We start from the raw sequence: 57,671 nt of genomic DNA on the forward strand, positions 1-57,671 counted from the left end.
CCAGGGGTCCGGGGCTGCGTCCCCCGGCTCCTGGTTTTTCACCAAAAACTATATACCCCCCCTGGGGGTTTCCTTTGTCAGGCACCACCGGGGGGGGGGGGGGGGGGGTGGGGGGGGGGAGACCCCCCCCCACCACAGGGGCTACGCAATATGACTGACCCTACGTCAGCCCTCCGGCGGTTCTCCGCCGGGGCTGGGTCCGGGGTCAGGCCGCCGAGTTGGCTCCGGTGGCCATGTCGTTCACGTCGGAGACGCCGACCACCGCGCCGGTGCTCTTCTTCGACTGCCGCAGCCGGCCCTCCATCCAGGAGGCGAAGGAGGTGAGGGCGAAGTTCACCGCGATGTAGATCAGGGCGATCACCACGAGGGTGGGGATGGTGTTGCTGTAGTTCGCCGAGATCTGCCGGTTCGCCGCCAGCAGGTCGCTGACGCCGAGGACCGAGCCGCCGAGCGCGGTGTCCTTGAGGATCACCACGAGCTGGCTGACCAGGGCCGGCAGCATGGCCGTGACCGCCTGCGGGATGAGCACGTGGACCATGGTCTGGCCCTTGCGCATGCCGATCGCCTTGGCGGCGTCGGTCTGGCCGCGCGGCAGCGAGAGCACGCCCGCCCGGACGATCTCGGCGATGACCGCGGCGTTGTACAGGACCAGGCCGATCACCACCGCGTACATCGGGCGGAAGTCCGAGGACACGGCGGGCACGTACATCACGAGGAACGCCGAGCCGAAGATCATCAGCATCAGCACCGGGATGGCGCGGAAGAACTCGACGACCGCGCCGACCGGGACGCGCACCCAGGCGTGGTCGGAGAGCCGGCCGATGCCCAGCAGGGCGCCCAGCGGCAGCGCGATCACCATGGCGATCACACCGGCCTTCAGGGTCTCCAGCAGGCCGGGGATCAGGAAGGTGGTCCAGATCCGGCCGTCGGTGACGAAGGGGGTCCACTTGTCGGCGTCGAGCTGGTTCTTCTCCCCCATGACGGAGAGGACCCACCAGGCGGCGAGCGCGAGCAGGACGACGAAGACGACCGTGTAGATCCAGTTGCGGGACTTGGCCTTGGGGCCGGGGACGTCGTACAGCACGGAGTTGGAGCTCATCGCTTCACCGCCACTCGCTTGGCCACCCAGCCCAGCAGCAGACCGGTGGGGAGGGTCAGCAGGACGAAGCCGAGGGCGAAGACCCCGAAGACGGCGAAGAGCGCCTGCGCTTCGTTCTCGATCATTTCCTTCATCAGCAGGGCCGCCTCGGCCACGCCGATGGCCGCGGCCACCGTGGTGTTCTTGGTGAGCGCGATCAGTACGTTGGCGAGCGGTGCGATGACCGCCCGGAAGGCCTGGGGGAGCACGATCAGGGTGAGCACCTGGAAGAAGCTCAGACCCAGCGCGCGGGCCGCCTCGGCCTGGCCGACGGGCACGGTGTTGATGCCCGAGCGCAGCGCCTCGCAGACGAAGGTGCCGGTGTAGGCGGTCAGCGCGAGGACGGCCAGCCGGAAGCCGGTCTCCTTGAAGGTGTCCCCGCCCATGTTGAGGCCCAGGGTCTGGCTGAGGCCCAGCGAGCTCGCGATGACCAGCAGGGTCAGCGGGGTGTTGCGTACGAGGTTGACGTACGCGGTGCCGAAGGCCCGCATCAGCGGGACGGGGCTGACCCGCATCCCGGCCAGGACGGTGCCCCATATGAGGGAGCCCACCGCCGAATAGAGGGTGAGCTGAACCGTCACCCAGAAGGCTCCGAGCAGGTCGTACTGCCCGGAATCAAGAAAGTCGAACACGTTGCCCTGCGCTCTCCCCAGGATGGCCGGTGGGGTACGCCGCCGCCCGCGGACGGGCGGGCGGCGGCGCACCCCACCGGGAAAATCAGCTGCCTTCGGTGATCTGCGGGGCAGGCTCGTTCTGGAAGCCGGACGGGCCGAGGTTCTTCTTCACGGCCGCTTCCCAGGAGCCGTCCGAGACCATCTTCTTGAGCGCGGCGTTGATCTTGGTCTGGAGGTCCTTGTCGCCCTTCTTCAGACCGATGCCGTAGTTCTCGTTGCTCATGTTCAGGCCGACGAGCTTGAACTTGCCCTTGTTCTTCTCCTGCGCGGCGTAACCGGCGAGGATCGAGTTGTCCGTGGTCAGCGCGTCCACGGCCTTGTTCTCCAGGCCGGTGAGGCACTCGGAGTAGCCCGGGAACTCCTGCAGGTCCGCGTCCTTGGCCAGGTCCTTCTTGATGTTCTGCGCCGAGGTGGAGCCCGTGACGGAGCAGAGCTTCTTCTTGTTGAGGTCCTCGACCTTGGTGATCGAGCTGTCGTCGGCGCGGACCAGCAGGTCCTGGTGGGCCAGGAAGTACGGGCCGGCGAAGTCGACCTTGGCCTTGCGCTTGTCGTTGATCGAGTACGTGGCGGCGATGAACTTCACGTCGCCGTTGGAGATCAGGTTCTCGCGCTCGGCGCTGACGGCCTGCTTCCACTCGATCTGGTCCGGCTGGTAGCCGAGCTCCTTGGCGACGTAGGTCGCCACGTCGACGTCGAAGCCCTCGAACTTGCCGTCCGGGGTCTTCAGGCCCATGCCCGGCTGGTCGAACTTGATGCCGATGACGATCTTGTCCGACTTGGTGCCGCCGGAGGCGCCCGCGTCGCTCGCCGTGTCCTTGCTGCCGCCGCCACAGGCGGTCGCCGTCAGGGCGAGAACGACGGCCGTGGCCACGGCAGCGCCGGTCTTGAGAACCTTCATGGTGAACTTCCCTCGGGTGAGACGTTGTTGAACGACGAGCAGGACACGTCGTGGGCGACGGCACGGGCCGTCGATCGGATCACTACCAGACGAGAGCGTCAGTGGTGCAGGATCTTCGAGAGGAAGTCCTTGGCGCGGTCGCTCTTCGGGGCGCTGAAGAACGGCTCGGGGGCGGCCTGTTCGACGATCTTCCCGTCCGCCATGAAGACGACCCGGTCGGCCGCGGAGCGGGCGAAGCCCATCTCGTGCGTGACGACCACCATCGTCATCCCCTCGCGGGCGAGCTGCTGCATGACCTCCAGCACCTCGTTGATCATCTCCGGGTCCAGGGCCGAGGTGGGCTCGTCGAAGAGCATCACCTTCGGGTCCATCGCCAGCGCCCGGGCGATCGCCACGCGCTGCTGCTGGCCACCGGACAGCTGCGCCGGGTACTTGTCGGCCTGTGCGCCGACACCCACCCGGTCCAGCAGCGCCTTCGCCTTCTCCAGGGCCGTCGCCTGGTCCGTCTTGCGGACCTTGAGCTGACCCAGCATCACGTTCTGCAGCACGGTCTTGTGTGCGAACAGGTTGAAGGACTGGAAGACCATGCCCACGTCGGCGCGCAGCCGGGCCAGTTCCCTGCCCTCGGCCGGAAGCGGCTTCCCGTCCAGCGTGATGCTGCCCGAGTCGATCGTCTCCAGCCGGTTGATGGTCCGGCACAGCGTCGACTTGCCCGAGCCCGAGGGCCCGATCACGACGACGACCTCACCGCGGGCAATGCTCAGATCGATGTCCTGAAGCACGTGCAGCGCGCCGAAGTGCTTGTTGACGTTGCTCAGTACGACCAGGGCGTCCGCGGCACCGGCCGCACCCTCCACGTCCTTGGTCACTGATACTCCGCTCATCGGCTTCTTGCTCCGTCCTCCGTCGGTTGGGAGGACAGTAGTGACGAGGCACGCACACCGTCATCACATCTGAGCGAGAATTGAGCATAACGAAACGGCCTCGCACCGATACGCTCCGTGCGCGGTACCCACGAAGGGCGCGATGTACTCGTACCGGGTGCATAACGGAAGACTCGCCGGACCGGAACCCTCTTGACGTGGGACCTTCCATGGGCGTGGATGCATGGTGACCATGTGTACGGAAGCTGAAGCAGAGGAAGAGGGGAGGGGGACGCCATGAGGCTGCTGCTCGTCGAGGACGACGATCACGTCGCCGCCGCGCTGTCGGCGATCCTCGCCCGCCACGGCTTCCAGGTGACCCACGCCCGCAACGGCGAGGAGGCCCTCCAGGCGCTGCTGCCGGCCGGCGCCAAGCCCTTCGGAGTGGTCCTCCTGGACCTGGGCCTGCCCGACCAGGACGGCTACGAGGTCTGCGGCAAGATCCGCAAGCGCACCTCCACGCCGGTCATCATGGTGACCGCCCGCGGCGACGTCCGCTCGCGCATCCACGGCCTGAACATGGGCGCCGACGACTACGTGGTCAAGCCGTACGACACCGGCGAACTCCTCGCCCGCATCCACGCCGTCGCCCGGCGCACGGGCACCTCCGACGAGGCCGCCGCCACCCCCGCGAGCGCCCCCGGCACGGTCCGGCTCGGCCCCGTCGCCGTCGAGCTGCCCACCCGCCGCGTCACCGTGAACGGCACCGACGTACCCCTCACCCGCAAGGAGTTCGACCTGCTGGCCCTGCTCGCGCAGCGGCCCGGCGTGGTCTTCCGCCGCGAGCAGATCATCAGCGAGGTGTGGCGCACCAGCTGGGAGGGCACCGGCCGGACCCTGGAGGTCCACGTCGCCTCGCTGCGCTCCAAGCTGGGCATGCCCGCGCTCATCGAGACCGTCCGCGGGGTGGGCTACCGGCTCGTCACCCCGGCCGCCCCCTAGCGGGACCCCGCGGTGCGCACCCGGCTGCTCCCGCTCCTGGTCATCCTGATGGCGGGCGTCCTGATCGCGCTCGGTCTGCCGCTCGCCGTCAGCCTGGCCGCCGCCCAGCAGCAACGGGTGGTGGTCGACCGCATCGACGACAGCGCCCGCTTCGCCGCCCTCGCCCAGTTCGTCATCGACGCCGAAGGCTCCGGAGCCACCGGCGCCGACGAGCGCCGCGAGACCCTCCAGCTCGAACTCGCCCGCTACCAGGAGCTGTACGGCATCCGCGTCGGCATCTTCTACCGCGACGACAACGCCATGGTCCGCGCGCCCGGCTGGTGGCAGCTCCCCGAGTCCGGCGAGGCCCGCCGCGCCTTCGACGAGGCCCTGGCCGGCCGGCGCAGCCACGACCCCGGCCAGGTCTGGCCCTGGCAGACCCACGGGAAGCTCCTCGTCATCTCCCCGGTCGTCCTCGACGGCGACGTCGTCGCCGTCGTCGCCACCGAATCACCCACCGACCAGATGCGCGCCCGGACCCTGCGCGGCTGGCTGATCATCGCCGCCGGACTCGCCGCCGCCATGCTCGTCGCCTTCGCCGCCGCCCTGCGCCTGACCAGCTGGGTGCTCAAGCCCGTACAGACCCTGGACGCCGCCGCCCACGGCATCGCCACCGGACGGATGAACTCCCGCGTCGCCGCCGCCGGCGGCCCCCCGGAACTCAGGCGCCTGGCCCGCTCGTTCAACGAGATGGCCGACAACGTCGAAGAGGTACTGGAGCAGCAGCGGGCGTTCGTCGCCGACGCCTCCCACCAGCTGCGCAACCCGCTCGCCGCGCTGCTCCTGCGCATCGAGCTCCTCGCCCTCGAACTCCCCGAGGGCAACGAGGAGATCGCCTCCGTGCGCACCGAGGGCAAACGCCTCGCCCAGGTCCTCGACGACCTCCTGGACCTGGCGCTGGCCGAGCACGCCTCCGCCGAGATCAGCCTCACCGACATCGCCGAGCTCGCCGCGGAGCGGGTGGCGGCCTGGCGGCCCTACGCCGACGAGAAGGGCGTACGGCTCGTCGAGGCCGGCCGCTCCGCCGTCACCGGCTGGGCCGACCCCATCGCGCTGTCCAGCGCGCTCGACGCCGTCATCGACAACGCCCTCAAGTTCACGCCCGCCGGCGAGGAGGTCGAGGTCTCGGTCACCGCCGAGGGCCGCAGCGCGCTCGTCGTCGTCGCCGACCGGGGACCCGGTCTGACCGAGGAGGAACTGCTGCGCGTCGGCGACCGCTTCTGGCGCAGCGGCCGCCACCAGAACGTGAAGGGCTCCGGACTCGGCCTGTCCATCTCCCGCGCGCTGCTCGCCTCCGGCGGCGGATCCATCTCCTACGAGACGAACCCGCCGCACGGGCTGCGCGTCACGGTCGCCGTACCCCGCACCGACCCCCACGGGGCCTAGGCCTGGGAGATCAGCGCCACGGCAGCTCGGTACGGGCCGGGGCCGAGACGGCGTACGTCTCGTCCACCGCCCGCAGCTCGAAGACGGCCGCGCGCTCCGCACCGGCCCGGATGACGGACGGCAGGTACAGGGCGGCCGCGCAGCTGCCGGCCAGGAAGCGGCGGGTGCCGTCGGGGAGCAGGCGGTGCAGCTCGTAGTGCCGGACCGGACCGGCCGGCCGGTCCCAGCGCAGGCGGAGCTCGGCACGGCCGTCGCCCTGCCGGGCACAGGCCGCCACCCTGAGGTGGGCGGGCGGGGCCGGGGGCCGCCGCGCGGTGGTGTCGCGTACCGTCAGGGCCCCGAGCCGCCAGGACACCGGCTCCTTCCCGGGTGCGGTGATCCGTACGGCCAGGGCGTACGCGGTCCTCCCGGCCAGCCGCGCGAGGGAGACGCGGGAGGTCCGCCAGCCCCGTCCGGCGCCCGCCGTCGCCGTCCCCGCCGCCAGCCAGGTGTACGGCACCGGCGCCCCCGGAGCCGACGGCTCGCGGACGGCGACCCCGAGCTCGACCGCCACCGGCCCCGCTCCGCTCGTGTGCACCAGCTCCGCGACGGTCCGGCCCGTCAGCGGGAGCCGCGTGGCGTGCAGGCCCACGGCGGCGGGCGCGGTGAGCGGGCCCGCCACCAGCAGGCTGGAGCCCCCGCGCCAGGCGTCCTCGAAGTCCAGGGACACCGACGGGCGCGCCCCGGCGGTGTCCACCGCCCAGCGGCGTCCCGGCAGCCGGTCCTGGAGCGCGAGGTGGTTCCAGGGCTCCTCGGAGGTGACCGCGCCGCCCTCGTACCAGCGCAGCCCGTGACCGGTGTTGAAGGAACAGCCGAAGGGCAGCCCGGTGACGGTGGACCGGTCCGCGACGAACCCGGCCGGGGGGCGCCAGCCGGGGTCCGGGGACTCCGGAGAGGCCGGGGACTCCGGGGAGTCACCCGTCCAGAACCGGTCGTCGGCGCGGTGGAAGGCGCCGGGGGAGCGGTCCGCGAGGTGGTTGCGGGTCCACTCCGGCCGGTAGAAGCCCAGGCTGACCACGTGGTCGCGGTCGCGCGGGACGATCGCGTCCCACAGGACGGGGGAGTCCCAGCCCCTGGACTCCACGTCCACCGCCGCCCACAGCTCGTGGCGGCTGCGGCCGAGCCGTCCCGCGAGCGCCCCGGAGTCGGCGAGGGTGCGCGCCGTCCAGCGGAAGTCCACGAACACGGTGTCCGCGACACGGCCCGAACGGTCCTCGAAGAACTCCTGGTTGAGGGCGTTGAGGGCGCCCTGCCAGCCGACCCTGCCGGTGCTGTTCATCGCGTCGTACCAGGTGATGCGCAGCCCGTGCGGTGCGCCCGCCGTCCGCAGCGCGCGCAGGAATTCCCGCATCCGGGTGGCGAGGGCGCCGTCCCCGCCGTCGGTCTCGGCGTTGACGAACCAGCCGTCGAAGCCGTACGCCAGCGCCACCCGCACCAGCTGCTCCGCGATCGGGAACCGGCCGTCGGCCTCCCGCCGCACCAGGTCCCGCGTCCACTGGAGGTCGCCGCCGTACGGGACGGGCGGCAGGAACACGTTGCCCAGCACCCGGACGCCGTTGCGGTGGGCGGCGTCGACGACGGGCGCGTTCGGCGCCAGCACGATGCCCTCGCCGGCGGAGCCGCCCCAGAAGACCAGCTCGTCGAGGTACGCCCAGTGCGTCAGGGCGTAGTAGTCGGAGGTCGCCGACCCCTGGGAGGGGTTGCCGGAGGTCGGCCCGAACGAGACGAGCGCCGAGATCCGCGCCTGGCCGGCGCGGGCGCCACGGTGCGCGGGGACCGGGGTGAAGCGCGGGGCGAGCGGCACGGTGGCGGTGTTGTGGGGCAGGTCCGGGTCCGACTCCGGGGTCCAGGCGCTGAGCGAGCGCCAGACGACGCCGGGGGAGGGGGTGCCGTGCGGGAGGGAGTCCGGGAACCAGTAGGAGGCGTACGGGGCCAGGCTCCCGGCGGGCGGCGGCGTGGCAGGTGGAGCGGCTGCCGCCGCCGGGGCGGCCGGGCCGCGGAAGACGGCGGCCGTACTGGCCGCGGCCCCGGCGGCTCCGGCCGCCAGGACGGTGCGTCTGGTCGGGGGTAAGGGGGCGGGGCCGGGTTCGGGACCGGGGGCGGGACCGGGCATCGGGGGCTCCTCACGGTGCGGCTCGGGCTCGGGCGGGGGCTCGGGCGGGGGCGGGGCGGGGCGGCTCGGGCGGGGCGGCCGTCACCCCACTTCCTTGATGCGGAGCACCTGTGTGATGCCCCGGGACCGCAGATGGGCCGCGTCGTCGGCGCGGTCGGCCAGGACCACCGCCGGGCGGGCGCCCCGGACCGTCAGCGCGGCCCAGGCTTCGAAGAAGGCGCCGCCCGGGGCGCAGGCCGCGCGGCCCGGGGTCTCGTCCAGGACGAGCGCGGTGTCGCGTACGGGCGGGCGGTGCTCGCGGCCCCGCCAGGCCGCGGCGGTCCGGGCGACGGCGGCCCCGGCGGGCTTGGTCCGGCGGTCGTTGGTCAGCAGGCCGAGTCCGTACTCCAGCTCGGGGAAGTCCGCCAGCTCCCGGGACACGTCGTGCGAGCACCACCAGGTCACCCCCCACAGTCCGGGGCAGTCCAGCGCGGCCGCCAGCGTGGCCTCCGTGAACCGTGCGGCGTGCTCCGGCGGGACCAGTGGCGCGGGCGCCCCGACCTCCTGGAGCCAGACCGGGCGCAGCGGGTCCAGGGCCCACGCCTTGGACAGCTCGATCAGATAGGCGGCGTGGTGCTCGGTCGCCGTCCCGGCGGGGCCGTGGCGCTGCGCGGTGCCGTTGAACACCCACGAGTGCACGGTGGTGGCCCCGCCCAGCCGGGCCGCCTGGGCGGGGGTGAAGGGGTGCCCGTCCTGGTACCAGGCCGCGTCGTACTCGGCGTGCACGTGCAGCCGCCCCGGCGCGCCCCGCTCGCAGGCGGCGAGCATGCGCTCCAGCCAGCGTTCCGCCTGCTCCGGCGTGACGCGGTCGGGGTCCGGGTGCGGCGGGCCGGAGAACTGGTTGATCTCGTTGCCCACCGTCATGCCCAGGAAGTTCGGCCGGTCGGCGAGCGCCGAGGCGAGGGTGCGCAGGTACTCCTCCTGGCCGGCGGCCACCTCCGGGTCGGTGAAGAGGTTGCGGCGGTGCCAGGTCCGGGTCCAGGCGGGCAGGAAGTCGAAGCTCGACAGGTGCCCCTGGAGGCCGTCCACGGCGACGTCGAGCCCGCGTGCGGCGGCCGCGTCGGCGAGGGCGACCAGCTGCTCGACGGCGCGGGGCCGGATCAGGGCCCGGTTGGGCTGGAAGAGCGGCCACAGCGGGAAGACGCGTACGTGGTCCAGGCCGAGCGCGGCGATCGAGTCGAGGTCCGCCGCGACCTCGGAGAGGTCGAAGTCCAGCCAGTGGTGGAACCAGCCGCGGGCAGGGGTGTAGTTGACGCCGAAGCGCGGGGTGCGGTGCATGGAGTGTCCCGGAGTCTCGGGGAACGCGCCGGACGCCCACAACCTGCCGGGTCGCCCGGGACGGAGTCAACAGCGCCTTTGCCGCCGCGCGGCCGGATGGTCACGGGTCCCCGGTTCAAGCGGTCCGGCGGATGAATGGCGTGATTTTCGCGGCTGTTGCCGTGATGGCGAGGCTGGCGGGATCGCCCGACGGCCAGGTGCGCTCGGTGACCACCGACTACTCCGACACCGAGGGCGCCGCCGCCACCCGCCGGGTGCTCGCCGGGCCGGAGCCGCCGACCGCCCTCGTCTACGACAACGACGTCGTGGCGGTGGCCGGCAGCGCGGTCGCCGCCGGGCTGGGCATCCCCGTTCCGGACCGGCTCTCCGTCGTCGCCTGGGACGACTCCGCCCTGTGCCGTGTCACCCACCCCCGGCTGACCGCCCTCGTCCGCGACACCGCGGGATTCGGCCGGCTCGCGGCCGGGGAACTCCTCGCCCTCCTCGACGGAGCACCGCCCCGGGCCCTGGAGAGCGAGCTGCCCCGGCTGGAACCCCGCGAGAGTACGGCCGCGCCGCCGGCCGCATACTGAAATCCGACCCCTTCGCAGGAGCGCCACGTGACCACCCCCACCTCGTCCTTCCCGACGCCGCGCGCCGCCGCCGCGGCCGCCGCCGGTCCGACCGTGGCGATCGACATCGGCGGCACGAAGATCGCCGGGGCGCTGGTCCTCCCCGACGGCGCGATGGCGGCGGTCACCCGGCGTCCGACCCCGCGCGGGACCGACGCCGAGGGGGTCATGGCGGCGGTCGCCGAGGTCGTCGCCGAACTGGCGCAGGCCCCCCTGTGGACGCAGGCCGTCCGCTGCGGCGTCGGCAGCGCGGGCCCGGTGGACACCTCGCGGGGCACCGTGAGCCCCGTCAACATCGGGGCCTGGCGGGACTTTCCCGTCCAGGAGCGGATCGCCGCCGAGCTGGCGGCGCGGGGGGCCCGGATCCCGACCGTGCTGGCCGGGGACGGCGTGGCCATGACGGCCGCCGAGCACTGGCTGGGCGCCGCCCGGGGGCACGCCGACGCCCTGTGCATGGTGGTCTCCACCGGGGTCGGGGGCGGCCTGGTCCTGAACAACCAGCTCCACCCCGGCCCCACCGGCAACGCCGGTCACATCGGCCACATCAGCGTCGCGTTCGACGGCGAGCGCTGCGTCTGCGGAGGCCACGGCTGCGTCGAGTCCCTCGCCTCCGGGACCGCCATCGCCCGCTGGGCCCTCGCCCAGGGCTGGACCGGCCCCGACCCCACCGCGGCGGGCGTCGCCGCTTCCGCCGCGGCCGGCGATCCGGTGGCGCTGGCCGCCTTCGACCGCGCCGGACGCGCCCTGGCCGCGGCCATCGCGGCCACCGCCACCCTCGTCGAGATCGACATCGCCGTCATCGGCGGCGGGGTCGCCGCCAGCGGGGACACCCTCTTCGTCCCGATCCGGCGGCACCTGGCCTCGTACGCGGCCCTGTCCTTCGTCGAGGACCTCCAGGTCGTCCCGGCCGCCCTCGGCACCCACGCCGGACTGATCGGCGCGGCCGCCGCCGCGATGACGCTGCTGCCCGCCGGAGCCGGTCCCGCTACGGCTTGACCGACCGGTAGTACCGCCGGGCGCCCTCGTGCAGGTCCAGCGGGTCCGTGTAGATCGCCGTCCGCAGGTCCACGAGCTGCGCGGCGTGCACCTCGTGCCCGATCCGGTCCCGGCTGAGGATCACCGTCCGGGTGAACTGCTCGGTCAGCTCCGCACCGGTGTCCTCCCGGGTCACCAGCAGGTTCGGCACGGCGACCGTGGCCACCGCCGAGGTGTTGCGGGCCCGCGCGTACGCGTCCTGCGGCATCACGGCCGCCCGGTAGTACCGGGCCGGGCTGCCGCTGGCCTGGAGCTGCTCGACCAGGTCGCCCAGCTGCACCAGCCGGATGTCGAAGCGCTCCGACAGCTCGCGCACCGCGCTCGTCGGGAGGCCGCCGGACCAGAAGAAGGCGTCGATCCGCCCCGCCTCCAGCTCGGCGGGCATCGTGTCGATGCCGATCCCGACGGCGGTGATGTCCTTGTGCGGGTTCAGCTTGGCCGCCGTCAGCAGCCGCTCCGACACCAGCCGGACCCCCGAGCCGTCCTGGCCGACCGCCACCCGCCTGCCCCGCAGGTCACGGGCCGACTGCACCGGCGAGTTCGCCGGCACCACCAGCTGGACGTAGTCGTCGTAGAGGCGTGCGCAGCCCCGCAGCCGGTCGGCGCCCTGCTTCCCGTCGGCCCGGTACTTGGCGACCGCGTCGGCCGTCGCCACCGTGAAGTCCGCCTCCCCGGCCGCCACCCGCTGGAGGTTCTGCTGCGAGCCCTCGCTGGGCTCCAGCCGGACCTTCACCCCGGGCATGTCCTGAGCGAGGGCCCCCTCCAGGAGCTGCCCGTAGCGGTGGTAGACACCGGTACGCACCCCCGTGCTGAAGGTCAGCTCGCCGTCGGGCTCCGGCTCCCAGAAGGGCTTCGGCCACCACAGCAGCCCCCCGAGCACGACCAGCACGGCGGCCAGGCCCAGGAGGAGGCGGCGCCGGCTGAAACGGGGAGGTACGAGGGGCATGCCGGGATCCTCCCACCCACCCCCGCGTCCTGTCACGGCCCGACCGGGACGGCCGGGCCCGCCCCCGGCCCCGCGCCCCCGGCAGGCCCCGGCAGGGCGCCCCGGAGACGGGCCAGCAAGCGGCGTGCGGCGGGGCCGGGCGGGCCGTCCGCGCGCCAGGCCAGCGCGACCCGGCCGCTCAGCTCCGGGCCGGTGATCCGCAGCGCCCGCACCCCCGGCCCGGCCGCCGACTCCGCGCCGGCCGGGACCACCGCCACCCCCAGCCCCCGCGCCGCCAGCCGGGCCAGCACGGCGGGCGCGGCCGCCTCGCAGTCCACCCGGGGAGCGAAACCGGCCTCCGCGCAGGCCCGCTCCAGGACCCCGCGCAGCCCCGTCCCGCGCGGCAGGGCGATCAGGGCCCGGCCGCGCAGCTCCGCCAGCGGGATCCGGCCGTCCGCGGCGGCCCGTACCAGGGCGTCGTCGGCCCGGACCACCGCGACCAGGGGCTCGTCGAGGAGCAGCCGCGCGGTGATCCCCTGCGGGGGCTCCCCGGCGAGCCCGACGACCGCCAGGTCCAGTTCCCCCAGCCGCAGCGCCGCCAGCATCCGCTCCGAGGTGTCCTCGGTCAGCGAGATCTCCACCCCGGGGTGCGCGTCGTGGAAGTCCCCGAGCAGGCCCACCACGTCGAACGCCCCCACCGGCGCCGACGCCGCCCCCGGGACCAGCCCCAGCGCGACCCGGCCCCGCAGCAGCCCGGAGTACTCGTCGGCCGTCCGCCGGATCCCCTCCACCGCCGCCAGCGCGGCCCGCGCGTACGCGAGCACCGCACCGCCCGCCTCCGTCGGCACGACCCGCCGCCCCGAACGGTCCAGCAGCCGCTGCCCCAGCTCCCGCTCCAGCCGCCCGACCTGGGCGCTCACCCCGGGCTGGGAGACGTGCAGCCGCTCGGCGGCCCGGGTGAAGCCGCCCTCGTCCACCACCGCCACCAGGTACCGCAACTGAGCCAGCTCCATAACCGCTGATTCTAGATCGGAGAAGGAACCGCTCTTGGACTTATGGACCGTCCCCCGCCCACCCTGGACCCATGAGCCGAGCCGAAATCGCCAGGGCCACCGCCGCCGAGCGCCGCGAACTGGCCGACGTACTCGACGCCCTCACCCCCGCCCAGTGGGACGCCGCCTCCCTCTGCGCCGGCTGGAGCGTCCGCGAGGTCGCCGCCCACATGTCCCTCGGGTTCCGCACCTCGGTGCTCGGCTTCGCCGCCGAACTGCTCAGGTCCCGCGGCAGCCTGCACCGGATGACCGACCGGACCGCCCGCCGTGACGCCGCCGCCCACACCCCGCGCGAGCTCGCCGCCCTGCTGCGCGAGCACGCCCGCCACCCCTGGAAGCCCCCGGCCGGCGGCCCCACCTCCGGACTCGCCCACGACGTCGTCCACGGCCTCGACATCACCACCGCCCTCGGCCACCCGCGCCGCGTCCCCGAGGACCGGCTGCGTCCCCTGCTCGACGCCGTCACCCCGCGCGGCCTGCGCTTCTTCGGAGCCGACCTGACCGGCGTCCGGCTCGTCGCAGACGACCTCGACTGGTCCCGGGGCAGCGGCACCCCGGTCCACGGACCGGCCCAGGACCTGCTGCTCGTCCTCTTCGGCCGCCGCCTTCCGGCGGGCAGGCTGCACGGGGGACCGGAGGGCACTCCGGTACCGCCTACCCTTGTTGCATGACCAGCAGCAGCGACCGGAGCACGGCAGTGGTGGACCCCAAGGGAACTTACGAGGTGCGCACCTACGGGTGCCAGATGAACGTGCACGACTCCGAGCGGCTCTCCGGTCTGCTGGAGGACGCCGGCTACGTCCGGGCCCCCGAGGGCTCGGACGGCGACGCCGACGTCGTCGTCTTCAACACCTGCGCCGTCCGCGAGAACGCCGACAACAAGCTGTACGGCAACCTCGGCCGGCTCGCCCCGATGAAGACGAAGCGCCCCGGCATGCAGATCGCCGTCGGCGGCTGCCTCGCCCAGAAGGACCGCGACACCATCGTCAAGAAGGCCCCCTGGGTCGACGTCGTGTTCGGCACGCACAACATCGGCAAGCTGCCCGTCCTCCTGGAGCGCGCCCGCGTCCAGGAAGAGGCCCAGATCGAGATCGCCGAGTCGCTGGAGGCCTTCCCCTCCACCCTCCCGACCCGCCGGGAGTCCGCGTACGCCGCCTGGGTGTCGATCTCCGTCGGCTGCAACAACACCTGCACCTTCTGCATCGTCCCGGCGCTGCGCGGCAAGGAAGAGGACCGCCGGCCCGGCGACATCCTCGCCGAGGTGGAGGCCCTGGTCGCCGAGGGCGTCTCCGAGATCACCCTGCTCGGCCAGAACGTCAACGCCTACGGCTCCGACCTGGGCGACCGCGAGGCCTTCAGCAAGCTGCTGCGCGCCTGCGGACAGATCGAGGGCCTGGAGCGCGTCCGCTTCACCTCCCCGCACCCGCGCGACTTCACCGACGACGTCATCGCCGCCATGGCCGAGACGCCGAACGTGATGCCGCAGCTGCACATGCCGCTGCAGTCCGGCTCGGACCCGATCCTCAAGGCCATGCGCCGGTCGTACCGGCAGGAGCGTTTCCTCGGGATCATCGAGAAGGTCCGCGCCGCGATCCCGCACGCCGCGATCTCCACCGACATCATCGTGGGCTTCCCCGGCGAGACCGAGGAGGACTTCCAGCAGACGATGCACGTGGTGCGCGAGGCCCGCTTCGCCAACGCCTTCACCTTCCAGTACTCCAAGCGCCCCGGCACCCCCGCCGCCGACATGGAGGGCCAGATCCCCAAGGAGGTCGTCCAGGACCGCTACATGCGCCTGGTCGCACTCCAGGAGGAGATCTCCTGGGAGGAGAACAAGAAGCAGGTCGGCCGCACCCTCGAGGTCATGGTCGCCGAGGGCGAGGGCCGCAAGGACGGCGCCACCGCCCGCCTGTCCGGCCGCGCCCCGGACAACCGCCTGGTGCACTTCACCAAGCCCGACGAGGACGTGCGCCCCGGCGACGTGGTGACCGTGGAGATCACCTACGCCGCCCCGCACCACCTGCTCGCCGAGGGCCCGACGCAGGCCGTGCGCCGCACCCGGGCCGGTGACGCCTGGGAGAAGCGCAACGCCGCCCCGGCCCAGCCGGCGGGCGTCATGCTCGGCATCCCGTCCATCGGCGTCCCGGCCCCGCTGCCGGTGGCCGCCTCGGGCTGCGCGATCGACTGACCACGCGCCGCCGGAGGCGGCTAGGCTGCGGATCATGCTCGTAGCCGCCGCCGTCTGCCCCGCCCCGCCGCTCCTCGTGCCGGAGGTCGCCGCGGGCGCCGCCGCCGAACTCGACGACGCCCGCACCGCCTGCTCCGACGCGCTGGCCGTGCTCGCCGCCGCCCGGCCCGACCTGCTGGTCGTGGTCGGCGCGGCCGCCGAGGGCGGTGGGTACGACCAGGGCACCCCCGGCGGCTTCGCCGGCTTCGGCGTGGACCTGACCGTGACCCTGGGCCCGGACCTCGGCGAGCCGCCGAGCGGCCAGGCCACCGGGAGCACCCTCCCGGTCTCCCTCGCGGTCGGCGGCTGGCTGCTCGGGCAGGCCCGCTGGGCGGCCGCCCCGGTCGCCGGCGTGGCCGTCGCCGCGGACCTCCCGCCCGGCGGCTGCGGCCTCCTCGGCGCGGACCTGGGCCGTTCCGCCGAACGTGTGGCCATGCTGGTGCTGGGCGACGGCAGCGCCTGCCGCACCCTGAAGGCTCCCGGCTACCTGGACGAGCGCGCCGCGGGCTTCGACGCGGCCGCCGCCCGGGCGCTCGGCACCGCCGACACGGCCGCCCTCGCCGCGATCGACGCCGGGCTCGCGGCCGAACTCCAGGCCGCCGGCCGGGCCCCGTGGCAGGTCCTCGCCGGGGCCGCCGAGGGCGCGGGCCTGGACGGCCGGCTGCTGTACGAGGACGCCCCGTACGGCGTGGGCTACTTCGTGGCCGCCTGGTCGTAGCGGCCGCGGCCGCCGGGGCCGCCGCGCGCACCCGTACGCGTACGCACGCACGGGGAAGGGGCGCGGGACCGGCCGGTCCCGCGCCCTCCGCGGTACCGCGTCAGGAGGCGGCCGGCGGCGTCGGCCCGCCGGGGTTGTCCTTGTGCGCGATCTTGCCCAGGGCGTCCTTCGCCTTGTCCGCGCCGGTCGTGATCCGGGCGCTGTACTTGCCATGGGTCTTGGAGTCCACGACCTTGGCGACCTTGTCCAGGCCCTCGCCGATCCTGCCCTCGTGCTGCTGCGCGAGGTCGCCGACCTTGTCCTTCGCCGGGGCGAGCTTGGCCTTCAGATTGTCCATGAACCCCATGGGGCACCTTCCAGTGGCGTGACTACGTGCGGGCGCCCTCACCGGCCTCGCTGTCCGCTGCCGCCTCCGCCGACTGCTGCTTGGGGATCTCCACGGCCTCGGCCGCCGCAGTCCCGGCCGCCGCAGTCCCGGCTGCCTCAGCCTCCTCGGCCCGCTCGGCCGGTTCGGCTTCCGCTTCCAGCGCCTCCGCCGCTCCGGCCTCGGCGGCGGCCTGTTCGGCCGCTACCTCGTCCTTGCGACGAAAAATCCGGTCAAAAACGCCCATGTCTACTCCCATAACGTTACTCGTGCGGGTGAAGTTCCGCCCTGGCCGGAACGGCCTCCACCAGATGCGCGCCAGGCGCACGCCGGGCCGGAACCTCTTCAGGGCAACGACCCCGCCCACACCCCGTCACCTCACCCGATCGGGTACATGCCGCCGGGTTTGCGAGACTGTGTCGGTGAGCAATGCAGCCCCCGCCCCGCGCGTCATCGCCGTCGTCGGTCCCACCGCGGCAGGAAAGTCCGACCTGGGCGTCGCCCTGGCCCGCCACTTCGACGGCGAGGTCGTCAACGCCGACTCCATGCAGCTCTACCGGGGGATGGACATCGGCACCGCCAAGCTGACGCCCGCCGAGCGCGGTGGAGTCCCGCACCACCTCCTCGACATCTGGGACGTCACCGAGACCGCGAGCGTCGCCGAGTACCAGCGCCTCGCCCGCGCCGAGATCGACAAACTGCTCGCCCAGGGCCGCACCCCCGTCCTCGTCGGCGGATCCGGCCTCTACGTGCGCGGCGCGCTCGACGCCATGGAGTTCCCCGGCACCGACCCCGAGGTCCGGGCCCGGCTGGAGGAGGAGGCCACCCTGCGCGGCCCCGGAGCCCTGCACGCCCGCCTCGCCGCCGCCGACCCGGCCGCGGCCGCCGCGATCCTCCCCAGCAACGGCCGCCGCATCGTCCGGGCCCTGGAGGTCATCGAGATCACCGGCAAGCCCTTCACCGCCAACCTGCCCGGCCACGAATCCGTCTACGAGACCGTCCAGATCGGCGTGGACGTGGCCCGCCCCGAACTCGACGAGCGGATCGCCACGCGCGTGGACCGCATGTGGGAGGACGGGCTCGTCGACGAGGTCCGCGCGCTGGAGGCCCAGGGCCTGCGCGAGGGCATCACCGCCTCCCGCGCCCTCGGCTACCAGCAGGTGCTCGCCGCCCTCGCGGGGGAGTGCACCGAGGACGAGGCCCGCGCCGAGACCGTCCGCGCCACCAAGCGCTTCGCCCGCCGCCAGGACTCCTGGTTCCGCCGTGATCCCCGCGTCCACTGGCTCAGCGGCGCCGCCGCCGACCGGGGGGAACTCCCCCGACTCGCGCAGTCGTTGGTCGAACGAGCGGTCACAGCCTGATCACGTGATGGCATCGGGAAGCCCCGTGTGCCCGTCGCGGGCCCGGGTCCGTGCCATCATCAAACTTCTGAACAGTGGCGTACGAAGTCCGAGTGGGGAGGGCGCGTGGCTATGGAGGCCGGCCCTCGGAACACCGGGCGGGACGACACCAGGCAGGAAGCGGACCCGATGCTTCACAACGGGCCCGGCGAGCCCGGCACGTCCGTCGGCCCCGGCACGTCCGGCAGCCCCGGCGAACCGGACGCCCCGGCGGGCGCCGACGGCCCCGGCACCCCCGCGGGCGCCGACGCCGACGGCCTCGGGCTGCCCGCCGAACCGGCCCGCCTGAGCCCCGACGGCCCCGATGCCCCGGAGCCCGGCGCGGAAGCGGGCGGCCCCGAGTTCGAGGTCGAGCTGCGCCCGCAGCGCCGCCTGCGTCTCTGGCAGATCGCCCCCATCGTGATGCTGGCCGCCGCCGGCTCCCTGATGTTCGCCTTCCCCCTCGCCTTCGAGTTCGGGGACGGCGGAGCCGTCGTCGCCATGCTCGGCTTCCTCATCAGCTGCTGCGCGGGCGGCTGGGGCATGATGGCCGCGCGCCGCGTCGGCTACACCTGGCCCGGGCTGCCGCCGCGCGGCAGCGGCCGCCGCCCCGACTGGCGGATGGCCGCGCTGTACGCGCTGGTCGCGCTGGCCGTCGTGGGACTCGCCGTCTACCGGGTCGCGCGGCTGCGCTGACCGCCCCGGCCGGGCGCGGCACCCTGCCCGCCACGGCCTGACCGCATGCTGATCCCGCAGGTCGCGGCCCCGGCCGGCTCGGTACCATGGGCGGGTGACGCACACCACCCTCTCCTTCCTCAAGGGTCACGGGACCGAGAACGACTTCGTGATCGTCCCGGACCCGGACAACGCCATCGACCTGCCCCCGACCGCCGTCGCCGCCCTGTGCGACCGCCGGGCCGGCATCGGAGCCGACGGTGTGCTGCACGTGGTCCGCTCCGCCGCCCACCCCGAGTCCGCCCACATGGCCGACGAGGCCGAGTGGTTCATGGACTACCGCAACAGCGACGGCTCCGTCGCCGAGATGTGCGGCAACGGCGTCCGCGTCTTCGCCCGCTACCTCCAGCACGCCGGCCACGTCGAGCCCGGCGACCTCGCCGTCGCCACCCGCGGCGGCGTCAAGCGGGTCCACCTCGACAAGACCGGGGACGTCACCGTCTCCATGGGCCGCGCACTGCTCCCCGAGGGCGACGTCACCGTCTCCGTCGGCGAGCGCTCCTGGCCCGCGCGCAACGTGAACATGGGGAACCCGCACGCCGTCGCGTTCGTTGAAAGCCTCGACCACGCCGGCAACCTGTACGACCCCCCGCCGTTCAGCCCCGCCTCCGCCTACCCCACCGGGGTCAACGTCGAGTTCGTCGTCGACCGCGGCCCGCGGCACGTCGCCATGCGCGTCCACGAGCGCGGCTCCGGCGAGACCCGCTCCTGCGGCACCGGCGCCTGCGCCGTCGCCGTCGCCGCCATCCGCCGGGACGGCGCCGACCCCGCCACCACCGGCGAGCCCGTCGCGTACACCGTCGACCTGCCCGGCGGTACCCTCGTCATCACCGAACACCCCGACGGGCGCGTCGACATGACCGGACCGGCCGTCATCGTGGCCTCCGGAGAGTTCGAAGCCGCCTGGCTCACCGAAACGGCCTTCGCCTGAGGATTCCCTCTCATGGGTGATCCGTTTCACGCTGAGCGAGAGGTGGACTGCGCCACGTGGTGGGGTCGGTAACATCAGGCACCGGCCCTGAGGGCTCACCCCATGCCCGCCACCGCCGGTCGAAGCCGCCGGAGGTGCCCATGAGTGCAGAGGCCACAAACCCCGAAGCCCATGCCGAGATGCGCCCTGAGCTGCGCAGACGAGGCCGAAGCCGACTCGATCTGCGCCGCCTGGGGCGAGCGGCGCTGCTCGGGCCGACATCCCGCGACCGCCTGCCGGACGCCATCGGACACGTGGCGGAAGCCCACCGTGCCCACCATCCGGACGCCGATCTGTCCATTCTGCGGAAGGCCTATCTCCTCGCGGAGCACTCCCACCGCGGCCAGATGCGCAAGAGCGGCGAGCCGTACATCACACACCCGCTCGCCGTCACCCTCATCCTCGCCGAACTCGGCGCCGAGACCACCACCCTGACGGCCTCTCTCCTCCACGACACCGTCGAGGACACCGATGTGACCCTCGAACAGGTCCGGGAGGAATTCGGCGACGAGGTCTGCTTCATCGTCGACGGCGTCACCAAGGTCGAGAAGATCGACTACGGCGCGGCCGCCGAACCGGAAACCTTCCGCAAGATGCTCGTCGCCACCGGCAACGACGTCCGCGTCATGTCCATCAAACTCGCCGACCGGCTCCACAACATGCGCACCCTCGGCGTGATGCGCCCCGAGAAACAGGCACGCATCGCCAAGGTCACCCGCGACGTCCTGATCCCCCTCGCCGAACGCCTCGGCGTCCAGGCACTCAAGACCGAACTGGAAGACCTCGTCTTCGCGATCCTCCACCCCGAGGAGTACGAGCACACCCGCGCCCTCATCGCCGCCCAGGCGGGCGCCGACGACCCCCTCGCCGCCATCGCCGAATCCGTACGCGCCGTCCTGCGCGACGCCGGCATCACCGCCGAGGTCCAGGTACGGCCCCGGCACTTCGTCTCTCTCCACCGCATCTCCCGCCAGCGCGGCGAACTGCGCGGCTCCGACTTCGGCCGCATCCTCGTCCTCGTCGCCGAGAACGCCGACTGCTACGGGGTCCTCGGTGAACTCCACACCTGCTTCACCCCGGTCGTCTCGGAGTTCAAGGACTTCATCGCCGTCCCGAAGTTCAACCTCTACCAGTCGCTGCACACCGCCGTCGCCGTCCCCGAGGGGTACGTCGCCGAAGTCATCGTCCGCACCCGCCAGATGCACCGCGTGGCCGAAGCCGGCGTCGTCGCCCTCGGCAACCCGTACGCCACCGGCGAGCCCGCCGCCGACAGCGACGAGGAACGCGTCGACCCCACCCGCCCCGGCTGGCTCTCCCGGCTCCTCGACTGGCAGCAGTCCGCACCCGACCCCGACACCTTCTGGAGCGTGCTGCGCGCCGAACTCGCCCAGGACCGGGAGATCACCGTCTTCCGCGCCGACGGAGGGACGCTCGGCCTGCCGGCCGGAGCCAGCTGTATCGACGCCGCCTACGCCCAGCACGGCGAAGCGGCCCACGGCTGTATCGGCGCCCGGGTCAACGGGCGCCTCACCTCCCTCTCCTCCCCGCTCTCCGACGGCGACACCGTCCAGCTGCTCCTCGCGCAGGACGCCTCCTCCGGCCCCGCCCCCGACTGGCTGGAACACGCCCGGACCCCGGCCGCCCGGATCGCCATCGGCAGCTGGCTCCAGTCCCACCCCGACGGCCCCGGCCCCGCCACCGCGGCGCCCCGCGCACCGCTGTCCGTACCCGGGCTGCGCGGCGGCGGGGGCAACGCCGTCGCCGACCTGCCCGACGCGCACGTCCGGCTCGCCGGCTGCTGCACCCCCGTACCTCCGGACGCGGTCGCCGGGTTCGTCGTACGCGGCGGCGCCGTCACCGTGCACCGCGTCCACTGCCCGGCCGTGGCCCAGATGCGCTCCGTCGGCCGCACCTCGGTCGCCGTGCACTGGCGGGCCACCGCGGACTGCCGGGTCACCCTGAACGCCGAATCGTTCGGCCGCCCCCACCTGCTGGCCGACCTGACCGAGGCCATCGCCCGGCTGGGCGTCGAGGTGGTCTCCGCCACCGTGGAGCCGCCCGTGGAGCAGCGGGTGCGGCACAGCTACACCCTCCAGCTGCCCGACGCGGCCGTACTGCCCGCGCTGATGCGGGCGATGCGGGACGTACCCGGCGTGTACGACGTCAGCCGGGTGTAGGGGAACGGCGCCCGACCCGGGGCGGAGCGGAACCAGGGGGATGAAGGCTTACGGGGACGGAAGACCGGGGGATGACGGGGGAGCAGGGGTACAGGGGGATCCGGGGTACGACGGGGGGCCGCCCGGCTTCCGGGGGCTCCGCCGGGGGTGTGCCGGGGCGCACAGGGGAAGGCCGACCGGCCGGACGGGGACCACGGCGCGCGGGGCGCACGCGGGGGCGCACGCGATCCGGTGCCCGGCCCGGACTCCCCGTTCGGGTGGCGTCGTCGCGCGCCGCTCGCGGGTCCGTGATACGCGCTGGTAAGCGGTGGTGGATGCAGCTCACCTCCCCGCGCCTGCGCGCCTCCCTGCTCGCCGCGGCCTCGCTCACCCTCGTCGCCGCCGTGCTTCCCCCGCCGAAGCCGCTCGGCATCGGCGACCGGCTTTTCCCCGAGCTGGGCAACCCCGGCTACGACGTCCTCTCGTACGACCTGTCCCTCACGTACAAGGACAACCGCAGCCCCCTCGACGCCGTCACCGCCATCGAAGCCCGCAGCCTGGAACCGCTGGAGCGGGTCAACCTCGACTTCACCCACGGAACGGTCGCCTCCGTCGAGGTCAACGGGCAGCCCGCGCGCTTCGAGTCCGCCGGGGAGGACCTCGTACTCACCCCCGCGCACCCGGTGCCGGCCGGCACACCGCTGCGCATCACGGTCCGGCACACCAGCGACCCGCGCGGCAGGGCCTCGGACGGCGGGTGGGTCGTCACCGAGGACGGCCTGGCCATGGCCAACCAGGCCGACGCCGCCCACCGGGTCTTCCCCTGCAACGACCACCCCGCCGACAAGGCCTACTTCACCTTCCGCGTCACCGCCCCCGCGGGGTACACGGCCGTCGCCAACGGGCTGCCCGGCGCCCTCCCCGCCGCGCGGGCGGCCGGCGCGACCGAGTGGACGTACCGGACCCTGCACCCGATGGCCACCGAGCTGGCCCAGGTCTCCATCGGCCGCTCCGCCGTCCTCCACCGCACCGGACCGCACGGCCTGCCGCTGCGCGACGTGGTGCCCGCCGCCGACCGGGAGCGGCTGGAACCGTGGCTGGCCAAGACCGCCGGACACGTGGCGTGGATGGAGGAGCGCGTCGGCCGCTACCCCTTCGAGAACTACGGGGTGCTGATCGCCCGCGCCAAGACGGGCTTCGAGCTGGAGACCCAGACCCTCTCGCTCTTCGAGCACGGCCTGTTCGCGGGGGAGGCGGCCGGCTACCCGGAGTGGTACGTGGAGTCCGTCATGGTCCACGAGCTCGCCCACCAGTGGTTCGGCGACAGCGTGACCCCGCGGACGTGGTCCGACCTGTGGCTCAACGAGGGGCACGCCACCTGGTACGAGGCCCTGTACGCCGACGGGCTCGGCAAGTACCCCCTGGAGCGGCGGATGCGCGAGGCCTACCAGCGCTCCGACCAGTGGCGGGCCCAGGGCGGCCCCCCGGCGGCCCCGAAGGCGGCCCCGCCCGGCGAGAAGATCGGCCTGTTCCGGCCCGCCGTCTACGACGGGGCCGCGCTGATCCTCTACGCCCTGCGCCAGGAGATCGGCGCCGGGGCCTTCGACCGGGTCGAGCGGCGCTGGGTGGCGGAGCACAAGGACGGGATCGCGGGCACGGAGGACTTCGTACGGCTGGCCTCGGAGGAGGCCGGACGCGACCTCACGGCCTTCCTGCGGCCGTGGCTGTACGGGGAGACCACCCCCGCGATGCCCGGGCACCCGGAGTGGGGCGGCCCTGCGTCCTCCCCGGTGGGCCCTGCGGCGGGGCCGGCGGCTCAGGCACCTGCCCCGGGGAAGCCGTAGCGGCGAAAACGGTATGACGGCCGGGGAACGGGCATGACACCATCGACGAGGTCGGCCGGACACCCGGGGGCTCCTGTTCCGGAGCTCTTGGCCCGGTAATCCTCCCGGGGAATCACCGGACCGGACCACGCGTTGGACATGACAGTGTTATGTCACGTACAGCGGTACCTTTGGCCCTGGCTGAACCGGCCGGGCGTCGGAACCGGCCGGCGCGACACCATCGAATCGACGTAAGGATCCAATGACCTCCTCTTCTTCCCCTTCCCAGGACCCGCGGGACGCGCAGAACGTGCGGGACCCGCAGAGCTTCACCGAGAGCCTTCGGGCCGATGCCCTGATGGAAGAGGACGTCGCCTGGAGCCACGAGATCGACGGCGAGCGGGACGGCGACCAGTTCGACCGCTCCGACCGCGCGGCCCTGCGCCGCGTGGCCGGTCTCTCGACCGAGCTCGAGGACGTCACCGAGGTCGAGTACCGCCAGCTCCGCCTGGAGCGCGTGGTCCTCGTCGGTGTCTGGACCTCCGGCACCGTCGGCGACGCCGAGAACTCCCTCGCGGAGCTCGCGGCCCTCGCCGAGACCGCGGGCGCCCTCGTCCTCGACGGTGTGATGCAGCGCCGCGACAAGCCCGACCCGGCCACCTTCATCGGTTCCGGCAAGGCCCGCGAGCTGCGCGACATCGTGCTCGAGAGCGGAGCCGACACCGTCGTCTGCGACGGTGAGCTCAGCCCCGGCCAGCTCATCGCGCTCGAAGACGTGGTCAAGGTCAAGGTCGTCGACCGGACCGCCCTCATCCTCGACATCTTCGCCCAGCACGCCAAGTCCCGAGAGGGCAAGGCGCAGGTCGCACTCGCGCAGATGCAGTACATGCTGCCGCGACTGCGCGGCTGGGGTCAGTCGCTGTCCCGCCAGATGGGCGGCGGCGGCGGTGGCGGCATGGCCACCCGAGGCCCCGGTGAGACCAAGATCGAGACCGACCGGCGCCGCATCCGCGAGAAGATGGCCAAGATGCGCCGGGAGATCGCGGACATGAAGACCGGCCGGGACATCAAGCGGCAGGAACGACGCCGCAACAAGATCCCCTCGGTCGCCATCGCCGGCTACACCAACGCCGGCAAGTCCTCCCTGCTCAACCGCCTGACGGGCGCGGGCGTCCTGGTGGAGAACGCACTGTTCGCCACCCTCGACCCGACCGTCCGCCGGGCCGAGACCCCCTCCGGCCGCGTCTACACCCTGGCCGACACGGTGGGCTTCGTCCGGCACCTGCCCCACCACCTCGTCGAGGCGTTCCGCTCCACGATGGAGGAGGTCGGCGACTCCGACCTCATCCTGCACATCGTCGACGGCTCGCACCCGGCGCCGGAGGAGCAGCTGGCGGCGGTGCGCGAGGTCATCCGCGAGGTCGGCGCGGTCGACGTGCCCGAGATCGTGGTGATCAACAAGGCGGACGCCGCGGACCCGCTGGTCCTCCAGCGGCTGCTGCGCATCGAGAAGCACTCCATCGCCGTCTCGGCCCGCACCGGCCAGGGCATCGAGGAACTCCTCGCGCTCATCGACGCCGAACTGCCCCGGCCCGCCGTCGAGGTGGAGGCCCTCGTGCCCTACACCCGCGGCGGACTGGTCGCCCGGGCCCACGCCGAGGGCGAGGTGATCTCCGAGGAGCACACCCCGGAGGGCACCCTGCTCAAGGCGCGGGTCCACCAGGAACTGGCGGCGGAGCTGGCACCGTACGTGCCCGCGAAGCAGTAGCAGGAGCAGGAGCAGGAGCGGTGTGGGGAGCGGCGGCGTTCACGTCGCCGCTCCTGCCGCTCTCATGACGGAGGGCCCCCGCAGCAGCGGGGGCCCTCCGTCATGAGAGCGGGTCAGGCCCGCCCGCCACCTACTTGAACTTGGCGCTCACCGCGTCGTAGATGCCCTTGGCCTCCGGACCCAGCCTGGGCCCGGCCAGCCAGCCGGCCTTCGCCGGACCGATCGAGGTGTTCGACACCAGCGCCGGCTTGCCGTCGGCACCCGTCGCGACCCAGCCGCCACCCGAGGAACCGCCCGTCATGGTGCAGCCGATCCGGTACATCACCGGATCCGCCTGCTGCAGCGCCAGCCGGCCCGGCTTGTCCGCGCACTGATACGCCTTCTGCCCGTCGAACGGAGCAGCCGCCGGGTAACCCGTCGCCGTGATGCTCGCGACCTTGCCCACCGCCGGAGCGTTGAACTCCACCGGCAGCGCCGTACCGACCGTCTCCTCCAGCGACTTGCCGCCGCCCTTCTCCGGCGTCACGTGCAGCACCGCGAAGTCGTACGGGGCACCCGCGCCGCCCGTCGGACCGCCCGTCGCGATCCACTGGTCGGACGTCTGCGCCCAGTCGCTCCACCACACGCCGTACGGGGCGACCTGCTCGCGCGGCGCGCCCTTGAGCGCGGCCGCCGGCTTGCCCGCGTTGTTGTAGGAGGGGACGAAGGCGATGTTGCGGTACCAGCCGCCGGCCTTGCCCGCGTGCACGCAATGGCCCGCCGTCCACACCATGTTGGACTTGCCGGGGCGGGCGGGGTCCTTCACCACGGTCGCCGAGCAGACCATCGAGCCCTCGGGTCCGTCGAAGAAGACCTTGCCGGACGCCGGAACGCTCGTGTGGTACGGAGAAGCCGCGGGCTTCGCGGCCACGGCCGCCGGGGTCGGGTCGGTGACACCCTGGTCCTTGCCCGCGTCCGGGTCGACGGCGGGACGCTGCGGCTGCTCCGCGTCACGCATCCGGTCCGGGTCCCACAGACCGTCGATGATCGGGTTGACGTAGTCGCCCGCCTCGCGGAGCCAGTCCTCCTTCTTCCAGTTCTTCCACGCACCCCCCTTCCACTTCTCCAGGTCGAAGCCGTGCTGCTTGAGCTTGTCCTTCAGCTCGTCCGGAATCTTGAAGCCCTCCGCGGCGCCGGACGGCGGGGGCGCGGCCACGGTCGGCTTGGCATCGGCGCCGGACTCACCGTCGCCGGGTCCGCAGGCCGAGGCGCTCAGCGCGAGCGCGGCCACGCAGAGGATCGCGGTGACCGGTCGGTTCGGTCGCATGTCGTAAGTCCCCCTGGAGTTTCGAGGTGTTGAGACGGAGTCGATCGGGGTGGATCGCAGCACCCCACTATGCCGCCGAGGCATAAGACGGCGGGCCCCGGGTCGGCGGTTCCTGCCGCGGCACCCCGTCCGACCGCAAGGATCTTCGGACGACCCGTGATCCGAAGCCGTCACCGTCGTTGGTACGTACGGGGGATGGTGCAGCAGCGTTCGTGTTCGAGGCGCAATCCGGAAGAGCAACCGTGCGGGAGGACCGACAGTCGTGGCCGTGACCGAACCGACCGCAGCCGCGGCACAGACCTCGTCGGCGGCACCGTCAGCGGCCCCGCCGGATGCGCCGGCGCCGCCCGGGGCTCCGTCGGCGCGGCCCGGGGCTCCGTCGGCGCGGCCCGGAGCCCTGCCGGCGCCCGGGGCTCCGTCGGTGTCGGCCGGGGTGAGGACCGCCCACCGGGTTCCGGCCCATCCGCCGGAACAGGTACCCGCGCAGGGCGGACGGGGCCCCGCCTCGGCAGAGGGCATCCTGCGCAGGCAGGCGCTGCGGGAGTCCGCCGCCCGGACCTACGCCCGCTCACTGCCCATCGTCCCCGTGCGGGCCCGGGGCCTGACGATCGAAGGCGCCGACGGGCGGCGCTACCTCGACTGCCTCTCCGGCGCCGGTACCCTCGCCCTCGGGCACAACCACCCCGTCGTCCTCGAAGCCATCCGCGGGGTCCTCGACTCCGGAGCCCCCCTGCACGTCCTCGACCTGGCCACCCCCGTCAAGGACGCCTTCACCACCGAGCTGTTCGAGAACCTGCCCGCCGGGCTCGCCGCCGACGCCCGCGTGCAGTTCTGCGGGCCCGCCGGGACCGACGCCGTCGAAGCGGCGCTGAAACTGGTCCGCGCCGCCACCGGACGCACCGGGCTGCTCACCTTCACCGGGGCGTACCACGGCATGACCGCCGGAGCCCTCGACGCGTCGGGCGGCGCCACCGACGTACGGGTCACCCGGCTGCCCTACCCGCAGGACCACCGCTGCCCGTTCGGGATCGGCGGCGCCGAGGGCGCGCGCCTCGGCGCCCGCTGGACCGAAAGCCTGCTCGACGACCCCAAGGGCGGGGTGCCGACACCCGCCGCCATGATCGTCGAGCCGGTGCAGGGCGAGGGCGGGGTCCACCCGGCCCCCGACGCCTGGCTGCGCCGGATGCGGGAGATCACCGAGGCCCGGGGCATCCCGCTGATCGCGGACGAGGTGCAGACCGGAGTGGGCCGCACCGGAGCCTTCTGGGGCGTCGACCATGCCGGGGTGGTCCCCGACGTGATGGTCCTGTCCAAGGCCATCGGCGGCAGCCTGCCGCTCGCCGTCATCGTCTACCGGGCCGGACTGGACGTCTGGGCCCCCGGCGCCCACGCCGGAACGTTCCGCGGGAACCAGCTCGCCATGGCCGCGGGCACCGCCACCCTCGCCTACGTCCGCCGCAACGGCCTGGCCGAGCGTGCGGCGGTCCTCGGCGAGCGGATGCTGACGGCCCTCCGCGGCCTGGCCGCGGACCAGCCGTGCGTCGGCGACGTCCGGGGCCGCGGCCTGATGATCGGCGTCGAGCTCGTCGACCCCGACACCGGCGCCGCAGCACCCGCCCTCGCCGCCGCGGTGCGCCGGGAGTGCCTCGACCGGGGCCTGATCGTCGAACTCGGAGGCCGCCACTCCAGCGTCGTCCGCCTCCTGCCCCCGCTGACCCTGACCGACGAACAGGCCGCGGCCGTCCTGGACCGGCTGGCCGACTCCATCCCCGCCGCCCGACGGCCCCGCTGACCGCACCCGAAGGACCCCCGATGCCCGACCCCTCCACCACCCCCCGCCCCGACGACCCGCCCACGCGCCCCCCGACACCCCCCACCCCCCTGGCCCCACCCCCGGCCGCCCTCCCCCCAACCCCAGCCGCCCCGCCCCCCGCAGGGCAGGCCGCCCCGGTCCCTCCGCCGGGACTCCCGCCCGCCCCCGCCCCCGTCGCCTCGGCCGTGCCTCCTGCCGCCTCTGCCCCGGCCCCTGCGGAGCCAGCCGCAGCCCCTGCCTCCGCCTTCTTCGCCCCGGCCCCGGCCCCTCCGGAGCCCGCTGCCCCTGCCTCCCTCGCCCCGGCCCCGGTTCCTCCGGAGGGGCTCCCGCCCGCCTCCGCCCCGGGGGACGCGGCCACCACCCCCGGGGCCGCCCCGGCGCAGCCCGTAGCGGCCCCCACCGCATTCCCCGCCCACCCGCCGGGACTCCGTGCTCCCCACACCCCGATCCCCCCGGCCGTGCCTCCCACCTCCCTCGCCGCCGCCCCGGTCAACCCCATGGGGCTCCCGCCCGCCCCCGCCCCGGGGGACGCGGCCACTACCCCCGGGGCCGCTCCGGCGCAGCCGGCCCCGGCCCCGGCGGCGCCGGCGGCAGCCCCGGCGAGCCCGGTGGCAGCGCAGGCCGGGGGAGCCGCTCGCCCGGCCCCAACCACAACGGTGTCCGCCTACCCGGCCCCGCCCGCTGCGGCCCCGGCCGCTTCCGCGTCGGCCTCCGCCCGGCCGCCGGGGGCCGCTGCTCCGGTGCCCGGCCGACCGGCCGGGGCTCCTGGCGCCCCCGCCCCGGCCCCGACCGCCCTCAGCCCGGACCCCGCCCGGCCGGCGGCCGCCGCCCCCGACCCGGCACCGGCGCAGCCCGCAGCGGCCCCCGGCGGGCCCGCGGTAGCCGCGGCGCAGCCCGACGGCGCTGTCCGGCCGGCCGAGGCCCTCCACCCCGGCGGGCCCGCGCAGCCGGAGCGGTCCGCCGCCCAGGAGCCGCCCGAGCGGTCTGCGGCATCCCCGTCGGCGGGCCGGGGTCCGGACGCGCTCGGGTGGTCCCAGCCCGGAGCGGTGCCCGCGCCCGCGCCCTCCGCGGGGCAGGCTGCCCCGGCCCACCCCCCGGCGGGCACCGTTCCCCGGCAGAAGGACGGCACCCTCCGCCCCCGGGCGGGAGGACCCGGCCCGGTCGGCCCCGAGCCGGCGGTGCTCCCCGACCTGCTGGATCACCCCGACGCGGCCATCGCCGCCGAGGCCGCGACGGTGGAGAACCTGCTGCGGTGCTGGGTCCGCGAGAGCGGCGTTGGACGCCCCGACGGGCCTGTGGGAACCCTCCTCCGCATCCCCCTTCCCGCATCCGGGACCGCACTCCTCGTCCCCGTCCGCTACTGGTCCCCGGCCGGCTCGCACCGCTTCGCGGCCGCCCGCCTCGAAGGCGCCCCCGCCCATGCCCCCGCGGTGGACGCCGTGACCCTCGCCGCCCTCCTCGCCCGCGAGGGCGACGGCCGCAGCGGCACCGACCTCGTCGGCCGGGTCGCCGACTCGGTGCGCCGCACCGCCGAGTTCATCGCCGACCGGCGCCAACGCCCCACCGCGCCCGCCCCCGTCGCCGGGGACCGCTTCCTCACCGCCGAACAGTCACTCCTCCTCGGCCACCCCCTCCAACCAGACCCCAAGAGCCGAGAAGGGCTCTCCGAAACCGAAGTACGCCACTACTCACCCGAACTCCACGGCTCCTTCCCCCTGCACTGGATCGCGGTCGCGCCCCGCGCCCTCGCGACCGACTCCGCCTGGACCGAACGCGGCCGCCCGGTCACCGCCGCGCAGCTCCTCGGCCGGCTCGTCCCCGGACTCCGGCTGCCCGCCGGCACCACCCCCCTTCCCCTGCACCCCTGGCAGGCCCGCGACCTCCTCCAGCGCCCCGCCGTCACCGCCCTCCGCGACACGGGACTCATCACCGACCTGGGCCCGTACGGCGACCCCTGGTACCCCACCTCCTCCGTCCGCACCGTCCACCGCCCCTGCACCCCCGCGATGCTCAAGCTCTCCCTCGGCCTGCGCATCACCAACTCCCGCCGCGAGAACCTCCGCAAGGAACTCCACCGCGGTGTCGAGGTGCACCGGCTCCTGCGCACCGGCCTCGCCGAGCAGTGGCAGACGGCCCACCCCGGCTTCGACATCGTGCGCGACCCCGCCTGGGTCGCCGTCGACGCCCTGGACGGCACCCCCGTCCGGGGACTCGACGCCGTGCTGCGCCACAACCCCTTCCGCTCCGACGACGACGCCGTCTGCGTCGCCGCGCTGACCTCGCTCCGCCCGTGGCCCGGCAGGACCACGATGCGCTCCCGGCTCGCCGACACCCTCAGCCGGCTCGCCCTGACCACCGGCCGACCCATCTCCGCGGTCGCCACCGAGTGGTTCCTGCGCTACCTCGACCAGGTCGTCCTGCCGGTGCTCGCCTTCGACGCGCTCGCAGGCATCGCCCTCGAAGCACACCAGCAGAACACCCTGGTGCTCCTCGACAGGTCGGGCTGGCCCGTCGGCGGCCGCTTCCGCGACAACCAGGGCTACTACTTCCGGGACTCCCGGCGCACCGAACTGGAACGCCGACTTCCCGGCATCGGCGGCATCAGTGACACCTTCGTCCCGGATGCCGTCACCGACGAACGCTTCGCCTACTACCTCGGCATCAACAACGTGATCGGCCTCATCGGAGCATTCGGATCCCAGCGGCTCGCCGACGAGCGCGTGCTCCTCGCCGCCTTCCGCCGCTTCCTCGGCAAGGCCGCGGGCCTCGGCCCCGTCCCCGCGCAGCTGCTCGACTCGCCCACCCTCCGCTGCAAGGCGAACCTCCTCACCCGCCTGGGCGGCCTCGACGAGCTCGTGGGCCCCGTCGACACCCAGTCCGTCTACGTCACCATCACCAACCCCCTCCACGACTGACGCGCTCCCACCGACACCGAGAAGAGCCCCGATGCCTCCCACGGACACGACCACAAGCTCCGCCGGCGGCCCCGCCCCCCAACCGGCCACCGCGCACCGCTACCGCGCCGGACTGCTGCCGCTGCTCGCCGAGGCGGACCTGCTGGACTCACCGGCGGGCTGGGGCGTGGCCGCCACACCGGCCGGGAGCTTCCGCCTCGAACCCGTGCGGGTGGGCAGGGACCTGGAACTGCTCACCGGCTGGATGAACGACCCGGCCGTCGAGGCCTACTGGGAACTGGGCGGCCCTCCCGCCCTCACCGCCGCCCACCTGCGGGCACAGCTCGACGGCGACGGCCACAGCATCCCCTGCCTCGGCCTGCTCGACGGCAACCCCATGAGCTACTGGGAGATCTACCGGGCCGATCTCGACCCGGTCTCCCGTCACTACCCGGCGCGCTCCCACGACACGGGTATCCACCTGCTCATCGGGGACGGCACGAACCGGGGCCGGGGCCTGGGCACGACGCTGCTGCGCGCCGTCGCCGAGCTCGTCTTCGACAACCGCCCCCGATGCACACGCGTCATCGCGGAACCGGACATTCGCAACACCCCCTCCGTATCAGCCTTCATGAATGCCGGTTTCCGCTATTCCACGGAAATCGACCTCCCCGAGAAGCGAGCGGCCCTGATGATCCGGGAGCGGGCGCTGCGCAATCTGCTCTGATCGGCGCTGCCCCTGCCATCCCGGAATCCCTGCCATCCCGGAATCCCGGCCATCCCGAAATCCCCGGCATTCCGGAATCCTGGTCATCCCCGGTCATCCAGGCCATCCCGAAACCACGGCCATCCAGAGTCAGTCGCTTCTTCGGTTCTCGTATCTCTCATCTCCAGAACTCCGCGTCGCGCCGCAAGGTTCCCGATATCCGAGGAGTCCCGTGCCGAATTCTCCCGCAGCTCCAGACTCCGCCGAGCACCCCATTCCCCCGTCACCCCAGCACCCCTGCACGCCCCCCGAACTCAACGTCCCGGCCTGGGGCTTCGCGGCACGCCGGCTGCTGGCCAAGATGCTCGGCGAGTTCGCGTACGAGGAGATCATCAGTCCGGTGCCGGCCCCCTCGGCCGCCGGCGACGCCTGGACCCTGACCCTCGACGACGGCAGCACCCTGGGCTTCCGCGCCACCCGGCGCGCCTACGGCAGCTGGCAGATCACTCCGGACACGATCACGCTGACCCCGCCGGCCCCTTCCACGGAGCCCCCGGTCGCGTTCGGGGACCCGTACGGCTTCCTCGTACGGGCCCGCACCCTCCTGCGGCTCGACGGTCCGACCCTCGGCCACCTGATCCACGAGCTCAGCTCCACCCTCGCCGCAGACGCCCGCCTCGACCACCACGCCCTCACCGCCGACGTCCTCGCCGACCTGGACTACGCGGCGCTCGAAGGACACCAGACCGGCCATCCCTGGCTCGTCCTCAACAAGGGCCGCGTCGGATGGTCCGCCGCGGACGCCGCCGCCTGGGCCCCCGAGGCGCGGACCCGGCAGCGGCTGCCGTGGCTCGCCGCCCACACCTCCCTGGCCGAGTACCGCGGCACCGGCGGCCTCGAAGACCCCGCGCGGCTCTACGCGGCCGAACTCGATCCCGTCACCCGTGCCGCGTTCGACCGCATCCTGCGCGACCGGGGCCTCGACCCGCTGCGCTACCTCTACCTGCCCGTCCACCCCTGGCAGTGGGACGAGATCGTCCTCCCCCTCTTCGCCCCCGCCCTCGCCTCCGGCGACCTGGTACCGCTCCCCGCCGACCCCGACGACCGGATCCCGCAGCAGTCGATCCGGACCTTCCTCAACCTCACCCGCCCCGACCGCCACAGCGTCAAGCTCCCCCTGTCGGTCTTCAACACCACCGTGTGGCGCGGCCTGCCCAGCGACCTCAGCCTCGCCGCGCCCGCCGTCACCTCCTGGATCCACTCGATCCGCGACGCCGACCCCTTCCTCCGGGACGAGTGCCGGGTGGTCCTGCTGGGCGAGGTCGCCTCGGTCACCGTCCGCCACCCCGTGTACGACCGGCTCCCCGAGGTCCCCTATCAGTACAAGGAGCTGCTGGGGGCGATCTGGCGGGAGCCGCTGGCCGGCCGGCTCGACCCCGGCGAGCGGGCCCGCACCCTCGCCTCCCTCCTCCACGTCGACCCGCGCGGCCGTTCCTTCACCGCCGAGCTGGTCGCCCGCTCCGGTCTCGGCGCCGAGGCCTGGCTGCGCCGGCTCTTCGCCGCCCTGCTGCCGCCGCTGCTGCACTTCCTCTACCGCTACGGCACGGTGTTCTCCCCGCACGGCGAGAACACCGTCGTGATCTTCGACGGGCACGACGTCCCCGTCCGGCTCGCGGTCAAGGACTTCGTGGACGACGTCAACATCAGCAGGATGCCGCTGCCGGAGCACGCGTCCATGCCCGACGAGGTCCGGGCGGCGCTGCTCACGGAGCCGCCGGGCTTCCTCACCCAGTTCATCCACTCCGGACTGTTCGTCGGCGTCTTCCGCTACCTGTCCGCCCTGTGCGACGACGGGCTCGGAGTGCCCGAGAGCACGTTCTGGTCCCTCGTCCGGGCGGAGATCCTCCACCACCAGGCCCGCTTCCCGGAGGACAAGGACCGCCACCGGCTCTTCGACCTGCTGACGGAACGCATCGACCGGCTCTGCCTCAACCGCAACCGGCTCCACGCGGACGGCTACCGCGACCGGCCGGACCGCCCGAGCGCCGTCGTCCACGGCACCGTCCCCAACCCCCTGCACGGCCCCTGAAGAGTGATCGATGCGGTCGCTGTCGGTGGCGCCCCGTAGGGTTGGCAGTGCTATGACGAAGCCCTCCCTCCCCGACCTGCTGCACGCCGCCGTCTCCGCCGTCGGCGGTACGGAGCGGCCCGGCCAGGTGGCCATGGCCGAAGCCGTCGCCGAAGCGATCGACGACAACTCCCACCGGCTGATCCAGGCCGGCACCGGCACCGGCAAGTCCCTCGGCTACCTGGTGCCCGCCCTCGCGCACGGCGAGCGCGTCGTCGTCGCCACGGCGACGCTCGCGCTCCAGCGTCAGCTCGTCGAGCGTGACCTGCCGCGCACCGTCGAGGCGCTGCACCCGCAGCTGCGCCGGCGGCCGCAGTTCGCCATGCTCAAGGGCAGGTCCAACTACCTGTGCCTGCACCGGCTGCACGAGGGGGCTCCGCAGGACGAGGAAGAGGGCCTCTTCGACCAGTTCGAGGCGGCCGCCCCGACCAGCAAGCTCGGCAAGGACCTGCTGCGCCTGCGCGACTGGGCGGACGAGACCGAGACGGGCGACCGGGACGACCTCACCCCCGGGGTCTCCGACAAGGCCTGGAGCCAGGTCTCGGTCTCCTCCCGCGAGTGCCTGGGCGCCACGAAGTGCGCCTACGGGGCCGAGTGCTTCGCCGAGGCGGCCCGTGAGCGTGCCAAGCTCGCCGACGTCGTCGTCACGAACCACGCGCTGCTCGCCATCGACGCCATCGAGGGCGCCCCCGTCCTGCCGCAGCACGAGGTGCTGATCGTGGACGAGGCACACGAGCTGGTCTCCCGCGTCACCGGCGTCGCCACCGGCGAGCTCACCCCGGGGCAGGTCAACCGGGCCGTGAAGCGATCCGCCAAGCTGGTCGACGAGAAGATCGCGGACGCCTTGCAGACCGCTTCGGAGACCTTCGAACGCGTGATGGAGCTGGCGCTCCCGGGCCGGCTGGAGGAGATCCCGGAAGACCTCGGCTACGCGCTGATGTCCTTGCGCGACTCCGCGCGCACGGTGATCTCCGCGATCGGTGCCACCCGGGACAAGTCCGTCCACGACGAGGACGCCGTTCGCAAGCAGGCCCTGGCGGCTGTGGAGAACGTCCACACGGTGGCCGAGCGGATCATGAACGGCTCCGAGTACGACGTCGTCTGGTACGAGCGCCACGACCGTTTCGGCGCCACCCTGCGGGTCGCCCCGCTCTCGGTCTCCGGGCTGCTGCGCGAGAAGCTGTTCGAGGACCGCTCGGTGGTCCTCACCTCCGCCACCCTCAAGCTGGGCGGCGATTTCAATGGCGTCGCGGCCTCGCTCGGCCTCTCACCGGAGGGGGTGGAGGGAGAGGGCGTGCCCGTGTGGAGCGGCCTGGACGTCGGCTCCCCCTTCGACTACCCCAAGCAGGGCATCCTCTACGTCGCCAAGCACCTCGCCACTCCCGGCCGCGAGGGCACCCGTGGCGACATGATGGACGAGCTGGCGGAACTGATCGAGGCGGCGGGCGGCCGCACCCTCGGCCTCTTCTCCTCCATGCGCGGCGCCAAGGCGGCGGCCGAAGAGCTGCGAGGCCGGCTCGACAACCCGATCCTGCTCCAGGGCGAGGAGACGCTGGGCGAGCTGATCAAGACCTTCGCGGCGGACCCGCGGACCTGCCTGTTCGGCACGCTCTCCCTGTGGCAGGGCGTGGACGTGCCGGGCCCCAGCTGCCAGCTCGTGATCATGGACCGGATTCCGTTCCCGCGTCCCGACGACCCGCTCATGAGCGCCCGCCAGAAGTCCGTCGAGGAGAACGGCGGCAACGGCTTCATGGCGGTGGCCGCCACGCACGCCGCCCTGCTGATGGCCCAGGGTGCGGGCCGGCTCGTACGGGCCTCCGGCGACCGCGGGGTCGTCGCGGTCCTCGACCCCCGGCTGGCCACGGCCCGGTACGGGAGCTTCCTGCGGGCCTCACTGCCCGACTTCTGGTACACCACGGACCGCAACCAGGTCCGCCGCTCGCTGGCCGCCATCGACGCCGGCGCGCAGGCCGACGGCAAGTAGGGCACCGGTACGGCGGGGCACCCACTGCGGGCGCCTGCGGGCATGCAACAGCTCCGGGACCGGCGCAGTGGGTCCCGGAGCTGGCTGAGGGGCGACGGGTCGGTGTCAGACCCGTCGCAGTACGGCGACGACCTTGCCGAGGATCGTCGCCTCGTCGCCGGGGATCGGCTGGTAGGCGGCGTTGTGCGGGAGCAGCCACACGTGCCCGTCCTCGCGCTTGAAGCGCTTGACCGTGGCTTCGCCGTCCAGCATCGCGGCGACGATGTCGCCATTCTCCGCGACGGGCTGCCGGCGGACGGTGACCCAGTCGCCGTCACAGATCGCGGCCTCGATCATGGAGTCGCCGACGACCTTGAGGACGAACAGTTCGCCGTCACCGACGAGCTGGCGCGGGAGCGGGAACACGTCCTCGACGGACTCCTCGGCCAGGATCGGCCCGCCGGCCGCGATCCGGCCGACCAGGGGCACGTAGGAGGCGGCGGGCTTGCCGGTGGTGTCCGTGGGCTGCGAGCTCGGCTGGTCCGAGCCGCGTACCTCGTAGGCGCGGGGCCGGTGCGGGTCGCGCCGCAGGAAGCCCTTGCGCTCCAGGGCCATCAGCTGGTGCGCCACCGACGAGGTGCTGGACAGGCCGACCGCCTGGCCGATCTCGCGCATCGACGGCGGGTAGCCGCGCCGCTGCACGGAGTCCCGGATGACCTCGATCACCCTCCGCTGCCGGTCCGTGAGTCCGGAGCTGTCGGCGCGGATGCCTGGAGGTCGCCCTGGCAGGGAGCGCGCGGGGCGCACGGCCTCCGCCTCCTGGTTCTGACTTCCGTCATTCATGGCATGCACCGGCTCGAGTCGGCTCTGGGAGCGGTTCTGGGCAGTGATGGTGGCACTGTCTGCGGTGGTGGTCACGTCGGCCCCTCTCGAAATGTTCTCCCTAGCTGGACAACGGTAGTTGCTTTCGAAAGGTTGCGCCAAACACACGTTCGAGTGAAAAAACGCGAATCGCCCGCCTGGGCTATATCGGTAGGTGTATGGGTGGCCGTCGATGCGGGTGGCCGGTCCTGCGGGGTGTCCGCGCGTCCGGCACGTCCGGGGGGTGTCCGTGCGTCCGGCGGGGCGCGGAAGCGGCCGGTTCCGGCCGTGTCGCGGAGGTCAACCGGAATGCGTTCGGCACCGGTCTGGCCGAACGCGGGTTCGGCTTCGCGTCCGCTCCTTACGGTACCCTTCCCGGTTGGATCGGCCATGCCCGGGCGGGCCCCGGCGCTGCGCCCAGTGTGGCACCGCGGGCTCCGGTATCCGGCCATCGGACACCGCGACACGCGGAGTGGCGTAAATCCGGCACAACCCAAGATCTAGTGGTTGGATGGGCGCGGCCGCCCAGAAGTTGTGGTCCTCGGTCGGTCGAGGTCCCCGGCATCGCATATGCTTGTGGCTGCTTCACGAGCCCCCGGCGAAGACTCGCTCTCCGTCGTTGAGGGGCTCCGTGGGGTGATTCAGTCGTGCCAAGAGGAGGGTGAGGGAACCATGCACTGCCCCTTCTGCAGGCACCCCGACAGCCGGGTCGTCGACAGCCGCACCACGGACGACGGAACGTCGATCCGCCGGCGCCGTCAGTGCCCCGACTGCTCCCGTCGCTTCACGACGGTGGAGACGGCCTCGCTGATGGTGATCAAGCGCAGCGGGGTCACCGAACCCTTCAGCCGTACCAAGGTCATCTCCGGCGTCCGCAAGGCGTGCCAGGGACGGCCGGTCACCGAGGACGCCCTCGCCAAGCTCGGCCAGCGGGTCGAGGAGGCGGTGCGCGCCACCGGGAGCGCCGAGCTGACCACCCACGACGTGGGTCTGGCCATACTCGGCCCGTTGCAGGAGCTCGACCTCGTCGCGTACCTGCGGTTCGCATCCGTTTACAAAGCGTTCGACACCCTTGAAGACTTCGAGACCGCCATCGCGGAACTGCGCGAGCCGCGGCCTCATCCCCATGAGTGCGGGCCCGGAGGGACCTCCTCGGTCGTCCCCGTGCCCGCCTCCGCCGCCGACTGACCGCTCGGGGCCGCAGTGCAGTGCGGTCCGGCCGGCCGGCAGGGCGAGATTCGTAGATACAAGACACACAGCACTGTGCCGCGGAATAACGCTGGCACTTTAGGGCGTTTTTGCCCGCATATGGGAGGCAGGCGGCATGACAGAGACGGCGAGCAGCTCGGCACGTGGTTCCCGCGCCAAGGGGACCAAGGCCGCCAAGGGCGGCCTGACGATCGAGCGCATCCACACCACCCCCGGCGTGCACCCGTACGACGAGGTGAACTGGGAGCTCCGTGACGTCGTCATGACGAACTGGCGCGACGGTTCGGTCAACTTCGAGCAGCGCGGCGTCGAGTTCCCCGACTTCTGGTCGGTGAACGCGGTCAACATCGTCACCAGCAAGTACTTCCGCGGCGCCGTCGGCACCCCGCAGCGCGAGACCGGTCTGAAGCAGCTGATCGACCGCATCGTGAAGACCTACACGAAGGCCGGCGACGACCACGGCTACTTCGCCTCCCCGGCCGACTCGGAGATCTTCGAGCACGAGCTGACGTACGCGCTCCTGCACCAGATCTTCAGCTTCAACTCCCCGGTGTGGTTCAACGTCGGCACGCCCCAGCCGCAGCAGGTCTCCGCCTGCTTCATCCTCTCCGTCGACGACTCCATGGAGTCGATCCTCGACTGGTACAAGGAAGAGGGCATGATCTTCAAGGGCGGCTCCGGCGCCGGCCTGAACCTCTCCCGCATCCGCTCCTCCAAGGAGCTCCTGTCCTCCGGCGGCAACGCCTCCGGCCCCGTCTCCTTCATGCGCGGCGCCGACGCCTCCGCAGGAACGATCAAGTCGGGCGGCGCCACCCGCCGCGCGGCCAAGATGGTCGTCCTGGACGTGGACCACCCGGACGTCGAGGACTTCATCGCCACCAAGGTGAAGGAAGAGGAGAAGATCCGCGCCCTGCGCGACGCGGGCTTCGACATGGACCTGGGCGGCGACGACATCACGTCCGTCCAGTACCAGAACGCCAACAACTCCGTCCGTGTCAACGACGAGTTCATGACGGCAGTCGAGAACGGCACCGAGTTCGGCCTGCGCGCCCGCATGACCGGCGAGGTGATCGAGAAGGTCGACGCCAAGGCGCTCTTCCGCAAGCTCGCCGAGGCCGCCTGGGCCTGCGCCGACCCGGGCATCCAGTACGACGGTGTGATCAACCACTGGCACACCTGCCCCGAGTCCGGCCGCATCACCGCGTCCAACCCGTGCAGCGAGTACATGCACCTGGACAACACGTCCTGCAACCTCGCCTCGCTGAACCTGATGAAGTTCCTCCACGACGACGGCAAGGGCAACCAGTCCTTCGACGCGGAGCGCTTCGCCAAGGTCGTCGAGCTGGTCATCACCGCGATGGACATCTCCATCTGCTTCGCGGACTTCCCGACCCAGAAGATCGGCGAGAACACCCGCGCCTTCCGCCAGCTCGGCATCGGCTACGCCAACCTCGGCGCCCTGCTGATGGCGACCGGCCACGCCTACGACTCGGACGGCGGCCGTACCCTCGCCGCGTCGATCACCTCGCTCATGACCGGCACCGCGTACAAGCGCTCCGCCGAGCTGGCCGCCATCGTCGGCCCGTACGACGGTTACGCCCGCAACGCCGACTCGCACAAGCGCGTCATGAAGCAGCACGCCGACGCCAACGCCGTCGCCCCCCGCACCCAGGACCTGGACAACGCGATCTGGGCCGCGGCCACCGAGGCCTGGCAGGACGTCCTGCGCCTCGGCGAGAAGAACGGCTTCCGCAACGCCCAGGCCTCCGTCCTCGCACCGACCGGCACCATCGGTCTCGCGATGTCCTGCGACACCACCGGTGTCGAGCCGGACCTGGCCCTGGTCAAGTTCAAGAAGCTCGTCGGCGGCGGCTCGATGCAGATCGTCAACGGCACCGTCCCGCAGGCCCTGCGCCGCCTGGGCTACCTGGAAGAGCAGATCGAGGCGATCGTCTCCCACATCGCCGAGCACGGGAACGTCGTCGACGCCCCCGGCCTGAAGACCGAGCACTACGAGGTCTTCGACTGCGCGATGGGCGAGCGCTCTATCTCCGCGATGGGCCACGTCCGCATGATGGCCGCGATCCAGCCCTGGATCTCCGGCGCGATCTCGAAGACGGTCAACATGCCGGAGTCGGCGACCGTCGAGGAGATCGAGGAGATCTACTTCGAGGCGTGGAAGCTGGGCGTCAAGGCGCTCGCGATCTACCGCGACAACTGCAAGGTCGGCCAGCCCCTCTCCGCCAAGAAGAAGGAGGAGGAGAAGGCCGAGATCACCGAGAAGGCCGAGGAGACCATCCGCACGGCGGTCGAGAAGGTCATCGAGTACCGCCCGGTCCGCAAGCGCCTCCCCAAGGGCCGCCCGGGGATCACCACCTCCTTCACGGTCGGTGGCGCCGAGGGCTACATGACCGCGAACTCCTACCCGGACGACGGTCTGGGCGAGGTCTTCCTGAAGATGTCCAAGCAGGGCTCGACCCTCGCGGGCATGATGGACGCCTTCTCGATCGCCGTCTCGGTCGGTCTGCAGTACGGCGTCCCGCTGGAGACGTACGTCGCGAAGTTCACCAACATGCGCTTCGAGCCGGCCGGTATGACGGACGACCCGGACGTGCGCATGGCCCAGTCCATCGTCGACTACATCTTCCGTCGCGTGGCGCTGGACTTCCTGCCCTTCGAGACCCGCTCGGCGCTCGGCATCCACTCCGCCGAGGAGCGTCAGCGCCACCTCGACACCGGCTCGTACGAGCCGCTCGAGGAGGAGCTCGACACCGAGTCCCTCGCCCAGTCGGCCCCGCTCGCCGCGGTTCCGGCGGCTTCCGCCCCCAAGCCGGTCGAGATCGTCCCGGTCCCGGCCCCCAAGACGGCGCACAGCAACGCCGAACTGGTCGAGATGCAGCTCGGCGTCTCCGCCGACGCCCCGCTCTGCTTCTCCTGCGGTACGAAGATGCAGCGCGCCGGCTCCTGCTACATCTGCGAGGGCTGCGGCTCCACCAGCGGCTGCAGCTGACGACGGGCGGAACCCTGTCGGACGTGACATCCGACCGGGTCCGCGGGAGTAGCTGACCAGCAGCTCACGAAGGGGACCGGCCCGAGGCCGGTCCCCTTCGCCGTGCCCGTGACCGCAGGTGCGGCCGGCGTGCCCGCTCCGCTCCGCGCCCGGCGGAAACGCGGCTGACGACCGCTGCCGACTCCGGGACCATCGGGCAGTGACCTCAGAAACGCACGAGCTGTTCCTCCGCGTCGTCGTGCCGCCGGGCGGGACCAGTGTCGAATGCCGACCGGTCGTCGACGGACGGGACATCCTGGCCGACGTGTTCGACGACGGACCGGCAGGGGACCCTGGCCGTCTCCTGGGCCCGCACGCGCCGCTGAAGGCGACCGGCGTCCCCCGTGAGGTGCGCCTCGCCGAGGCCGAGTGCACCGAAGGATGCTGCGGTGCCGTCTACGTCACGGTCAGGCGCGAAGGGCCGCACGTGATCTGGAGCGGCTGGCGCAACCCGGATGAACAGGGATTCGAACTCCCCGAGTTCCGGTTCGACGCGGACCAGTACGCGGCGGAGGTCCACCGTGCCATGACGGACCACAGCTGGGAGTGGCAGGCCCGGACGGTCGCCAGACTGCTGGAGGAACGGCTCCGTCAGCACCCCGACTGGCTCACGACGTGGGACTGCGAGCTGTACGCCGTCTCCGCCTGGCCCTGGGCGCGCGACCGGATCACCGTGCTCCTCTTCCACCCCGGCTCGTCCGCGATCGGGGAGGGACGCCCGTGGCTCCAGTTCAGGATGACCCTCCCGATCTCCGGCGACGACCCGGCCGACCAGGTCGACCGGCTGGAGGCACGTCTCACGGCCGAAGACCCCCGTGAGGTCGCCGAGATCTGCGGAGGTTCGCCGGAGTTGGCCGACCGGCTCGGCTACCCCTGGCCCGGGGCCGGGCCCGGGTGACGTGGACGGGCGGGCCGCCCGGGACGGGGCCGCCGGGGACGGGGCCGGCCGGCCTCCGTCAGTGGGGGATCACGCGGGAGGGCCGGGTGACCAGTTCCTCCCGGAACTCCGCGATCCTGGAATGGACCTGCCGCATCAGGTGGGTGTCCTCGATGCGGTCCAGGTAGAGGCAGCGGTCGGCCAGGCCCCGCAGCTCGAAGGCGAAGCACAGCGACATCAGCGGGTTCACGAAGAGCTCGCTGCCGCTGGTGCGTTCCGTGAACCGCACGTCCCCGAAGGAACCGCGGACGGCCGCCGCGATCGAACCCGCCACGATGCTCGGACGGTCCGGCGTGTGCGCCTGGGCGTGGGCGACCGCGTCGAGGAAGAGGGCCCCCTCGCGCGTGGCCCGGGGTATCGAGAACGCGCCGAGGTACGCTCCGTCCCGCTCCAGCGCCGCGATGTTCTCCAGCACGAGGGCGTGGCTGACCCCGTGGTACGCGTCCACCCCGAACCCGACCGACACCACGAGCCGTTCCGGTACGTCGTCCAGCCCGGCCAGTGCCGCCACGCTGGTCATGTCCTCCTCGGGCGTGCCGAGGCCGGCCTCGTCGCCCCGCATCAGGATGTCGGTGCCCCCGTCGACCAGCACGACGGCGTCGATCCGGTGGAGGTCGATCAGGGACCGGTAGGCGGCGCGCAGGGGCTGCACCCCGACCTGCGGGAAGGCGTGCACCGTCGAGGGGTATCCGTGCAGCCGGAGCCAGCGCGCGAGGGTCCGTTCGGGGAAGTAGGACAGGTGGGGCCCGGAGTCGGGGGTCACCACGGCGAGGTCCGGAGCCGCCCAGTCCTCGGCGGGCAGACCGGCGAGGGTGCTGAAGGAGAGGTTCGCGAGGTGGACCTCCTTGCCCTGGTGCAGCAGCGAGAGCGCCACGGGCAGGCCCGAGTAGATGTCGAAGCCCCCTCCGGCGCCGGCGACGAGAATGCGCTCCGCCGTGGCCAGCCGGGCGAAGAGCGGATTGGTGTGCAGGGCTGTCATGGCGATCATTGTGCGGGGCCCGGACGTGCGCGGGCACGGGGATTTCACGGCGGGGGAGTGGAGAGCCATGTGGAGCGGTGACGAACTGGACCTTGACGCGTACCTGGCCCGGATCGGGCTCGGGACGGGCGCGCCGCCCGAAGCGGGGACCGGGACGGGGCCGGGGACCGGGACGGGGCCGGGAACGGGAAGGGCCGTGCGGGAACTCCGGGCGGACCTCGGGACGTTGTTCGAAGTGCACCGGGCTCACACCGCCACCATTCCCTTCGAGAGCCTGGACGTCCTGCTCGGCCGCCCCGTCGCGCTGGAGGTCAAGGCCATCGAGGACAAGCTCGTGCGCGCCCGCCGAGGGGGCTACTGCTACGAGCAGAACTCGCTGCTGGCCGCTGCCCTGGAGCGGATCGGCTTCGAGGTCTCCGGGCGCGGTGCCCGCAACCGCACCCGGGGCGAGTCCCTGCTCGCGGTGACGCACGCGATGCTCGTCGTCACCGTCGAGGGCGAACAGTGGCTCTGCGACGCCGGGTTCGGCTACATGGGCCCGCGCGAGCCCGTGCCGCTCGCGCGGCCCGGCACCGAGGTGCGCCAGGGCGCGTGGTCGTACGCCGTTCACGAGGAGGAGGGCGGCGTCCTCGTACTCCGCGCCCGCCGCGGGGACGCCTGGCGGGACCTCTACGCCTTCTCCCCGCAGCGGTACCACCCCGTGGACTACGTCGTGCTGAACCACTACAGCTCCACCCACCCCCGGTCCTCCTTCGTGGGGCGGACCCTCGTCCAGCTCCCGGGCGACACCGTGCGCAAGACGCTCGTCGGGCGTGAGCTCATGCGGCTCCACCCGGACGGGAGGACCGAGCGGGAGCCCGTGCCCTCCGACGGGCTGATCGCCCTCCTCGACCAGGAGTTCGGGCTTCGGCTGCCCGAGCGGGATGCGGCGGAACTGGTACGGATCCACCGCTCCGGGGACTGACCGGGGCCGCGCCCGGCCCGTACGATGGCGCGGTGCTGGTCAAGTGGATTCGCTGCACGGTGACGGACCGACGCGGGTTCGAGCGCGGGCAGCGCAAGTGGGCGGGGCTGCCCGGCGAACCGGGATTCCGGGGGCAGGGCGGCGGCTGGAGCAGAGGCCGGCAGGGGGTCGCGCATGTCTTCGCGTTCTGGGAGAGCCGTTCCTTCTACGACTCCTTCATGGCCCGCTCCCACGACAGACTGGCAGCCTCGCAGAACGGCACCTACACCGACGCGCGCGTCACGCTCTTCGACCACCGCTTCGACGTGAAGACCGGCTTCGAGCCGCGCTTCAGCGACGCCGACGTGGTCAGGGTCGCCCATACCCGGGTCCGGGAAGGGCGCGTGGACCACTTCGCGCTGATGCAGGAGAAGGTGTGGAACCCCGCGATGGCGGGTTCGCCCGGAATGATCCGGGGCCTGTTCGGGGAGGCGCCCGGCCGGGAGTTCCTGGTGCTGTCGATGTGGCGGGCGGCGGCCGAGCACGGCAAGTACCGGCAGGAACGGGTGGAGCGGCTCTCGCTGCGCGCCCAGACCGAGGCCGACGTGGAGGCCCTCACCGGGGACGTCGTCGACCTCGAACCCGGCTGGACGGTATGACCGTAGGACGAGCATCGCTCCCGGGCGGCATGCCCGGGACGTACCCGCCCCGGCGGCCGCATAGGGTCGGGGGATGGTTCGACCACGGCGCATCGTCCTTGTCCGGCACGGGGAATCGGAGGGAAACGTCGACGACACGGTGTACGAGCGGGAGCCCGACCACGCCCTGCGGCTGACCCGCACCGGCCACGAACAGGCGGCGGCTGCCGGGGAGCGGCTGCGCGAACTCTTCGGCCAGGAGAGCATCAGCGCCTACGTCTCCCCCTACCGCCGCACCCTGCAGACCTTCCGGGAGCTGCGGCTGGACCCCTCGCGGGTACGGATGCGCGAGGAGCCCCGGCTGCGCGAGCAGGACTGGGGGAACTGGCAGGACCGCGACGACGTGAAGCTCCAGAAGGCCTACCGGGACGCGTACGGGCACTTCTTCTACCGCTTCGCACAGGGCGAGTCGGGCGCCGACGTCTACGACCGGGTCGGTTCCTTCCTGGAGAGCCTCTACCGCAGCTTCGAGGCCCCCGACCACCCCGAGAACGTGCTGCTCGTCACCCACGGACTGACGATGCGGCTCTTCTGCATGCGCTGGTTTCACTGGTCGGTCTCCGAGTTCGAGGCGCTGTCCAACCCGGGCAACGGCGAATTCCGCGTTCTGCTGCTCGGACCGGACGGCCGGTACCGGATGGACCGCCCGTTTGAGCGGTGGACCACACCCGAGCCTTATGACCTGGACGGCTAAAGTGACGCGCGATGACAGCTGACTCCAACCCCGAAACGCGTTACGCACGCGCCCTGTCCAGCCTCCGAGGGCTGGCAGTGGGGGACGCCCTGGGCTCCCAGTACTTCGTTCCCGTCAACTACCCGCTGCTGAAGCGGCGCGAGCTGCCCGCCGGCAGCGAGCCGTGGCAGTGGACCGACGACACCGAGATGGCCTGCTCGGTGGTGGCCGTGCTCGCGACGCACGGCCGCATCGACCAGGACGCGCTGGCAGCCTCCTTCGCCGACCACCACGACTTCGACCGCGGCTACGGGCCCGCTGTGAACCGGATGCTGCGCCTCGTCCGGGAGGGCGGGGACTGGCGCACGCTCGCCGCCGAGCTCTTCAACGGGCAGGGCTCCTGGGGCAACGGCGCCGCCATGCGGATCGCCCCGGTCGGCGCCTGGTACGCCGACGACCCCGAGCAGGCCACCCACCAGGCGGAGATCTCCGCCTACACCACCCACCAGCACCGCGAGGCGGTGTGCGGGGCGATGGCCGTCGCCGCCGCGGCCGCGCTGGCGGCGTCCCCGGCCGGGGTGCCGACCGCCGAGGAGCTGCTGGACGGAGTGATCGCGCTGGTGCCGCGCAGCGCCGTGGGCGCCGGCGTGCGCCGGGCCCGGGACATGCTGGACTACGGCGACGCGAACACGGTCGCGGCGGTGCTGGGCTGCGGGCGGCGCACGAGCGCCCACGACACGGTGCCGTTCGCGCTGTGGTCGGCGGCCCGGGCGCTGGGCGACTACGAGCGGGCGTTCTGGACGACCGCCCAGGTGGGCGGTGACGTGGACACCACCTGCGCGATCGTCGGCGGGGTGCTGGGCGCGCGCGGCGAGGCGGCGCTGCCGCAGGCGTGGCTGGACCGGACCGAGGCGCTTCCGGCGTGGCTGCCCGGCCTGCCCGCCTGAGGGATTCCGGGAGCTGACGGCGCCCGGCCCGGTGGCGCCGGTGCCGGGCGGCGGGGTGCCGGGCGCGGGGGTTGCTCCGCGCCCGGTGCTCCTCGTACGTCATGACCGGCGGCGGCCGTACGGCTGGTACGCGGCCGTCTGCTCAGGCCGCCGGGCCGGCCTCGGCGGCGGCTCCGCTGAGGGCCTCCAGGTCGCTCTTGCGCACCCGGATCACCAGCAGCGCGGTGGCCAGGGCCAGGCCGGCCATGGCGACGGCGGCGATGAAGGCGCTGGAGATGCCCTGGGTGAGGACGAGGTCCCCCCAGGGGTCGGGCAGCTGCCCGGTCTCCTTGAAGGCGGTGAGCTGCGCCGGTTCGGCGTGGGCCGCGAAGTCCGGGACCTGCTGGGCGGCTTCGTCGCGCCCGGCCGTGCCGAAGACGGTGACCAGGATCGACAGCCCGAGCGAACCGCCCACCTGCTGGCTGGCGTTGAGCAGCCCGGAGGCCGCGCCCGCCTCCTGCGGCGCCACGCCGGACACGGCGGTGAGGGTGAGGGTGACGAAGTTGAGGCCCATGCCGAAGCCGAAGAGCAGCATCGGGCCGAGCACCCCGGACAGGTAGGTGCTGTCGGTCCGGATGAAGGTCAGCCAGGCCAGGCCGATGCCGGTGAGCGCCGAACCGGTGACCATGAACGGTTTGGGGCCGAGCCGCGGCAGGAGGCGCTGGGAGAGCCCGGCGGCGGCGATGATCGCCACCGTCACCGGCAGGAAGCCGACGCCGGACTGGATCGGGGAGAAGCCCAGGACGTTCTGTACGAACTGGACGATGAAGAAGAACATGCCGAACATGGCGGCGGCGAGACCGAGCATGATCAGGTAGGTGCCGGCGCGGTTGCGGTCGGCGAACATCCGCAGCGGGACGATCGGTTCCGCCGCCCGGGACTCGATGAGGACGAACAGGCCGAGCAGGACGACGGCGGCGGCGAAGGAGCCGAGGGTCAGGGTGTCCCGCCAGCCGTCCTCGGAGGCGCGGATGAACCCGTAGACGAGCGCGGCCATGCCGCCGGTGGAGGTGAGCGCGCCGGCCGCGTCGAAGCGGCCGGGGTGGCGTTCGGACTCGTTGATGTAGAGCGGGGCGAGGACCGCGATGAGCACACCGATCGGCACGTTGACGAAGAGGACCCAGCGCCAGTCGAGCCACTCGGTGAGCATGCCGCCCGCCAGCAGGCCGACCGCGCCGCCGCCCGCGGACACGGCGGCGAAGACCCCGAAGGCGCGGTTGCGGTCGGGGCCTTCGGCGAAGGTCGTGGTGATGAGGGCGAGTGCGGTCGGTGAGGCGATGGCCCCTCCGACGCCCTGGAGGGCGCGGGCCGCCATCAGCTGCCAGGGCTCCTGGGCGAAGCCGCCGAGCAGGGAGGCCAGGGTGAACAGCAGGATTCCGGCCACGAAGACCCGGCGCCGGCCCATGATGTCGCCGGCCCGGCCGCCGAGCAGCAGCAGGCCGCCGAAGGCCAGGGTGTAGGCGCTGATCACCCAGGAGAGGTCGGTGGTGGAGAAGGAGAGCGCCGTCTGGATGTGCGGGAGCGCGATGTTCACGATCGTCGCGTCGAGGACGACCATGAGCTGGCTGGCCGCGATGACGGCGAGTGCCACCCCCGGACGCCCGGGCCGTCGGGCTGCCCCCGGTATCCGGGGCGTGGCGAGTTGAACGCTTGTCACTGTGGATCCCCCCGAAGTGAAATAGTGAACGCATTCGTTCACTGCGGGTCCACGGTAGGAGCCCGGATGTAGGGAACGCAAGCGTTCACTAAGGCTGAAAACACGCGCGGGAGACGCGCGGGCGGGTCGGAGGTATGGGGCATGACGGATTCGGGCTGGCCGGAGGGGGCGGCGCCGGGGCGCAGAAGGGGGCCGGTGCTCGAACGGGCGATTCTGGACGCGGCGCTGGAGCAGCTCGGCACCGTCGGCTGGAACGCCCTCACCATGGAGGCGGTCGCGGCCGGCGCGCGCACCGGCAAGGCGGCCCTCTACCGGCGCTGGTCCTCCAAGACCGACCTGGTGGCCGAGGTGCTGCGGGACGGGCTGCCCGATCTGGGGGAGGTCGCCGACCACGGATCGGTGCGCGAGGACCTCTACCGGCTGTGCGTGCGGATGCGGGACGTCATGCGCTCACGGGCGGGCGTCGCGCTGCGCGCGGTCCTTCACGAATGCGACCACGCTCACGCCGAGCGGTTCCGTGAGGTCATCTGGAAGGGGCTGCACGAGCCGGCCCACGAGGTGATCCGCGAACTGATCCAGCGCGGAATGGAGCGGGGAGACGTGCGGGCCGACGCCACCAGCCCCCTGCTCACCGACGTCATCCCGGCGATGCTCATGTACCGTGCAAAGGTGTGCGGAAGCGAATGGCCGGATGTCGAGATCGCGGAGATGATCGACGGGCTGGTGGTGCCGATGCTCCGGGCGTGAAGCTTCGGGGACGCCCCGCCGGAGGCCTGCGGGCGGGTGCGCGTGGACCCGTACGGGCGCCCCGGCGCCGCTAGCCCCGGGCCGGGGTGTGCAGGCGGCCCGGGGCGGCGTAACCTTGCTGGCGCCATGCCGTACGAAGCACCCACCCACACCGTCGAGCGCTCCCTCCGTGCAACCACCGGCGCCAAGGTCATCGCCGGGGTCGACGAGGTCGGACGAGGGGCCTGGGCCGGTCCCGTCACCGTCTGCGCGGCGATCACCGGTCTGCGCCGGCCGCCCGAGGGGCTCACCGACTCCAAACTGCTCACCCCGAAGCGGCGCGACGCGCTGCTCGAGGTCCTGGAGGGCTGGGTCACGGCACACGCGCTCGGACACGCCTCCCCGGAGGAGATCGACGAGCTCGGGATGACCGCGGCCCTGCGGCTCGCGGCGGTCCGCGCGCTGGACGCCCTCCCGGTGCGGCCCGACGCGGTGATCCTCGACGGCAAGCACGACTACCTCGGCCCGCCCTGGCGGGTCCGTACGGTCATCAAGGGCGACCAGTCCTGCATCGCCGTCGCGGCGGCCTCGGTGATCGCCAAGGTCCGGCGCGACCAGCTGATGGCCGGACTCGGCGAACCGGGCGACGGCACGGAGGAGTTCGCCTTCGCCGCCAACGCCGGCTACCCCTCGCCCGTACACCGGGCCGCACTGGAGGAACGCGGGCCCACCGCGTACCACCGGCTCTCGTGGTCGTACCTCGACGCGCTGCCCCAGTGGCGGCACTTGAAGAAGGTGCGCCGCAGCGAGGAGGCCCTGGAGCTGGAAAACGGAGGCCAACTCGGCTTCGATTTCTGATCGCACCCACGTGCCACCGACCGGTACGTTTCGTACCGGTGTTTGATAGACATCAACTCATGCCTCTCACCCCCGCCATCGAGGAGCCTCAGATTCACGAGAGTGCCCAGGGTCCCCGCGTCACGCCGGCCGCGAGCCGCACCGCGCAGACCCCCCGCCCTGTACCTGGTCCGCGTCCCGTAGCCGTTCCCCGGCCCGGGCGCCCCGGTCCCTCCCCCGCGGCGGCCGGCCGCGCGGGCGTCGCCCCCCGGCCCGCTCCGCCCGCACAGCGCGCGGCGCAGGCCACCCCCGGACCCGTCCCCTCGGCCCCCGCCGCGCCGTCCGTCTCGGCGGCGGTCCCGCAGGTCCAGCTGATCCCGGCCTCCGCCGAGGGCGCGCTGGACGCGGCCGAGGAGGCCGTGGACCTGCTGCTCGACACCGGGCGCGCGCCCGGCGACATCCTGGTGATCACCACCGGCGACCCGCACCCGTGGGCCGCGCACGAGCTGTCCTTCGGCGAGGCCTCCTACTGGGCCCAGCACGACGCCGGGGACGACGTCTTCTACGCGGACGCGGCGCACGTGCAGCGCGCCGCCGGCCGCCCCGTCGTGGTCTTCGCGGCCAACGGCGGACCGGCCGGGGCCACCGCCACCGCACTGCCGGTGGCGCTCGCCCGGGCGGCCGCGCTGCTCATCGTGTGCGGCGACGTCAACCAGATCAACTCCGTGCTGGGTGCGGGCGTCTGACGCCCCGCATCCCGCGCGGGCGAGGGGCGGGGCGGGCCGGGAGCCGGCCCCGCTGAAGTCCCGAAGCCCGACCAGCCGTACCCTTCCGCGGGAGTACGGCGGGAGTACGGCCGTGAGGGCTGCCCCCGCCCGTCAGGGACGGTGCGCGGGGCCTTTCGCCGGCGTACGAGCTCCGCTGCCCGCGCCGGGGGTTCCGGGGCACCAGCGCCCGTGGCCCCCGCCGTCGGCGGCGGTTCGGCGTACGCGGTTCTGCGTGTGGGCGTTCGGCGTGTGCGGTTCTGCGTGTGGCGGTTCGGCGTACGCGGTGGATCAGCCTGCGGTTTCGGCGTGCGGCGGTTCTACGTGCGGCGGTCGGCCTGTGCGGTGGATCAGCGTGCGGCGGTCCGGCGCAGCGCGTCCGACGTGCCGCCCACCGTGCTCAGGGTCAGCGGCGCGAGCTCCGGGGTCAGCGAGCCCAGCGGCTCGGGCCGGGAGTCCGAACCGGGCCGTCTCCCGCCCCGGCCCTCGCCGAGCACCTGCCAGCCGCCGCGGGTCAGCGTGATGTACGCGCCGCAGCGCAGCCCGTGCAGGGTGCAGGCGTCGCGCAGCCCCCACATCCAGGCGCCGTCCTCCTCGGTCCAGCGCTCGTCGCCCTCACGGCAGTACATCAGCACCGCCGTACGGACCGGGGTCCGCCGCCGCAGGTCGTGCGGGATGACCCGGCGCAGCCGCGACAGCAGCGCGTTGCGGTAGTCCCAACCGTCCACCGAAGCGGACTTCTGCACGAACGAGGCGCTCGCCACGAGCTGCTCCTCGGGACCGAGCACGGCTATGACGGCGGTGGACGGAACCGGGCTGTGCCGGGAATGCAGCCCGCTCACCACCTCGCGCGGATTGCGGAGCAGGGGAACCCCCGCCGCCGTCCACTCGGAGGGTTCGAGCAGTCTGCCGTGCCGGCTTGCGCCACCGGCCGCCGCTGCCAGTGACGTGGTCGAGGACGGGGCGAATCCGAAGGTCACGGTCCTCCCTTCGGGTACACGCCCGCGTACGGGCACGGCTGAGGTGTGGGCGCGCCGCAGCGCGGCCCAGGAGAGTGCCGACGAGCCGAGCGGGAGCACTCCGATTCTCGCGTGGCCCGCGAGGATGGGGCAATGAGCATTTGCGGCCGCGGACCGGAATTCGCCGGTATGCCGTTCATATCCTTGCCCCGCCACGCCGTAGATGACGCATTCCGCTAGGGCTGGAGCGCCAGCACCAGCGGAAACACCTCCCCGGCCCCCGACCGCCGCAGCAGCCGGGCGGCCACCGCGAGGGTCCATCCGCTCTCCGCGCGATCGTCGACGAGGAACACCGGACCCTGGGCCCCGGCAAGGCTGGCCGCCAGAGCCGGCGGCACGGTCAACGCCTGGTGGAGCGCGCGGACCCGCTGGGCACTGTTCGACGACGGCAGCCCGAACTGCGGCGCCTGATCCGTGTATTCCAGCGCTCCCAGCAGCGGGATCCGCCCCACCTCGGCGATCCGCGCGGCCAGGGACCCGACCAGCTGCGGGCGGCTGCGCGAAGGCAGCGCGACCACACCCACGGGCCGGGCGGGAGCGTCCGCGGCCCCCGAGGCCCAACCGCCGGGCCCCCGGGCCCAGTCGGCGAGCACGGCCACGACCGCTTGGGCGACATCGTCCGGAACCGGCTGATCGGCCGCCTGCTGGGCCAGCATGGGACGCAGCCGGTTGCCCCAGCCGATGTCGGACAGCCTGCCCAGGGCCCGCCCGGTCGAGGCCTGCTCCCCGGCCTGGATTCGCCCCTTGAGGTCCACACCCACCGATGCGAGCCCGGTCGGCCACATCCTGCGCGGTTCCAGTTCCACCCCGGGGCGGCCCAGTTCGCCCCGGGCGGTGTCGAGCGCGGTGCCGGAGACGTCCGCGGTGAAGCGGGCGCCGGAGCAGTTGTCACAGCGGCCGCACGGGGCGGCCTCCTCGTCGTCGAGCTGGCGGCGCAGGAACTCCATCCGGCAGCCGGTGGCCGCCGCGTAGTCCCGCATCGCCTGCTGTTCGGCCGCCCGCTGCCGGGCCACCCAGGCGTAGCGCTCGGCGTCGTAGACCCAGGGCTCACCGGTGGCGGTCCAGCCGCCCTTGACCCGGTGCACGGCGCCGTCCACGTCGAGCACCTTGAGCATCGTCTCCAGCCGGGTGCGGCGCAGGTCCACCAGCGGCTCCAGCGCGGGCAGCGAGAGGGGGCGGCCCGCCTGCGCCAGCACGTCCAGGGTGCGGCGCACCAGCTCCTCCGGCGGGAAGGCCACCGAGGCGAAGTACTGCCAGATCGCCTCGTCCTCCCGGCCCGGCAGCAGCAGCACCTCGGCGTGCTCGACACCGCGGCCGGCCCGGCCGACCTGCTGGTAGTAGGCGATGGGGGAGGAGGGCGAACCGAGGTGCACCACGAAGCCGAGGTCGGGCTTGTCGAAGCCCATCCCCAGGGCGGACGTCGCCACCAGGGCCTTGACCCGGTTGGCCTGGAGGTCGCTCTCCGCCTGCTCGCGGTCGGCGTTCTCCGTCTTGCCGGTGTAGGAGGAGACCGTGTGCCCGCGGTGACGGAGGTAGGCCGTGACCTCCTCGGCGGCGGCCACCGTCAGCGTGTAGACGATGCCCGAGCCGGGCAGCTCGTCGAGGTGGTCGGCGAGCCAGGCCAGCCGGTGCGCCGCGTCGGGAAGCGCCAGGACGGCCAGGCTCAGGCTCTCGCGGTCCAGCGGGCCGCGCAGCACCAGCGCGTCCGTGCCGGCTCCGGTGCCGAGCTGCTCGGCGACGTCGGCCGTCACCCGGGCGTTGGCGGTGGCGGTCGTCGCCAGCACCGGGACGCCCGGCGGGAGGTCGGCCAGCATCGTGCGCAGGCGGCGGTAGTCGGGACGGAAGTCGTGCCCCCAGTCGGAGATGCAGTGCGCCTCGTCGACCACCAGCAGGCCCGTGGCGGCCGCCAGCTTCGGGAGCACCTGGTCGCGGAAGTCCGGGTTGTTGAGCCGCTCCGGGCTGACCAGCAGGACGTCGACCTCGCCCGCGGCGACCTCGGCCTGGATGCCCTCCCACTCCTCGGGATTGGCGGAATTGATGGTGCGCGCGTGGATGCCCGCCCGGGCGGCGGCCTCGACCTGATTGCGCATCAGCGCGAGCAGCGGGGAGACGATGACGGTCGGGCCCGCGCCGGCCGCCCGCAGGAGGGACGTCGCCACGAAGTAGACCGCGGACTTGCCCCAGCCCGTACGCTGGACGACCAGGGCCCGGCGCTTGTGCGCGACGAGAGCCTCGATCGCCCGCCACTGGTCCTCGCGCAGCCGCGCGGTGCCCGTGGGGTCGCCCACGAGGCGGGCGAGTACGGAATCGGCCGAGGACCTCAGGTCTGCGTTCATGCCCCCATGCAACCCGATGGCTCTGACATCGCGCCAATGCGGCTCCGGACCTGTGGAAATTGAAGATCGAACGAGTTATCCACAGGGGTTTCCGGATCGGAGCGGGCGCGGGACCTTCGGACCCATGACGACGAACGAAGAATCGCGCAGCCCGTCCGGACGGCCTTCCATCAGCCCCTCCGGAGTTCCCACCGAACCCCAGATCACCCTGCGCAGCCCGGCCGAACTGGCCGACGCGCTGCCCTACATGCTCGGCTTCCACCCCACCGACTCCCTCGTCATGGTGGCCGTGCACGGAGAGAACGGCCGCTTCGGCGGTCGGCTCCGCGTCGGGATCCCCGACGCACCCGCCGAATGGGAGGACACCGCCCGCCAGGTAGCCGAATGCCTGATCCGGGGCAGCGAACGGCGCGGCGGCAAGCCCGACGGCATCGTGGTCTTCCTCTGCCGGGACCCCAGGGGAGGCGAGAGCGGGCAGCGGGTCATGACCCGGCTGCGACCGCTCGCCCAGCGGCTGCGGATCGCCTGCGGCGCCCTGGACGTGCCGGTGCTGGAGGCCCTGTGCCTCTCCGCCGGCCGCTACTGGTCCTACACCTGCGGCGACGCCGGGTGCTGTCCGGCGGAGGGCAACCCGCTGGCCCCGGCCGGCACCTCGGTGATGGCCGCCGCGGCCACCTTCGCGGGGCTCCAGGTCCGGGGCTCCCTCAAGGAGATCGAGGGCCGGCTCGCTCCGCTCGGCGGGTCCTGGGCCGCCGAGCAGGAAGACGCCCTGGAGCGGGCCGCCACCGCCCTCGTGCCGAGGATCCTCGACGGGGCGACCCGGGAGGAGGTCGGCGCGGAGACCCTCGCCCTGGCCCGCACCCTGATGCGACGACTGACCCTGGCCCCGCCCGCCGAGGGCGGTCCCCGCGCCGACGACTGGGACGACGCGCTGCTCGGCCACGACGAGGCCGCCGCCGTGATCCTGGGCCTCCAGGACCGCGAGATCCGCGACATCGCCGCCGAATGGATGGAGGACGAGGAGGCCGCCCCTGCCCTGAGGCTGTGGCGGGCCCTGGCCCGGCGCTGCGTCGGGGCCTACGCGGAGCACGCCGCCGCACCGCTCACCCTGGCCGGCTGGGTGTCGTGGTCCACCGGGGACGAGCCGACGGCCCGGATCGCGTTCGGGCTGGCCCTGAGGGCCGATGCCGAGTACCGGTTCGCGCAGCTCCTCCACCACGCCTGCAACGAGGGCATCGACCCGGAGGGCCTGCGGCAGTGCCTGCGGGAGGAACGCAGGCGCCGCGAACCGGGCCGCAAGAGGCCCGCCGGGACCACCCGCCCGCCCGGCCGCCGCACCGGGCAGCGCCGCGCTTCCCGCCGCACCGAGGGGAGCGGGCAGTGAGCCCCCGCCGGGCCGTCGACCGGGGCGCCGGTGTGCGGCGGCTGAGGGGCGCCGCGGGCGCGGCCCTGCGCCGGGGCCGGCCCACCCGGTGCGGGCAGCCGCCAGCGGGGCCCGTGACCCGGGCGGGGGTGGGGGCGTTCAGCTGGGGGGTGGTGGGGGCCCGGCCGCGCCGCCGCCCCGCAGAACCGGCCGGAGCGCAGACAAGGCGGCACATGGCTCCCCCCGTACCCGAGACCGGCCCGCCCGGGCCCCCTCCCACCCCAGCGCCCCGCCCGCCGGACTCCCCGCCAGGGCACCCGGCGGCGCGCCCGCCGGACGGTCCGGCGGGGCCTTCGTCGGGGGCGGGTTCCGGGCAGCTGCCGGTGCGGGCACCAGGGCTGCTGGCCGGGGGCGGTGGCGGTGCGTCCGGTGGCGGTGCCGGTGGGTCCGGTGGGTCCGGTGGTGGTGCCGGCGGAGGCGGTCCGGCGGGGTCGACGCGAGGTGCCGGTGCGGGTGCTGGTGTCGGGCTGGCCGGGCAGTCGGCTGGTGCTGGTGCTGGTGCTGGTGCTGGTGCTGGTGCTGGTGCTGGTGCTGGTGGTGCCGGGGTTGGGCGGCGGGTGGAGTTGCCGCCGGTGCACGGAGCCGTCATCTGCGTCGCCGCGCCCTGCCTCGTCATCTCGCCCGAGCACGGTCAGCTGACCGGGCGCGGGATCGACGGGATCTACCGCTCCGGTCGGCGCCTGCTGTCCCGCTGCGTGCTGCGCGTCGCCGGCCGGGACCCGGTCGCCCTCCAGGGCCGCAGCCTCGGCGCGGACCGGGCCGTCTTCACCGCCACCGTCCGCACCGGCGTCGAGCCCGGACCGGACCCCGACATCGGGGTGGAGCGGATCCGTCACGCCGACGGCACCGAGCGCATCACCGTCCGCAGCTTCGCCGCCCGTCCCCTGCGCCTGCCCGTCGAGGTCTCCCTCGGTACCGACCTGGCCGACCTGGCCGCGGTGGCCGCCGGCCGCGCCGGCCCGGAGCTCGCCGCCGGGGTGCACGCGGCGGGCCTGCGCTGGAGCACCGGCGACGCCCTGGCCGTCACCACCGCCGAACCGGCCCCGGACGACTGCCTGGCCTCGGCCGGGCTGCTGCGGTGGGAACTGGAACTGGGCCCGGGCGAGTCCCGCGGCATCGAACTGCGCACCACCCGCGACCGCACCGCCCGCGCCCCCGCCGGGCAGGTGGCGAACCCCCTCGCCGCAGCCCGCGCCGAGGGGGACGACCCGAGGGCCGACGCCTGGTTCCGCACCAGCGTCGAAGACCTCCGGGCCCTGCTCCTGCGAGACCCCGGGGCACCGGGCGACGCCTTCGCGGCGGCGGGAGTGCCGTGGCGGCTCGGGCTGGCCCCGGCGGAGTCGCTGTGGGCCGCGCGAATGGCGCTCCCGCTCGGCACCGGACTGGCCGCCGCCACGCTGCGGACCCTGGCCCGCGCCCAGACCGGGGGACGCGGCCCGGACGCGGGCAAGATCCCGGGTCCGCTCAGGGCCGCCGGGCCGCAGCTTCCCCCGGGATGCACCGGGACGGAAGCCACCCTCGGCTTCCCGGCGGTGCTCGCCGAAACGCGGCGGTGGGGCCTGCCCGAGGAGGACGTGGCCCGGCTGCTGCCCGTCGCGGAGCGCTGCCTGGACTGGCTGCGCGGGGCGCTGGGGGAGGACGGCTTCCTGGCCGACCCCGACCCGGGGCCGCGCCGCTGCGAGACCCAGGCCCACGCACACCGGGCCGCGCTCCTCGGCGCCGACCTGCTGGACGGGTGCGGGCGCGGAGGAGCGGGGGAGTGGCGGGAATGGGCGGCCGCGCTGCGGGAGAGGTTCCGGGCCCGGTTCTGGATCGACGGTCCCGACGGGGGCCGCCCCGCCGCCGCCCTGCATCCCGACGGCAGGCCGCTGCCCCGGCTGACCGGAGCCGCCGCACACCTGCTGGACACGGGCCTGCTGGGCGGGGGGCGGCTCGCGCAGGGGCTGCTGGACCCCGTCCGCACCGAACAGCTCGCCCGGCTGCTCGGAGCCCCCGCCATGGACTCGGGGTGGGGGCTGCGGAGCATGGCGGCCCGGGAACCGGGGCACAACCCCTACGGCCACCGGTCCGGAGCGGTCCGGGCGCATGAGAGCGCCGTCGCCGTGGCCGGGCTGGTCCAGGCGGGCTTCGAGAAGGAGGCCTCCGGTCTGCTGCGCGGCCTCCTCGACGCGGCGGAGGCCTTCGGGTACAGGCTGCCGGAGATGTACGCCGGCGAGCAGCGCACCGAGGGCAGCACGCCCCTGCCGCATCCGGCGGCCTGCCGCCCCGCCGCCGTGGCCGCGGCCGCCGGGATCCACGCGCTCACCGCCCTCGCCGGGATCCGCCCGGACGCCCCGGCGGGCACGGTCGCCGTGACCCCCCGGGCGGGCGCCCCCCTCGGAGCCCTGCGCCTCTCCGGGCTGCGGGTGGCGGGAGAGCCGTTCACCGTCCGGATCGGCCGCCTCGGCGTCGGCATGGTGGAGGAGGCCGCGGATGGACTGCAACTGGGAGGCTGAGCGGAGGCCCGTCCGCCGGCCGCGCGTGTCCGCCCTG

Annotated in this window: 45 protein-coding genes and 1 pseudogene; 30 read left to right on the forward strand and 16 right to left on the reverse strand. The window is 73.4% G+C overall.

Going from position 1 to position 57,671, the window contains the following annotated elements; all coding sequences use genetic code 11:
- Positions 1 to 205 precede the first annotated feature (205 nt).
- The 4 genes from AC069X_RS06725 to AC069X_RS06740 form a co-directional block, all read right to left on the reverse strand.
- The gene (locus AC069X_RS06725) at positions 206 to 1,099 is read right to left on the reverse strand and encodes an amino acid ABC transporter permease (RefSeq protein WP_478725848.1); all 894 of its coding nucleotides are present in this window, start codon (positions 1,097 to 1,099) and stop codon (positions 206 to 208) included.
- Positions 1,096 to 1,770 (reverse strand): amino acid ABC transporter permease, encoded by a 675-nt coding sequence (locus AC069X_RS06730; protein WP_478725850.1) that lies wholly within the window; start codon positions 1,768 to 1,770, stop codon positions 1,096 to 1,098. Before AC069X_RS06730 ends, AC069X_RS06725 begins: the two co-directional genes overlap by 4 nt.
- Positions 1,771 to 1,855: 85 nt before the next feature.
- Positions 1,856 to 2,710 (reverse strand): glutamate ABC transporter substrate-binding protein, encoded by an 855-nt coding sequence (locus AC069X_RS06735; protein WP_478725852.1) that lies wholly within the window; start codon positions 2,708 to 2,710, stop codon positions 1,856 to 1,858.
- A gap of 98 nt (positions 2,711 to 2,808) precedes the next feature.
- The gene (locus AC069X_RS06740) at positions 2,809 to 3,594 is read right to left on the reverse strand and encodes an amino acid ABC transporter ATP-binding protein (protein WP_478725854.1); all 786 of its coding nucleotides are present in this window, start codon (positions 3,592 to 3,594) and stop codon (positions 2,809 to 2,811) included.
- Between the two features lie 276 nt (positions 3,595 to 3,870).
- On the opposite strand from AC069X_RS06740, the gene AC069X_RS06745 reads away from it, so the two are divergent.
- Both AC069X_RS06745 and AC069X_RS06750 read left to right on the forward strand, forming a co-directional pair.
- Positions 3,871 to 4,575, forward strand: a complete 705-nt coding sequence (locus AC069X_RS06745; protein ID WP_478725856.1) for a response regulator transcription factor — start codon at positions 3,871 to 3,873, stop codon at positions 4,573 to 4,575.
- A 12-nt stretch (positions 4,576 to 4,587) separates the two neighbouring features.
- Positions 4,588 to 6,000 carry a sensor histidine kinase gene (locus AC069X_RS06750; protein ID WP_478725858.1) on the forward strand — a complete coding sequence of 471 codons (1,413 nt, stop codon included), beginning with the start codon at positions 4,588 to 4,590 and terminating at the stop codon, positions 5,998 to 6,000.
- A 10-nt stretch (positions 6,001 to 6,010) separates the two neighbouring features.
- On the opposite strand, the gene AC069X_RS06755 is transcribed toward AC069X_RS06750, so the two are convergent.
- Complete coding sequence (locus AC069X_RS06755; protein WP_478725859.1) at positions 6,011 to 8,152, reverse strand: endo-beta-N-acetylglucosaminidase; 2,142 nt, start codon at positions 8,150 to 8,152, stop codon at positions 6,011 to 6,013.
- Positions 8,153 to 8,233: 81 nt separating this feature from the next.
- The gene (locus AC069X_RS06760) at positions 8,234 to 9,469 is read right to left on the reverse strand and encodes a glycoside hydrolase 5 family protein (protein ID WP_478725861.1); all 1,236 of its coding nucleotides are present in this window, start codon (positions 9,467 to 9,469) and stop codon (positions 8,234 to 8,236) included.
- Between the two features lie 197 nt (positions 9,470 to 9,666).
- Between AC069X_RS06760 and AC069X_RS06765 the strand changes: the two are divergent.
- Positions 9,667 to 10,041 (forward strand): annotated as a pseudogene (locus AC069X_RS06765) (substrate-binding domain-containing protein); the annotation flags it as partial.
- A gap of 93 nt (positions 10,042 to 10,134) precedes the next feature.
- Positions 10,135 to 11,076 (forward strand): ROK family protein, encoded by a 942-nt coding sequence (locus AC069X_RS06770; RefSeq protein ID WP_478726346.1) that lies wholly within the window; start codon positions 10,135 to 10,137, stop codon positions 11,074 to 11,076.
- Here AC069X_RS06770 and AC069X_RS06775 read toward each other — a convergent pair.
- Positions 11,066 to 12,061, reverse strand: a complete 996-nt coding sequence (locus AC069X_RS06775) for a TAXI family TRAP transporter solute-binding subunit (protein WP_478725863.1) — start codon at positions 12,059 to 12,061, stop codon at positions 11,066 to 11,068. The genes AC069X_RS06770 and AC069X_RS06775 overlap by 11 nt on opposite strands.
- A gap of 32 nt (positions 12,062 to 12,093) precedes the next feature.
- Complete coding sequence (locus tag AC069X_RS06780; protein ID WP_478725865.1) at positions 12,094 to 13,053, reverse strand: LysR family transcriptional regulator; 960 nt, start codon at positions 13,051 to 13,053, stop codon at positions 12,094 to 12,096.
- Between the two features lie 71 nt (positions 13,054 to 13,124).
- Between AC069X_RS06780 and AC069X_RS06785 the strand changes: the two genes are divergently transcribed.
- Genes AC069X_RS06785 through AC069X_RS06795 form a run of 3 tightly spaced genes read left to right on the forward strand, consistent with a single transcriptional unit; the run spans position 13,125 to position 16,037 of the window.
- Positions 13,125 to 13,763 carry a maleylpyruvate isomerase family mycothiol-dependent enzyme gene (locus tag AC069X_RS06785; protein ID WP_478725867.1) on the forward strand — a complete coding sequence of 213 codons (639 nt, stop codon included), beginning with the start codon at positions 13,125 to 13,127 and terminating at the stop codon, positions 13,761 to 13,763.
- Positions 13,760 to 15,280 carry a tRNA (N6-isopentenyl adenosine(37)-C2)-methylthiotransferase MiaB gene (gene miaB, locus AC069X_RS06790; RefSeq protein WP_478725869.1) on the forward strand — a complete coding sequence of 507 codons (1,521 nt, stop codon included), beginning with the start codon at positions 13,760 to 13,762 and terminating at the stop codon, positions 15,278 to 15,280. Before AC069X_RS06785 ends, miaB begins: the two co-directional genes overlap by 4 nt.
- Positions 15,281 to 15,314: 34 nt before the next feature.
- On the forward strand, positions 15,315 to 16,037 hold the full coding sequence (locus tag AC069X_RS06795) for a class III extradiol dioxygenase subunit B-like domain-containing protein (RefSeq protein ID WP_478725871.1): 723 nt from the start codon (positions 15,315 to 15,317) through the stop codon (positions 16,035 to 16,037).
- A 100-nt stretch (positions 16,038 to 16,137) separates the two neighbouring features.
- Here the strand turns inward: AC069X_RS06795 and AC069X_RS06800 are convergent, their stop codons facing one another.
- A complete protein-coding gene (locus AC069X_RS06800) occupies positions 16,138 to 16,383 on the reverse strand; it encodes an antitoxin (RefSeq protein WP_478725873.1) in 246 nt (81 codons plus the stop codon).
- 22 nt (positions 16,384 to 16,405) lie between these two features.
- Positions 16,406 to 16,648, reverse strand: coding sequence for a hypothetical protein (locus tag AC069X_RS06805; protein ID WP_478725875.1), 243 nt, complete (start codon positions 16,646 to 16,648; stop codon positions 16,406 to 16,408).
- A gap of 175 nt (positions 16,649 to 16,823) precedes the next feature.
- On the opposite strand from AC069X_RS06805, the gene miaA reads away from it, so the two are divergent.
- From miaA to hflX, 6 genes are all read left to right on the forward strand, one after another.
- Positions 16,824 to 17,762, forward strand: a complete 939-nt coding sequence (miaA, locus tag AC069X_RS06810; protein ID WP_478725877.1) for a tRNA (adenosine(37)-N6)-dimethylallyltransferase MiaA — start codon at positions 16,824 to 16,826, stop codon at positions 17,760 to 17,762.
- Between the two features lie 105 nt (positions 17,763 to 17,867).
- On the forward strand, positions 17,868 to 18,476 hold the full coding sequence (locus tag AC069X_RS06815; protein WP_478725879.1) for a hypothetical protein: 609 nt from the start codon (positions 17,868 to 17,870) through the stop codon (positions 18,474 to 18,476).
- Positions 18,477 to 18,570: 94 nt separating this feature from the next.
- Complete coding sequence (dapF, locus tag AC069X_RS06820; protein WP_478725881.1) at positions 18,571 to 19,446, forward strand: diaminopimelate epimerase; 876 nt, start codon at positions 18,571 to 18,573, stop codon at positions 19,444 to 19,446.
- 140 nt (positions 19,447 to 19,586) lie between these two features.
- On the forward strand, positions 19,587 to 21,662 hold the full coding sequence (locus AC069X_RS06825; protein ID WP_478725883.1) for a RelA/SpoT family protein: 2,076 nt from the start codon (positions 19,587 to 19,589) through the stop codon (positions 21,660 to 21,662).
- Positions 21,663 to 21,976: 314 nt separating this feature from the next.
- Positions 21,977 to 23,485, forward strand: coding sequence for a M1 family metallopeptidase (locus tag AC069X_RS06830; RefSeq protein ID WP_478725885.1), 1,509 nt, complete (start codon positions 21,977 to 21,979; stop codon positions 23,483 to 23,485).
- A 241-nt stretch (positions 23,486 to 23,726) separates the two neighbouring features.
- Positions 23,727 to 25,232: a GTPase HflX gene (gene hflX, locus AC069X_RS06835; protein ID WP_478725887.1), complete on the forward strand. Its 1,506-nt coding sequence runs from the start codon at positions 23,727 to 23,729 to the stop codon at positions 25,230 to 25,232.
- A 130-nt stretch (positions 25,233 to 25,362) separates the two neighbouring features.
- On the opposite strand, the gene AC069X_RS06840 is transcribed toward hflX, so the two are convergent.
- Positions 25,363 to 26,538: a trypsin-like serine peptidase gene (locus AC069X_RS06840; protein WP_478725888.1), complete on the reverse strand. Its 1,176-nt coding sequence runs from the start codon at positions 26,536 to 26,538 to the stop codon at positions 25,363 to 25,365.
- Positions 26,539 to 27,055: 517 nt separating this feature from the next.
- Here AC069X_RS06840 and AC069X_RS06845 point away from each other — a divergent pair.
- The 5 genes from AC069X_RS06845 to AC069X_RS06865 all read left to right on the forward strand — a co-directional run bounded on the left by AC069X_RS06845 (position 27,056) and on the right by AC069X_RS06865 (position 36,063).
- A complete protein-coding gene (locus tag AC069X_RS06845) occupies positions 27,056 to 28,330 on the forward strand; it encodes a diaminobutyrate--2-oxoglutarate transaminase family protein (protein ID WP_478726348.1) in 1,275 nt (424 codons plus the stop codon).
- A 1,067-nt stretch (positions 28,331 to 29,397) separates the two neighbouring features.
- The gene (locus tag AC069X_RS06850; RefSeq protein ID WP_478726350.1) at positions 29,398 to 31,266 is read left to right on the forward strand and encodes an IucA/IucC family protein; all 1,869 of its coding nucleotides are present in this window, start codon (positions 29,398 to 29,400) and stop codon (positions 31,264 to 31,266) included.
- Between the two features lie 31 nt (positions 31,267 to 31,297).
- The gene (locus tag AC069X_RS06855; RefSeq protein ID WP_478725890.1) at positions 31,298 to 31,972 is read left to right on the forward strand and encodes a GNAT family N-acetyltransferase; all 675 of its coding nucleotides are present in this window, start codon (positions 31,298 to 31,300) and stop codon (positions 31,970 to 31,972) included.
- A 211-nt stretch (positions 31,973 to 32,183) separates the two neighbouring features.
- On the forward strand, positions 32,184 to 34,040 hold the full coding sequence (locus tag AC069X_RS06860; RefSeq protein WP_478725892.1) for an IucA/IucC family protein: 1,857 nt from the start codon (positions 32,184 to 32,186) through the stop codon (positions 34,038 to 34,040).
- Between the two features lie 52 nt (positions 34,041 to 34,092).
- The gene (locus tag AC069X_RS06865; protein WP_478725894.1) at positions 34,093 to 36,063 is read left to right on the forward strand and encodes an ATP-dependent DNA helicase; all 1,971 of its coding nucleotides are present in this window, start codon (positions 34,093 to 34,095) and stop codon (positions 36,061 to 36,063) included.
- Between the two features lie 105 nt (positions 36,064 to 36,168).
- Here the strand turns inward: AC069X_RS06865 and lexA are convergent, their stop codons facing one another.
- The gene (gene lexA, locus AC069X_RS06870; protein ID WP_478725896.1) at positions 36,169 to 36,960 is read right to left on the reverse strand and encodes a transcriptional repressor LexA; all 792 of its coding nucleotides are present in this window, start codon (positions 36,958 to 36,960) and stop codon (positions 36,169 to 36,171) included.
- Between the two features lie 615 nt (positions 36,961 to 37,575).
- Between lexA and nrdR the strand changes: the two genes are divergently transcribed.
- The 3 genes from nrdR to AC069X_RS06885 all read left to right on the forward strand — a co-directional run bounded on the left by nrdR (position 37,576) and on the right by AC069X_RS06885 (position 42,059).
- Positions 37,576 to 38,091, forward strand: coding sequence for a transcriptional regulator NrdR (nrdR, locus tag AC069X_RS06875; protein WP_478725898.1), 516 nt, complete (start codon positions 37,576 to 37,578; stop codon positions 38,089 to 38,091).
- A 136-nt stretch (positions 38,092 to 38,227) separates the two neighbouring features.
- Positions 38,228 to 41,122: a vitamin B12-dependent ribonucleotide reductase gene (locus AC069X_RS06880; protein ID WP_478725899.1), complete on the forward strand. Its 2,895-nt coding sequence runs from the start codon at positions 38,228 to 38,230 to the stop codon at positions 41,120 to 41,122.
- 199 nt (positions 41,123 to 41,321) lie between these two features.
- Entirely contained in the window at positions 41,322 to 42,059 is a 738-nt protein-coding gene (locus AC069X_RS06885; protein ID WP_478725900.1) for a hypothetical protein, read from the forward strand.
- A gap of 58 nt (positions 42,060 to 42,117) precedes the next feature.
- Here AC069X_RS06885 and AC069X_RS06890 read toward each other — a convergent pair whose 3' ends face one another.
- Complete coding sequence (locus AC069X_RS06890) at positions 42,118 to 43,077, reverse strand: DUF1152 domain-containing protein (protein WP_478725902.1); 960 nt, start codon at positions 43,075 to 43,077, stop codon at positions 42,118 to 42,120.
- 67 nt (positions 43,078 to 43,144) lie between these two features.
- Between AC069X_RS06890 and AC069X_RS06895 the strand changes: the two genes are divergently transcribed.
- From AC069X_RS06895 to AC069X_RS06910, 4 genes are all read left to right on the forward strand, one after another.
- Entirely contained in the window at positions 43,145 to 44,041 is an 897-nt protein-coding gene (locus tag AC069X_RS06895; RefSeq protein ID WP_478726352.1) for an arylamine N-acetyltransferase family protein, read from the forward strand.
- Between the two features lie 32 nt (positions 44,042 to 44,073).
- Positions 44,074 to 44,679 carry a YdbC family protein gene (locus AC069X_RS06900; RefSeq protein ID WP_007266991.1) on the forward strand — a complete coding sequence of 202 codons (606 nt, stop codon included), beginning with the start codon at positions 44,074 to 44,076 and terminating at the stop codon, positions 44,677 to 44,679.
- A 73-nt stretch (positions 44,680 to 44,752) separates the two neighbouring features.
- Positions 44,753 to 45,412: a histidine phosphatase family protein gene (locus AC069X_RS06905; protein WP_478725904.1), complete on the forward strand. Its 660-nt coding sequence runs from the start codon at positions 44,753 to 44,755 to the stop codon at positions 45,410 to 45,412.
- 11 nt (positions 45,413 to 45,423) lie between these two features.
- On the forward strand, positions 45,424 to 46,338 hold the full coding sequence (locus AC069X_RS06910) for an ADP-ribosylglycohydrolase family protein (RefSeq protein ID WP_478725906.1): 915 nt from the start codon (positions 45,424 to 45,426) through the stop codon (positions 46,336 to 46,338).
- A gap of 142 nt (positions 46,339 to 46,480) precedes the next feature.
- On the opposite strand, the gene AC069X_RS06915 is transcribed toward AC069X_RS06910, so the two are convergent.
- Entirely contained in the window at positions 46,481 to 48,034 is a 1,554-nt protein-coding gene (locus AC069X_RS06915) for an MFS transporter (RefSeq protein ID WP_478725908.1), read from the reverse strand.
- Positions 48,035 to 48,175: 141 nt separating this feature from the next.
- Here AC069X_RS06915 and AC069X_RS06920 point away from each other — a divergent pair, with 141 nt between their 5' ends.
- From AC069X_RS06920 to AC069X_RS06930, 3 genes are all read left to right on the forward strand, one after another.
- Positions 48,176 to 48,781, forward strand: coding sequence for a TetR/AcrR family transcriptional regulator (locus AC069X_RS06920; RefSeq protein WP_478725910.1), 606 nt, complete (start codon positions 48,176 to 48,178; stop codon positions 48,779 to 48,781).
- 126 nt (positions 48,782 to 48,907) lie between these two features.
- On the forward strand, positions 48,908 to 49,618 hold the full coding sequence (locus AC069X_RS06925; protein ID WP_478725912.1) for a ribonuclease HII: 711 nt from the start codon (positions 48,908 to 48,910) through the stop codon (positions 49,616 to 49,618).
- Positions 49,619 to 49,677: 59 nt separating this feature from the next.
- Positions 49,678 to 50,343, forward strand: coding sequence for a hypothetical protein (locus AC069X_RS06930; protein ID WP_478725914.1), 666 nt, complete (start codon positions 49,678 to 49,680; stop codon positions 50,341 to 50,343).
- Positions 50,344 to 50,711: 368 nt separating this feature from the next.
- Here AC069X_RS06930 and AC069X_RS06935 read toward each other — a convergent pair whose 3' ends face one another.
- Both AC069X_RS06935 and AC069X_RS06940 read right to left on the reverse strand, forming a co-directional pair.
- Positions 50,712 to 51,341: a hypothetical protein gene (locus AC069X_RS06935; RefSeq protein WP_478725916.1), complete on the reverse strand. Its 630-nt coding sequence runs from the start codon at positions 51,339 to 51,341 to the stop codon at positions 50,712 to 50,714.
- 215 nt (positions 51,342 to 51,556) lie between these two features.
- On the reverse strand, positions 51,557 to 53,716 hold the full coding sequence (locus tag AC069X_RS06940) for a RecQ family ATP-dependent DNA helicase (RefSeq protein WP_478725917.1): 2,160 nt from the start codon (positions 53,714 to 53,716) through the stop codon (positions 51,557 to 51,559).
- A 124-nt stretch (positions 53,717 to 53,840) separates the two neighbouring features.
- On the opposite strand from AC069X_RS06940, the gene AC069X_RS06945 reads away from it, so the two are divergent.
- Positions 53,841 to 55,100 (forward strand): DUF4192 domain-containing protein, encoded by a 1,260-nt coding sequence (locus AC069X_RS06945; RefSeq protein WP_478725919.1) that lies wholly within the window; start codon positions 53,841 to 53,843, stop codon positions 55,098 to 55,100.
- Positions 55,101 to 55,312: 212 nt separating this feature from the next.
- Positions 55,313 to 57,634 (forward strand): glycogen debranching N-terminal domain-containing protein, encoded by a 2,322-nt coding sequence (locus AC069X_RS06950; RefSeq protein WP_478725921.1) that lies wholly within the window; start codon positions 55,313 to 55,315, stop codon positions 57,632 to 57,634.
- The last annotated feature ends 37 nt before the right edge of the window (positions 57,635 to 57,671 follow it).

This window comes from Streptomyces sp. NPDC043896 (assembly GCF_056435605.1).

What these genes read in the sequence shown, in the direction of transcription:
- AC069X_RS06785 (WP_478725867.1), top strand. Translation starts at nt 13,125, where the DNA reads ATGAGCCGAGCCGAAATCGCCAGGGCCACCGCCGCCGAGCGCCGCGAA.
- AC069X_RS06925 (WP_478725912.1), top strand. Translation starts at nt 48,908, where the DNA reads ATGCCGTACGAAGCACCCACCCACACCGTCGAGCGCTCCCTCCGTGCA.
- AC069X_RS06910 (WP_478725906.1), top strand. Translation starts at nt 45,424, where the DNA reads ATGACAGCTGACTCCAACCCCGAAACGCGTTACGCACGCGCCCTGTCC.
- AC069X_RS06775 (WP_478725863.1), bottom strand. Translation starts at nt 12,061, where the DNA reads ATGCCCCTCGTACCTCCCCGTTTCAGCCGGCGCCGCCTCCTCCTGGGC.
- AC069X_RS06855 (WP_478725890.1), top strand. Translation starts at nt 31,298, where the DNA reads ATGCCTCCCACGGACACGACCACAAGCTCCGCCGGCGGCCCCGCCCCC.
- hflX (WP_478725887.1), top strand. Translation starts at nt 23,727, where the DNA reads ATGACCTCCTCTTCTTCCCCTTCCCAGGACCCGCGGGACGCGCAGAAC.
- AC069X_RS06795 (WP_478725871.1), top strand. Translation starts at nt 15,315, where the DNA reads ATGCTCGTAGCCGCCGCCGTCTGCCCCGCCCCGCCGCTCCTCGTGCCG.
- AC069X_RS06760 (WP_478725861.1), bottom strand. Translation starts at nt 9,469, where the DNA reads ATGCACCGCACCCCGCGCTTCGGCGTCAACTACACCCCTGCCCGCGGC.
- AC069X_RS06905 (WP_478725904.1), top strand. Translation starts at nt 44,753, where the DNA reads ATGGTTCGACCACGGCGCATCGTCCTTGTCCGGCACGGGGAATCGGAG.
- AC069X_RS06740 (WP_478725854.1), bottom strand. Translation starts at nt 3,594, where the DNA reads ATGAGCGGAGTATCAGTGACCAAGGACGTGGAGGGTGCGGCCGGTGCC.
- AC069X_RS06940 (WP_478725917.1), bottom strand. Translation starts at nt 53,716, where the DNA reads ATGAACGCAGACCTGAGGTCCTCGGCCGATTCCGTACTCGCCCGCCTC.
- AC069X_RS06920 (WP_478725910.1), top strand. Translation starts at nt 48,176, where the DNA reads ATGACGGATTCGGGCTGGCCGGAGGGGGCGGCGCCGGGGCGCAGAAGG.
- AC069X_RS06735 (WP_478725852.1), bottom strand. Translation starts at nt 2,710, where the DNA reads ATGAAGGTTCTCAAGACCGGCGCTGCCGTGGCCACGGCCGTCGTTCTC.
- AC069X_RS06840 (WP_478725888.1), bottom strand. Translation starts at nt 26,538, where the DNA reads ATGCGACCGAACCGACCGGTCACCGCGATCCTCTGCGTGGCCGCGCTC.
- miaB (WP_478725869.1), top strand. Translation starts at nt 13,760, where the DNA reads ATGACCAGCAGCAGCGACCGGAGCACGGCAGTGGTGGACCCCAAGGGA.
- AC069X_RS06865 (WP_478725894.1), top strand. Translation starts at nt 34,093, where the DNA reads ATGACGAAGCCCTCCCTCCCCGACCTGCTGCACGCCGCCGTCTCCGCC.
- AC069X_RS06930 (WP_478725914.1), top strand. Translation starts at nt 49,678, where the DNA reads ATGCCTCTCACCCCCGCCATCGAGGAGCCTCAGATTCACGAGAGTGCC.
- AC069X_RS06755 (WP_478725859.1), bottom strand. Translation starts at nt 8,152, where the DNA reads ATGCCCGGTCCCGCCCCCGGTCCCGAACCCGGCCCCGCCCCCTTACCC.
- AC069X_RS06780 (WP_478725865.1), bottom strand. Translation starts at nt 13,053, where the DNA reads ATGGAGCTGGCTCAGTTGCGGTACCTGGTGGCGGTGGTGGACGAGGGC.
- nrdR (WP_478725898.1), top strand. Translation starts at nt 37,576, where the DNA reads ATGCACTGCCCCTTCTGCAGGCACCCCGACAGCCGGGTCGTCGACAGC.
- AC069X_RS06830 (WP_478725885.1), top strand. Translation starts at nt 21,977, where the DNA reads ATGCAGCTCACCTCCCCGCGCCTGCGCGCCTCCCTGCTCGCCGCGGCC.
- AC069X_RS06880 (WP_478725899.1), top strand. Translation starts at nt 38,228, where the DNA reads ATGACAGAGACGGCGAGCAGCTCGGCACGTGGTTCCCGCGCCAAGGGG.
- AC069X_RS06945 (WP_478725919.1), top strand. Translation starts at nt 53,841, where the DNA reads ATGACGACGAACGAAGAATCGCGCAGCCCGTCCGGACGGCCTTCCATC.
- AC069X_RS06825 (WP_478725883.1), top strand. Translation starts at nt 19,587, where the DNA reads ATGAGTGCAGAGGCCACAAACCCCGAAGCCCATGCCGAGATGCGCCCT.
- AC069X_RS06895 (WP_478726352.1), top strand. Translation starts at nt 43,145, where the DNA reads ATGTGGAGCGGTGACGAACTGGACCTTGACGCGTACCTGGCCCGGATC.
- AC069X_RS06745 (WP_478725856.1), top strand. Translation starts at nt 3,871, where the DNA reads ATGAGGCTGCTGCTCGTCGAGGACGACGATCACGTCGCCGCCGCGCTG.
- AC069X_RS06890 (WP_478725902.1), bottom strand. Translation starts at nt 43,077, where the DNA reads ATGACAGCCCTGCACACCAATCCGCTCTTCGCCCGGCTGGCCACGGCG.
- AC069X_RS06725 (WP_478725848.1), bottom strand. Translation starts at nt 1,099, where the DNA reads ATGAGCTCCAACTCCGTGCTGTACGACGTCCCCGGCCCCAAGGCCAAG.
- AC069X_RS06805 (WP_478725875.1), bottom strand. Translation starts at nt 16,648, where the DNA reads ATGGGCGTTTTTGACCGGATTTTTCGTCGCAAGGACGAGGTAGCGGCC.
- AC069X_RS06950 (WP_478725921.1), top strand. Translation starts at nt 55,313, where the DNA reads ATGGCTCCCCCCGTACCCGAGACCGGCCCGCCCGGGCCCCCTCCCACC.
- AC069X_RS06800 (WP_478725873.1), bottom strand. Translation starts at nt 16,383, where the DNA reads ATGGGGTTCATGGACAATCTGAAGGCCAAGCTCGCCCCGGCGAAGGAC.